The organism is Streptomyces endocoffeicus (assembly GCF_016741935.1).
Classification (GTDB): Bacteria; Actinomycetota; Actinomycetes; order Streptomycetales; family Streptomycetaceae; genus Streptomyces; species Streptomyces endocoffeicus.
On record NZ_JAERRG010000006.1, the window covers coordinates 398283 to 447629 of the forward strand.

Below are 49347 nucleotides of genomic sequence, written 5' to 3' on the forward strand. Positions count from 1 at the left end.
TCATCACGAAGTACGGCGTGATGGGCGGGAGTACGTCGTCCTGGCTCCACACCCCGGCCAGGGTGAGCGCGACCAGGTGGGTGGAGTGGGTGTGGATGATGAACCGGGCCGTGGGGTCGGCCGCGTAGATACGCCGATGGAGCGTCAGGGTCTTGCTCGCGCGGTCGCCCGCGCGCTGCTCACCCTGGGCGTCGACCAGCGCGAGGCGGTCGCGCTCGAGGAAGCCCAGGGCGGCGTCGGTGGGCGTGATCAGATGGCCGTCGCCGATCCGGGCACTGATGTTCCCGGCGCTGGCGTGCACATAGCCCCGGTCGAACAGGCTCGTGCCCACCCGGACGATCTCGTCGCGTGCCTCGTCCACGGCGATGTCGCGGAGCTCGGTCATGAGACCTCCCGGTCGAGCAGGGCGAAGGAGTCGGTGAAGAACGCGGGGCCACCGAAGTTGCCGGACTTCAGCGTGATGTGGAGCGTGTCCCCGCCGGGCAGCGCCGCCGCGCACCAGGGCACACCGGGGTCGATCTGCGGTCCGATGCGCAGTCCGGTGATGCCGAGCGCCCGGACGACCGCTCCCGAGGTCTCGCCGCCCGCGACGACGAGTTGACGCACACCGCGCCGCACCAGGCCCTCGGCCACGCGGGCCAGGGTCCGTTCCACCAGCTCGCCGGCCTCGGCGCCGCCGAGCCGGGTCTGGACGGTGCGGACCGCCTCGGGCGCCTCGGTGGAGTAGAGGAGGACGGGCCCGTCGGCCAGATGCGCCTCGGCGAAGGCGAGCGCCTGGCCGGACACGTCCTCACCGGTCGCGACCCGCAGCGGATCCACGCTGAACGCGGGGCGGCCGGTGCGCAGGAACTCCTGGACCTGCTGGTTGGTGGCGGCGGAGACCGATCCCGAGATGACGGCCCGGTGGCCGCCGGGCGCCGGCAGCTGTGCGGCGGCGCGGGACGGGGTGAACCCCCAGTTCGCGGGCAGCCCGATGGCCAGACCCGAACCGGCGGTCACCAGGGGCATCCCCTGAACCGCCGCGCCGAGGCGCACCAGGTCGTCGTTGGAGACGGCGTCGGCGATGGCGATTCCGGCGCCCTGCGCGCGCAGTTCGTCGATGCGGGCCCGGACCGCCGTGGCATCGTGGCCGACCACGGTGTGGTCGATCAGGCCGACCGCTCGTGTGGTCTGCGCGCCGAGGACCGAGACCAGATTGGGGTCGGTCATCGGGGTGAGCGGGTGATGGCGCATACCGCTCTCGCTGAGCAGCACATCGCCGACGAAGAGATGGCCCTTGAAGACCGTGCGCCCGTTGTCGGGGAACGCGGGCGTGGCAATGGTGAAGTCGGTGCCGAGCGCGTCCATCAGGGCCTCGGTGACCGGCCCGATATTGCCGGCGGGCGTCGAGTCGAAGGTGGAGCAGTACTTGAAGTAGATCTGCTCGGCACCCGCGGACCGCAGCCAGGCGAGGGCCCGCAGCGACGCGTCGACGGCGTCGGCGGCCGGAACGGTCCGTGACTTGAGCGCGATGACCACGGCGTCCGCGTCCACCGGCCGTTCGGCGCCGGGCGGCGGTACGTCGATCAGCTGGACCACGCGCATGCCCGCCCGCACCAGGTTGTTGGCCAGGTCGGTGGCGCCGGTGAAGTCGTCGGCGATGCAGCCGAGTCGGATGCCCATGTCAGGCACCCACCGGCTGGGGGAGATCGACCCCGGGGAAGATCTTGATGACCGCGCTGTCGTCCTCCGAACCCAGACCGGACGCCGACGCCTGGAGGAACATCTGGTGAGCGGTGGCGGCAAGGGGGAGCGGGAACCTCTCCGGCCGTGCCGAATCGAGGACGAGCCCCAGGTCCTTGACGAAGATGTCGACGGCGGAGAGCGGCGTGTAATCACCGGCGAGCACATGCGCCATCCGGTTCTCGAACATCCACGAGTTGCCCGCGCTGTGCGTGATGACCTCGTAGAGCGCCTCGGCCGGGACACCGGCCTTCAGGCCCAGTGCCATGGCCTCGGCCGCCACGGCGATGTGCACACCCGCGAGCAGCTGATTCACGATCTTGACCTTCGAACCGAGGCCGGGCTGCTCGCCCAGGCGGTAGACCGTGCTGCTCATGGCCTCGAGCACCGGGTCGGCGACCGCGTACGCCGTGGCGGGGCCCGACGTCATCATGGTCAGCTCACCGGTCGCCGCGCGCGCGGCGCCACCGGAGATGGGGGCGTCCAGGTAGAGCGCACCGCGCTCGGCCAGACGTCCCCCGAGCTCCGCCGACCAGCCCGGGTCGACCGTGGAGCACATCACGAAGACGGCCCCCGGGCGAAGCCGGTCGGCGGCCCCGTCGGCACCGAACAGCACCGACTCCACCTGCGCCGCGTTGACCACGACACTGACCACGACGTCCACCGCGGCCGCCAGATCGCCGGGGGAGGCGTACGCCGTCCCGCCGTCGCGGGCGAAGCCCTCGGCCACCTCGGGCCGCAGATCGTGGACCCCGACGTCGTAGCCCGCCGTCCGCAGGCTGCGCGCCATGCCGAGTCCCATGGCCCCGAGCCCCACCACGCCCACGCGCGGTCGCGTCGGCCTGTCCTGGTCGCTCATGCCCCTCCTCGTCCTTGGCTTGTGCTTATGGGGGAGCGCCGCCGCGCTTGCTGTGGTGTCCGGGGCGCGATCGGCTCCGGCTGCCTGCGGCGATCGGGTCATATGATGACCTGAGGACAAGGTTCCCGCATACTGTGACGTCCGTCACATGGAGTGGAGTGAGGAGAGGAAGGAATCGGGTGGTGCGTGGCGCGGCCGGGTGGGGTGGGTCCGGCTCGGCCTCGATGTCAGACGGTCACTCGGGGTCGCGCCGAGGGCCGCGCCGGGGGTCGGGCGCCGGCGGGTGGCGCCGGGGGTCAGACACCGGCCGGGTGCCAGGGCACGCCGGGGCCGCGGGACGAGGCGGCGGTGCGCGTCGCCGAGGCGCTGCGCACCGCCGCCGTCGAGCAGGACACGTTGCCGTAGGGCGGTGTGCCCTGCCGCGGCGCGCGCCGTGCAAGGCCGCGAACTCAGCCGATGTCGACGGAGGTGCCCGCGGTCAGCCCGTGATAGCGGGCCCCGACGCCGGGGCCGTTGTCGCCGAGGAACCCGCCGAGCATCGCGTTGCCGACGTCATTGAGGGCGCCGTCGTGGATGGCGTAGGCGTCCCGTGGGGCCACCTCCCGTACGTAGTCGATCAGGTCCCCGGTGGTCGACCAGGGGCCGTGCACGGGCAGCAGCAGGGTGTCGACGGTGGCATCGGGGACGGTGAGCGCGTCTCCGGGGTGGAAGAGGGCGTCGTCGATGAGGAAGCCGACGTTGCCGACCGGCGGGATGTCGGGGTGGATGGGCGCGTGTCAGGTGCCGTAGACCTTCACCCCGAATCCCGCCGCGGTGAAGGACTCGCCCTCGCCGACGGTGGTGACCCGGGTGCCGAGGCCGGCCAGCTGCTCGGCGACGGAGGTGTTGGTCCAGATGCGCAGGGCCGGGTTGTTCTCCGCGGCCTTGCGGAGCGCCTCCTCGGAGAAGTGGTCGAAGTGTTTGTGGGTCACCAGGACCGCGTCCGCGCCGTCCAGCGCGTGCGGTTCGGTGAGGCCACCCGGGTCCACGACCAGGCGGTCGGCGAACTCGTCCGCGCCGTACGGGCCGCCGACACCATGCCCTCCGGAGGGGCCGCCATCCTCGGCCACCTCGACCGCGGCGGCCCGCAGACCACGGCCGACCTCGCGCACCGGCGCGGAGTGACCCACCAGTCGGCCGCCAAATCCGTCAAGGAACTGCTCGGCGACGGCCTGGTGCGCACCGAGCCCCACCCCAGTGACGGCCGCAAGCTCCTGCTGCACATCACCGACGCAGGCCGCGCCCGCCTGCAGCGGGAGCGCGCCCAGCGCGCCGGCTGGCTGGGCACCGCCATCCGCGACACGCTCACCCCCGACGAGCGGCGGCGACTGCGGGACTGCGTACCCCTGCTGACCCGGCTGACCGCCCGTATCACCGAAAGGTGAGCGTGGGGGCGATGCGCCGGGTTCGGCGTCTTCTGGGGGTCAATGGGTTATATCCCGGAGGGAGATGCCAGGCATAAGCAGTTCGGGATTTCCGAGCGCACTGTGCGGTGGCTAGCGTGAACCCCGACGCCGCCAATGGTGGATTCGAGTGAACGGGTGGATCGGGGGAGTGGGATGCGGCTGCATGTGAAGCGGTCATCCGGTCAGGTCAAAGGGCAGATCGCCGTTCCGACCTCGAAATACCACGCGCATCGCGCCTTGGTGCTGGCGTCACTCGCCCCCGGGACCAGCCGCATCGTGGGGCTGTCGAACGCGCAGCACATCCGGCACACCATCACCGCGCTGCGCGGCCTCGGTACGCGGATCGAGGTGGACGGGGACGACTTCCTCGTGCACGGGGGTCCGTACCGTCCGCTGCGATCGCAGGTCTCGGTCGGCAGTGCGGGTACGGCGCTCTATTTCCTCACCGGGCTCGCCTCTCTCGCGAGCGCGCCGGTGACCATCGTGGGGCAGAAGTCTTTCCCCCGGCGTCTGATAGGCCCGCAGCTGCAGGCCCTGTCCGATCTCGGCATTGACCTCGATTCGCCCACCGGCGGCCCGCCGATTTCCGTACGGCCGCGCCGCCCGAAAGGGGGCCACGCACGTATCGAGGGCATTCTTTCGCAGTGGATCTCCGGATTGCTCATGGTGGCGCCGTTCGCGACCGGGCCGAGCACCATCACCGTGGAGGGCGAGTTCAACGAGCGCGCCTACGTGGAGCTGACGGTCCGGATGATGCGGCGGTTCGGGCTGCGGGTCGATGTCTCCGAGAACGGGCGGCGGTTCGACATCGAGCCCGGCCAATGCCCCACCCCCGCGACGGTGGTGCTGCCCCCCGACGTCGGTGCCGCGGCCTTCGGCCTGGCCGTGACGGCGCTGCACCCGGCCGATGTGCTGTTCCGGGGGCTGCCCGCGCTCCCCGTGGACCAGGTGGACCACCCCGAGGCGGAACTGCTGGACATCGTCGCCGGGATGGGCCTGCCGATGACGGCCGACCCGGCGACCGGCATGGTGCGGGTCCGTCACGACGGGATCAGGCTGCGCCCCGCCCGGGTCGACTGCCGGGCGGCCCCCGACATGCTGCCCGCGCTGTCCGTGCTCGGGGCGCTGGCGGACGGCACCACCGTGTTGGAGAACGTGGCCCACGTCAGGCTCAAGGAGTCGGACCGGGTGGCGGCGATGCTGCAGCTCACCAAGATGGGCGCCCGGATCGAGCAGCGCGGGCAGCGACTGCTCTGCCACGGTGCCGAGCGGCTGACCGGAGCCGAGCTGTCGTCGTTCAACGACCACCGCGTGCTGATGTCACTGGCCGTCGCGGGCACGGCGGCCGACGGTGAGACCCGGCTGACCTACCCGAACGCCTACCGCGGCTCCTACCCGCGCTTCCTCGAGGAGATGAACGGCATCGGCCTGAGGATGTCGGTGGAACGGGACCGGACGCCGGACCGGGACGGCCCCCGGCCCCCCGCCCTCGCCGCGCCCACGAAGTGATCACCCGTCGGGCCGCGCGCCCCGCGAAGGACCGAGGTCGTCGTGCGGCCGGTCCGGAAGGTCGGTGGCGCACAGGCGCAGGACCCGCTCGCGCAGCCATCGGTGGGCGGGGTCGACGGTGTTCCTGGGATGCCAGTACATCGACTCGACGAGCCGTGGCAGCGGCACATCGAGCGCCACGGTCCGAAGACCGATACGCGGGCCGAGCTGGTCGAACAGGCGCCGCTGTATCACCGCGACCATGCGGGTGCCGGGGAGCAGGCAGGCCGCGTTGGTGAAGTTGTCGGTGGCGGCCACGGCCCGGAGGGGCAGGCCGAGTTGAGCGAGAACCGAGTCGGCGATCGTGGGCTGCGGCCCCCCGATCTGGACGTACGGCAGGGTGCAGAGCTGATCGGAGGTCAGGACCTCACCGACCTCGGGGTGGTCCTGGTCCACCACGGCCACGAACTCATCGGTGAACAACGTGGCGCTGGAGAACGTCTCCAGCTCCCTGTCCTGGATCATCGGCGGCCAGATGACCAGATCGCACTGGCCTCTGCGGAGTTGGTCGACCATGCCGTGGTTCAGCGGGGCGACCCTGATCTGCACATGGGGGTAGGCGGTGTCGATCTCCCGCAGCAGCGGCCGCAGCAGAACGATGGCCACATAGTCGCTCGCGGTCACGGTGAACACCCGGCGGTCGGTGGTCGGGTCGAAGGCCGCGTTGGCGCCCACCACCTCCCTGATCGCCTCCAGCATCTCCGTGACCGGCTGGACCAGCGACTCCGCGAAGGGAGTCAGCACCATGCGGCGGCCGTCCCTGACCAGCAGCGGCTCATTGAAGTGGCGGCGGAGCTTGGCGAGCGAGGTGCTCATCGAGGGCTGGGTGACCTCCACGCGCTCCGCCGCCTTGGTCACACTCCGTTCCATCAGCAGGGCATGCAGCGGGACCAGGAGGTCCATGTTGAAGTTGCTGAGGGACGGTGGCATCGCTCTGGGTCCTCGTCATGATCGGGCCGGAATGGGCAGCCGAGGCGAGTCCTGTCCGAGCAGGAATCCGGTTCGCGGCGCGTGACGACGGAACCGTACTACGGATGGCATCCCGGCGCGGACGCATGCGCCGGGATGCCATTCCGTGCGGAGTCGACGAGGAGTCAGAACATCAGGACGACAGGACCAGCTTGGCCTTGTGGCCGCTGACCGACCGCACCCCGACGCTCAGGTTGTTGAGCCTGACGGTGCCGCCCGGGCTGGTGCTGCCGCTCAGGTGCGCGCCGCCCGTAGTGGTGGCCGCCATCTTCACGGACCGGGAGCTGATGTGGGTGATCCGCAGCTTTCCGAACCCGAACCGATGGCTGTCGACCTTGATGCTCGTGGGCCTCGACACGGTGACCTTGCACCGCCCGTCGTAGCAGGGCCCGTGTGCGGCGGCCTGCGCCACCGGCGACATCAGGCCGAGTCCCAGCGCGCCCGCCAGAGTCGTGGTCACCGCGGCCGTCGCGGTCCTCCAGCGCATACCGGTACTCATCAGTGGAACCTCCTGGGTCGGGAATGCGTGCGCCGCATTTCTAACCCGCACATCCCGGGACCGCTCCCGAGGAGACCCCACGACGTGGTGGCGGCTAACACGGCTACCACGGCTACCAGGTGCGGACGAGGACGGTGCCCACCTTGCCGGGCCGCACCGCGTGCTCCACGGCGCCGGCCAGCTCGCCGAGGCCGTACGTGGCGGCCACGTCGAACTGGTCCGTGGGCCCCAGCGCGATCTGCCGCGCGGTGGCCACGTCGGATGCCCGCCGCTCGGCGGACGCCTCGGACAGCCACCGGCCGACCACGTTCTTGCCCCGCAGCGTCAGCGACTTGTTCAGCAGTGTCGCCGCGTGCACCGAGATCGGCTCCTCGGCGATCAGCCCGTAACTCACCAGCTTTCCGCCCGGCGCCAGCAGATCCAGCAGGCGCTCCGCCAGCTTCCCGCCGATCGGGTCGAGGGCCACGCTCACCGCACGGCCCCCGGCCACCGAGCGGACCTCGTCGGCCCACTCCGGATGCTCCGTCGACACGACCGGCACGTCCGGGAACCGCTTGCGCAGCTCGGCCGCGCCGCGCTCACTGCGGACGACGTTGACGAGTGCCAGGTGGTGGAACTGGCACACGCCCGTCACCAGCCGCCCGACCGACGAGCCCGCGGCGGTCTGCACCACTAGACCGTCGTATCCGAAGGCCAGGTGCTCCTGCGCCTCACGGCGCAGCATCACCGTGGTGAGCGGATTGGCCAGCAGCTGCGCGGCGACCTCGTCCGACAGCTCCTCCGGTACGGCGGCGGTCACCTCGGCGTCCGCCACGACCCACTGGGCCCACGCCCCCGGCTGGGGGAAGACCGTCACTCGGGCACCGACCTCGACACCCGGCGCCACGGGGGTCCCCGGGCCGATCGCCTCCACCACGCCGGTGGCTTCCAGACCGGCCGGCAGCGGCTGTGCGGCCGTCCCCGGGTATGCCTCGACGGCCTGGAGATCGCCAGGGTGCACGGGGAAGGCCGTGGTGCGGATGAGGACCTGGCCGCGCTCGGGCACTGTCGGCTCCGGCCCCTCGACGACGGTCAGGACGTCGGCGGGCGGCCCGCCACGGGTGTGGACGACGCGACGGTTCATGATTCTCCTCCTGCGCGCTGGGGGCGGGCTTGGCCGCGGCGTCAGTGGCGCCAGCCGAGGTTCGGCGGCAGCAGCGGGGCGGGTGGTCGTCGTTGATCGTGCGTCCATACCATTTTATCCGAATTTGTACTGACTGGTGCATGGGGCAGGTGGGTGCACCGGGGGATGCGCATGGTCCGGGCGGGTCCCCCTCAGTCCAGCGTGATCCTGGCGGCGACCGGCAGGTGGTCGCTGCCGGTGGCGGGCAGGGCGCGGATGTGGCCGACGGTTGCCGAGCGGGCCATGACCTGGTCGATCAGAGCCCGACGGTGCCCCGGACGGCGTGGTACGGGTAGTCCGGGGCGAGGGTCTGCTCGTAGACCGGCAGCGCGCGGGGCACCAGCTCCTCCAGTGCGATGAGATCGGGCTCGGTGTCGGCCAGGGCGCGGGCCGTACCCGCCGGATCGGTGTTCTCGTCGCTGACGTTGTGCTGCACCACCACCAGGTCACGCGGGCCGGGCTCCGCCCCGGGCAGGAACAGTTCGCCGAAGAGATACGTCCACACAGCCACCGGCAGCAGCAGCGCCACCAGCGCGAGGGCCGAACGGCGCAGCAGCGCCAGGCCGAGCAGCACCATGACCACCACGCCGAGCCACGGCAGGAACGCCTCCAGCAAACTGCCCAGGTGCCCCACGGAGTTGGGCACCGACCGGTGGAACACCAGCAGCCCGGCCGTCAGCACCGCGAGCACGGCGAGCACCCGCCCCCGCGTCCAGGGCGACCCGCCCCGCGCGTCCCCCGTCGCGTCACCCCACCGGGCCCACCGCACCACCCGGCGCCCGGCCCGCCGGGCCACCCCCGCCCGCACCGGCGCCGTCGTACCGCTGTCCACCTGCTCCACCCTGGCTTTCCATCCGTGTGATTCCGCCCCCCAAGACGGGCCACCGGACGCATCGGTTTCCGTCCGCGCGGGTGACGGCACGGGCCGTCGGAAATTCCGGTGACGGTGGGCCACCCACTCCCTAAGATCGGGCCCTGTGCTCTCCCGTCCCTCCTTCATCAGCGACGAAGCGATCGCGCATGCCGTCGCCGCGCATTGGCTGCCGGAAGTCGCCGGGGTCGCGTATCTGCCCTGGGGTTTCGGCGCACACCACTGGCGGGTGGCCGGTGGCGGCACGACCCTGTTCGTGACGTTGGACCAGCTGGAGCCGCGGCACACCGAGGCGACGCTGGAGGCCGCCTACGCGGGGGCGGCGGCACTGGCCGCGGCCGGTGTGGACGTGGTGTGCGCGCCGCTGCCCGCCCGGTCGTCCGGCCGGTTCACCGTCGGCGTCGAGACGGGCGTGCTGAGCGTGACGCCGTGGCTGGACGGACGGAGCCCCACCGAGGAAGAGGCGAACCGGCCCCCGCACGTCCGCGAGGTCGAGGCCGCGCTGGCCACGCTGCACCGCGCCACACCGCCACCCGGCCTGCGGCACTGGACTCCCCAGGTCGGCCCCGAGTTCCCGGGCGGGCTGCGGGCCGGGACCGCCCGGCCCTGGACGTCCGGCCCGCTGGCGGAGGAGGCGCGGGCCGCGATCGCCGCACACCATGCCGCGATCACCCGCTGGACGGACCGCTACCTCGAACTCGCGGACCTCGCCCACTCCCGCCGGGACCAGTGGGTGACAACCCACGGCGAGCCGCACAACGACAACCAGGTCGTGGGCGCGTGGGGGCTGAAGCTCGTCGACTGGGAGTCGCTGGCCCTCGCGCCACGCGAGCGGGACTACGCCGATCTGCTCGCGGCCGGTGCGGGGGACCGGCTGCGCCCGGACCCGGCGATGGTCGAGCTGTTCGCCCTCGACTGGCGCCTCTCCGAGATCGCCGAGTACGCGCGCTGGTTCGCCGCCCCGCACACCGGCACGGACGACGACCACACCGCCCTGGAAGGGCTGTACGAGGAGTTGCGGCAGGTCACCGCGCCAGGGCGGTCCGGGCCACCGTGACCGCCCGCCCGGCGTAGCCGCGGCCGAACAGCACGGTGTGCACCAGCAGCGGGAAGAGCTGGTGCAGTCCGACGCGGTCGGCCCAGCCCTCGGCGAGCGGCGCCACCTCCTGGTAGCCGTCCAGCACCCGGTCGAGGTGCGGGCAGCCGAACAGGTGGAGCATCGCCAGATCGGTCTCCCGGTGGCCCCCGTGCGCGGCCGGGTCGATCAGCCACGCCTGCCCGTCGGCGCCCCACAGGACGTTCCCGTTCCACAGATCGCCGTGCAGCCGGGCGGGGGGCTCGGCGGGTCCGGCCAGCTCGGGCAGCCGCTCACACGCGCGCTCGATCACCTCGGCCTCGCCGTGGCGCACCGTGCCGTCGTCGACGGCGCGCCGCAGATAGGGCAGCACCCGGTGTTCGGCGTACCAGCGCGGCCAGTCGGTGCCCGTGACATTGCGCATCGGGGCCATGCCGATGTACGCGTCCGTGGGGCCGTCGGGCGGCGGGGCGCCGAACGCGGGCGCGCCGACGGTGTGCAAGCCGGCCAGGTCGCGGCCGAACCGGGCCGCCGCCCGGGCGCTCGGCCGGCCGGCCGGCACCTGGTCGGTGACCAGCCAGTGCCGGTCGTGGCCGTGCACCGCCGGGACGCGGACCGTACCGGCGTCGGCCAGCCAGCGCAGCCCCGCCGCCTCGGCCTCCACCGCGCCGGGATCGTCACCCCGTTTGACCATCACCGTCTGCCCGCCGTCGAGGGTGACTTCGGTGAGCGCGGCGGACAGCGGCCGCCGCCGGGTCGCGGGACGGCCGGTGAGGCGGGCCGCCGCGGCGCCGGGGTCCTCGCCCGTCCCGGCCTCGGCACGGGCGCTCATGCACCGAGCCGCTCACGCACCCAGGCCAGCAGGCCGGGCACCGAGGCCTCGATCATGGCCAGCACCTCGTCGAACCCCTCCGGGCCGCCGTAGTACGGGTCGGGTACGTCCAGGTCACCGGTGGCATCCGGGTCGAAGGACCGCAGCATCCTGACCCGGGACGGATCGTCGACCAGCCGGCGCAGCGCCTTCTCGTGGCCGCGGTCCATCGCCAGGAACAGCTCGGCGTCCCGGTGCTCGGCACCGAACTGGGCCGCGACATGCTCCACCGGGTAGCCGTGCCGTGCCAGCAACTCGCCGGCCCGTTCGTCGATGGGGTCACCGGCGTGCCAGGGGCCGATACCGGCGCTGCTGACCCGTACCGCGCCGTCGAGTCCCGCCCGGCGCAGACGCTCGGCGAAGACCAGCGCGGCGGACGGCGACCGGCAGATGTTCCCGCTGCAGACAAAGCAGATGTGCACGGCCACCAGGGTAGGGCCTGGCTCCGATGCGGCGCAGGGGGCGGGCCGCCCGGGGGAGACCCCGGCTCACCCCGCCCACAACTTGTCCACCAGCGGTGTCCGGAGCCACTCCACGCCTTCGGTGCTCTCATCGGGCCTCAGCTCCAGCATGTGGCCACCGGGCCGGTCCGAGGCCCGCGCGATCGCGCTCACCAGCCGCTCGGCGAGATCGGGGCCCTCGGTGTCGTCCATGTCGTCGACCGACGCGCCGGCCCGTACGTCCTGGCGGACCTCTTCACCGCTGTGGAGGGTCAGGATCAGGTGCTGGGGTGTCTGCCTGTCCCATCTGACCTGCTCGATGGTGTCGGCGCGCACCATGCGGCCGCCGAACGTCGCGCTGCTGACCCGCACCCACACATCGGGCGTCATCGCGGCCCTCCCTCGCACGGGCGCCGGTGCTCCTTCTCGTTCCTTCCCGTTGTACCGGACGGAGCCCGGCGTCAGGCGCTGTGGTCCGCGAACGGACCATCGGCGGCGAAGGCCAGCGTGGCGAAGCGTTCCCCGATACGGCGGTGGGTGGCCGCGTCCGGGTGGAGCTCATCGGGCAGCGGCAGCTCGACGGCGTCGGCCTCGCCGTAGAGCTCGCGCCCGTCGAGGTAGTGGAGGTGGGGGTCGTCGGCCGCCCGCTGCTCGACGATCCGGGACAGCTCCTCCCGGATGACGCCCAGCGTCAGCTTCCCGGCGGCGCGCTCGGCGGGGTCTCCGGTGGCCAGGAACCGCAGCCTTCCGGCGCTGAGCGCGCTGAAGTCGAAGGACGCGGGGCCGGGCGTGTCCTCGTGGATGGGACACAGGATGGCGGAGACGACCAGCAGCGGCGTGGTCGGATGACCCTCGCGGATCGTGTCGAGGAAGCCGTGCACCGCCGGGCCGAAGGCGCGCAGCCGCATCAGATCGGCGTTGACCAGATTGATGCCGATCTTGACGCTGATCAGGTCGGCGGGGGTGTCCCGCATCGTCCGTGCGGTGAACGGGTCGAGCAGGGCGCTGCCGCCCAGGCCCAGATTGATCAGTTCCACCCCGCCGAGGGAGGCGGCGAGCGCGGGCCAGATGGCGGTGGGGCTCGCGGCGTCGGAGCCATGGCTGATCGAACTGCCGTGGTGCAGCCACACCCTGCGGCCCCGGTCCGGTACGGGCTCGACGGGGGCGTCGGTGCGCAGGGCGACGAGCTCGGTGGTCTCGTTGTGCGGCAGCCAGATCTCGATGTCCTTGACGCCGTCGGGCAGGTCGGCGAAGCGGACGGTGCCGGCCGGGCCGGGGTGGCTCTCGGCGGTCCCGGTGGCCATGTCGATGGCCAGGGTGTTGCCGCCGGTCACCGTGGACTGGGCGGTCAGACGGCCGTCGATCAGCAGGTCGTAGACGCCGTCCGGGCGGGGCGGGGCGCCCGCGTAGACCCGCTTGGTGGGCAGTGTGTCCAGTTCGACGGCGGTGGCCCGGGTGCGGAAGACCAGCCGTACGCCGGACGGCTGGGCCTCCACCATGGCGAGCTGCCCGTCCGCGCACTGGGCGCGGGCCCAGGCGGGCAGCCGGTGCGGCAGCAGCCCGTGCGCGGTGCGCTCGAGGTCGAGGGCGCCCCGCAGGATGTCGGCGGTGATGGGCGTGGTGATCCAGTGGTGTTCGGTGGTGTGCATCGTTCCAGCCTGTTGATCAGGGATGTATGCAGGGATGCGGGTGGTGTACGTAGGGACGCAGGTAGGGATGCAGGTGGTGTACGTAGGGACGCAGATAGGGATCCGCGTGGACCCGCGATGAGCGATACGCGCCTCGTCAGGGCGCGGGCCAGTTCCGCAGCAGGGCGTCGAGCGCGTCCAGGGTCCGCGACCAGCTCTCCTGGCTGTCCGGGGCGCTGTGGCTGAACCCGCCCGCCATCTCGAGGCTGACGTAGCCGTGGAAGACGCTGCCCAGCAGCCGGACCGCATGTGTCTGGTCCGGTTCGTCCAGGTCGTAGCCGCGCAGGATCGCCCGGGTCATCTGTGAGTGCCTCACCCCGGCGCTGGCGGCCGCCGCCTCCGGGTCGAGCCTGAGCCGGGCCGCGGTGTAGCGGCCGGGGTGCTCGCGGGCGTAGTCGCGGTAGACGTTGGCGAAGGCGGTAAGGGCATCCTTCCCCGCCCGTCCCGCCAGGGCGTCGGCGGCCCGGTCGGCGAGCTCCTCCAGGGCGAGCAGGGCGATCCTGGTCTTGAGGTCCTGTGAGTTCTTCACGTGCGAGTAGAGACTCGCGACCTTGACGTCGAACCGCCTGGCCAGCGCCGAGACGGTCACCTGGTCGAAGCCGACCTCATCGGCGAGCTCCGCCCCCGCCCGGGTCAGGCGTTCCGTGGTCAGTCCTACCCGTGCCATCCATACCCTTCCTCTCCTCGACCAGAACCGATTATGCATTTGCCTAAAGGCTTTAGGCAAATTAGCGTGCGGCTCATGAAGCCGATGACTGAGCAAGAGATCCGTGCCGCGTTCGTGAACTGCACCAAGGGCGAGGCGAAGCGCCTGTCCATCCCGCGCGACCTGGCCGACCGGCCCTGGGGCGACCTGGACTACCTCGGCTGGCGAGATCCGCAGGCCCCCAGCCGTGCCTATCTGGTCACCGTGCTGGACGGCCGCCCGACCGCCCTCGCGCTGCGCTGCCCCGGTCCCGCCTCCTGGCAGGCGCGGCGCAGCATGTGCTCGATGTGCCTGACGGCCCACACGGGCGGCGTGTCCCTGATGGTGGCGCCGAAGGCGGGGAAGGCCAGGCAGCAGGGCAACTCGGTGGGCGCCTATATATGCAGCGACCTCGCCTGCTCGCTGTATGTGCGGGGCAAGAAGGACGCGGGCGCCGGATCGCGCCCGCAGGAGTCGCTCACCCTGGAGGAGAAGATCGAGCGGACCGTGGCGAACGTCGCCGCGTTCCTCGCCAAGGTGACCGCGTAGCTCATGCCGCCGGGTGATGTCACGGCTCGTAGCGACAGCGGTGCCCCGCACGCCACAGCGTGCGGGGCACCGAGTGGGGCGGGGGTCAGCCGCAGTTGGTGTTGGCCTTCTCGAAGCGCACGCCGTCGATCCAGCCCCACCAGTCCACACAGGTGCCCCGTGCGTTCGTGTAGATGGGCCCGGCGTAGGAGCGGTAGTCGCCGCTGTCGTAGATGTTGTGGATCTCCGTGTCGCTCCGCGAGAGGTAGATGGTCATCGGGACCGGCTCACCGGCGACGTTCCGGATCGCGACCAGGCAGTTCTTGCCCGTGGTGGAGCTGTAGGTGAGATACGCCGTGCCCTTGTCCCCGACCTCGGTGGAGTTGACGACCGTATAGCCGGAGCCGCAGGCGCCGTTGTACGCCGCGTGCGAGGGCGCCGCGGAGGCCGCGGGCGCGGCCACCATGAGGGCGGCCGCGCCGGCGCCGGTCACTGCCGCGACGGCCAGGGCGCGCTTGATGTGCGTCATGGGTGGGTCCCCGTTCGTGTGGTGTGGGTGCTGTCGGTTGAAGTGCCGTGGGTGGATTTCCCGGTCATTACGACCCGTCACCCGGCCCTTGAGTTGTCCCCGTGCACCGTTACGACTCTGTCCCCACTGTCACCAGCGTGTAACGGGGGGCTCGCGCAAGAAACGCGAGCCGAAAAGAGTCTGACGGCCATCGAGCCGCCAGTGGAAGAGATATCGAATGTTGTGGTGTTTCGGTGGAGGGGATGGGGGTGTTCTCTGGTCCTTCTTCGGCGCTTTCGCCGGATGGGCCGTCGTTGCTGGATGTGGACGTCCCCGGCGGTGCTGCCGATGACGCGTCTCTCTTACACTGTGCCGGTCCCCAAGTTGATCGGAGCACCATATGCGTCGCCTTGCCGCCGCCCTTTTGGTAATGACCGCTTTTGCCTCGCTCGCCGGCTGCGCGCAGGATTTCGACCGGGGCCCTGACGGGCAGGTGACCGACAAGGTCAAGGACGGAAAGAAGTTCTACTTGGTCGTCAAGCCGAGCAAGGGGGACGGGGAGAAGAAGTTCCGCGTCAGTAAGTACGACTATCACGACTGCAATCGGGGCTCGAAGTACCCCAAGTGTGTTGACGATTAATCAGTTCGTCTTCGTCGACGAGTTCGTCGTCATGTCCGATCGCCGGGTCGGCCGTCCTTTTCGGCCGACCCGTTTGCGGTAGGAGTGATTGAGCGTGCGATGAAGCGTGCGCCGCGCAGAGCGATTGGGATAGGGTCTGCCCGGAGGTGAGCCCTGTGCCCGCTGAGGACGAGTTGTTCAGCGCTGTCGACGCGCTCCTGGAGCAGGTCGCCCAGGACGATCTGCCGACACCCGCCGAGCGCAAGAGGCTGCGTGAGGCCGCGGGGCTGAGCCAGGCCGAGGTCGCCGGGGCGCTGGACATCCGCCGGGAAGCGGTGGGCAATTGGGAATCCGGCAAGACCGAGCCGCGGCAGCCGAAGCGCGCCGCCTACGCCCGGCTCCTGAAGGGCCTGGCCGACCGTTTCCCCGCCCCGGCCGCGGAGTCGCCGGGCTTCCCTGTTCCAGCCGTGGAGGCGCCGGACCTCCATGCCCCGGCCGCGGAGGCGCCGGGACTCCCCGCCCCGGCCATGGAGGCGCCGGGACTCCCCGCTCCCGCCCCGGCACAGCCGCGGGTCCGCCCACCCCGGCCGTCCGCATCGCGGCGCCCGGACGCGGCGCGGCAACCCGCGACGGCGCCCACCACAGCGGGCCCCAAGACCACCGCCGCCACCCCCGCCGTGGACCCGCGCTTCGCCAACGGCCCGCTGGCGGTCGTCGACTTCGCGGAGGACCAGTTTGCGGCGTACTGCCCCGGCGGTCTGATCCTGGACATCCCGGCCAGGTCCCTCCCCGCTCTCGTGGAGTGGTCTCTGGCCGAGGCGCGCCTGGGCGCCCCACGGCTGAACCGCAACGGCAGGGACGCCGACCCGGTGCTGGTGCTCACCGACGCCGCCGCGGTGCGCCTCGGCCTACCGGCCCGGCTGACCGACGAGGAGCGGCGGGCGGGTCGGCTGGCCGAGGGCCACAAGGTCCTCAAGCAGCTGGAGAAGGCCGACTGGCAGCTCACCCGGCGTGGACTCGGCCCGTGGGCGCGGATCTACCGCCCCGCCGAGGGCGCGCTGCGCGCCTGCGTCCAGCTGTGCGTCCTGGGCTGGGATGCCCTCGACGCCCGCTCCTGGGGCGAGGCCGCGCAACTGCCGCCCGCCGACCTGGCACAACTGCTGGGTACGTACGCCGACCGCGTCATGACCCCCTGCGGCTCCACCGCCGTCACCGGCCTGGAGCTGATGACCGCCCTGCACCCGCCCACCCGCGCCGGTGAGCCGGACAGCGGCGGACGACGGCACAGCGAGCACAACCCCGGCTCACTGGGCACCCAGCCGGTGCAGTGCGCCCCGCCCGAAGCCCCGGACGGCCACCCGCTCCTGGCCCACCTGCCACGCTTCCACCAGCGCACCCCCGAAGAGGTCCTGGTGGAGGAGGCGTACGACTGGGCGCGGCCGCTCACCGACGACGAGTGCGCCAAGCGCTATGTGGTGGGCATCGACGTCAACATGGCCTTCGCCGCGGCCGCCAACGGCACCGTCTTCGGCCTCGGCGCGCCCGTGCACGCCAAGCGGTCGCCGTTCGACCCGAAGGTCCCCGGCTCATGGCTGGTGGACCTCTCCCACATCGAACTGGATCCGCGTCTGCCGAGCCCCTTCACCCCGACCGGGGAGCGGCCGTCGGGACCCGCCTGGTACGCCACGCCGACCGTCGCCTACGCCGTCGAACTCGGTTACGGCGTCGCCCCCATCGAGGCGTACCTCCGCCCGGACAACGGCCGCTACCTGGACGCCTGGTACACACGGCTTCGGGACGCCTATATCGCCACGATGACCGACCTGGGGGTCACCACCGGCATGGAGCCGGGCGAGTTCCTGACCGCGATGGACGGCCACCGGCAGGCCGATCCGCGGATGGCGATCGTCCTCTCCGCGATCAAGGCGACCGTCAAGGGCGGCATCGGCAAGCTGCGCGAACGCCCCCGTGGCGGGGGCTGGCGCCCGGGCCGGCCCTGGCCCGCGCTCCAGCGCCCGACGTGGCGGCCCGACATCCGCGCGGCGGTCATCTCCAAGGCGCGGATCAATATGCACCGCAAGATGCTCAAGACGGCGGTGGCCACCGGCCAGTACCCGGTGGCGGTCCTCTCCGACTGCGCCGTCTACCCGTCCGACGGACCCAGCCCGCTGGACTTCCTGCCCCACAAGGAGGGCAAACCGCTGCCGGGCGGCTTCCGGATCGGGGTGAGTCCGGGGATGGTCAAGCACGAGGGCACCCAGACGACCCTGTGGGCCGAGGGCGTGCGCGAGGAGCACGGCGCTGACCTCAACCTCGCGCGGTACATCAAGGACGGCCACGTCAGCGCCCCGGACAACGGAGAGTAGAGACGACGATGGGCAAGCTCGCCGAGAGCCTGGACAAGGCGGTGGAGGGCTCCTTCACCCGTCCCATCCCCAAGTCGGCCGGTACGCGGATGCGCTATCTGGTCAGACAGCTCAAGGGCACCCGGCCGGTGGCCGATCTGCTCGGCATCTCCCAGCGCACCGTCGAGCGGTACGTCAAGGACCAGCTCAAGCGGCCCCGTAAGCCCCTCGCCACCCGGATGGAGCGCGAGGTACGGAAGCGGTGGCAGCCGCAGGTGCGCGCCAGGGCCAAGAAGCAGGCCGCCACCACCGGCGGCATCGTCCTCGACACCCGCGCCCGCTTCGGCTTCACCGCCGCCCCCGGCACCACCGACGACGCCCGGCTGCGCCACATCACCCAGGCGCTGCCGCCGCGGTATGCCGCGCGCCTCTTCGACGCCCAGGAAGAGGGCGCCGCCGAACAGCGGCTCCGCGACATCGCCGCCGAGGGCCTGCAGGAGATCTACTTCAAGGACCGCGGCCGCCGCGCCCAGGGCCTGCTGGTGGAGTTCACCGACATCGACTACATCGAGATCGACCTGTAGGGAGCGGCACGGCCCGTGTCGTGGGTGCGCATGGCATCGCCCAGGAGGGCCTGCCCACGGCCGGTCTGTGGTGTGTTCGACGGCCAACCCGTGGCCATCACCGCCGGTTACGATCTGACCGTCCGTGTCTTCGACCTCCGCACCGCGGCCGAGCCGGCGGTTTTCGATGGTGGGGGACCTGTCTACCGTCGGCTGTGCATGGGGTCCGGGCAAGAATCGTCATCGGCACCGGGCGCGACGTCGTGGTGCTCGACCGGCGGCCACCGGCGGAGCCCTGACGCTCGTCGGAGTTCTGTCGGTGCTCCCGTCTACATTCGCCACATGACTGAGTTCTCCTACCTCGCCGCCGTCCGGGAGTCCTACGACACCGTCGCCACCGCCTACGTCGAGCGCGTCAAGAACCCCGCCGAGTTGGATCCGCTGTCGCGCGGGATGCTGGCCGCGTTCGCCGAGCTCGTACGGACGGCCCGGCGCGGCCCGGTGGCGGACCTGGGGTGCGGGCCCGGCAAGGTGACGGCCCACCTGGCCGGGCTGGGGGTGTCGGCATTCGGCATCGACGTGTCGCCGAAGATGGTCGAGCTGGCCCGGGAGGCTTACCCGGAGCTGCGGTTCGCCGTGGGGTCGATGACCGCGCTCGAGATCGGGGACGACGAGCTCGGTGGCGTCCTGGCCTACTACTCCACCCACCACACCCCGCCGGAGGTGCTGCCCGTGGTGTTCGCCGAGTTCCATCGCGCCCTGGCGCCCGGCGGACATCTTTTGCTGGCCGGCTTTGTGGGAGACGGCGAGATGTTGCGTCCGACGCGGGCGTATGGCGGCCATCCCGTGTCGTACGCATCCCATCTGCTGCCACCGGATCGGCTCGCCGAACTCCTGGACCGGGCCGGGCTCGCCGTCACCGCACGGCTGCTGCAAGCGCCCGGCGAAGGCGTGAAGCGGACGGTGGCCAGCTTCGTGGCCCGTAAGCCGGAATGACGCGCCCGGGGTGCCCGGCCGGATCGACGCAACTCAGCGGCGGGCGACGATCTCCAACGTGATCTTGAGACGGCGAGCCGCCATGCCTCTCGCCTTCTTGACGCCAAAGGCGTATCGGTCGATCGAGGCGGTGCCGCCGACGGTGATCCGCTCACCTTCGCCGACCACGCTGCCGATCGTGACGACGACCGGCCGAGTCGCTCCGCACACGGTCAACTCCCCGTGCAGCGAGGCACCTTGGGCGGACCGCTCCAGGCCCCGGCTCCGGAAGTGGATCGTGGGGTGTCGTTCCACGTCCAGGAAGTCGGACGACCGGACGTGGTTGTCGCGCCGCGGAATGCCGGACGCGAAGCTGGCCGCCTCCACCTCGACGTCCACCGACGACGCTTCCGACGTCTCGGCAACGGTGATCCGGCCCTGCGCGATGGTGAACGTCCCCCGGACCCGGAGCAGCCCCAAGGCGCGGGTGTCGAAGCGAACGCTCGATGCCGCCGGATCGATCTCGTAGGTGCCCGCTGCCGGTAAGGACAGCTCCGCGGCGCTTGATATCGCCATACTCGTAGCCTCCGTTCGCTGAAGACCCTCTTGAGTGCCTCAGAATCTCGCACACCACGGCAGCCGCACCAGACCCTTTCAGCGTCAACTACCGGCAGCGGGAGCACCTTTGGGGAGCATCCCCAACCTGACGAGTGTCAGCGGCGGCCCAGTACCTCGGCCACGCGGATGAACCCCTCCGTGCCGTGTCCCAGCCCGATGGCGCGGCGGGTCATGCCCTCGGCAGCGCGCATCACCCCCGCGTCGATGCCGTGCCCCTCGGAGGCGTGGACGATATGGGCCATGGTCGATACGCCCGAGGTCATCGGGTTGCCCTCACCGGAGTAGGTGCCGCGGTCCATCTCCTCCGCGGTCTCTTCGAAGAGCGGCGGAAGGATCGCGCCGATGCCCTTGGCGAAGGGTGCCAACTCCCGGGCGCTGATCCCCTCCGCCCGCGCCACCGCCAGGGCGTGCGCATAGCCCGCCATCGCCGTCCAGAAGATGTCGAGCAGCGCGATGTCGTACGCCGCCGCCCGGCCGATCTCCTCGCCGAGATGGGTGTGGGTACCGGCCAGCGCCTCCAGCACGGGCCGGTGCTCCTGGTAGAGCTCCACCGGGCCGCTGTGGATGAACACCGAGGCAGGTGTTCCCATGGTGGTGGTCGGCGTCATGATCGCACCGTCGAGGTATCGGATGCCGTGCCCGGCCGCCCACTCCGCGGTGTCCCGGGCCCGGTCCGGAGTGTCCGCGCTCAGGTTCACCACGGTGCGTCCCTTGAGCGCGTCGGTGACCGCGTCGCGCCGCAGGATCGCGTCCGACGCGTCGTAGTTCACCACACACACCACCGTCAACTCGCTTGCGGCGACCGCCTCTTCCGCCGAGGACGCACCCACCGCGCCCCGCTCGATCAGCTCCCGATCCCGGCCCGGCGTCCGGTTCCAGACCGTGATCCGCAGCCCGGCGTCCAGGAACGCACCGGCCAGGGCGCGGCCCATCGGCCCCAGACCGAGCACGGTGACGGCAGACTGTTCGGAGTACATGGACATGACTCAACCCCCATATGGATATACGCGTACATAGCGCAAAGGAAATAGAGCGAAGATGACACGCAGCCGTGCTCAGGACACCAATGTCTGCGGAGTGACCGCCGCGATCTCCGTGATCGACGGCAAGTGGAAGACCGCCCTGCTCTGGACGCTGGAGTCCGGCCCGTATCGTCCCGGTGAGCTACGCCGGCGGCTGCCCGGTCTCAGCGAGAAGGTTCTGACTCAGGCGCTCCGCGAGATGGAGACGGACGGGCTGGTGAACCGGGAAGTCCACGATGTGCTGCCACTGAAGACCGTGTACTCCCTCACCGCGTTCGGCCGCGACCTCTCCCAGGCGTTGGCCCCCCTGTCCGATTGGGGACACCGTCGCCTGGAGAAGCTGGCCGAGACCCAGTCGGCACCCTGACGCAACGCCACCTCCGTGTCATCCGATCCGGCGGCCCTCCGACCGCCCGCCACCAGATTCGCCCGGCCGTGCGCCGGTGCCAAGTACCCACAAATAAGTGGGTACCGCGGATGGCACGGGACCGGTGGTTCGCCCCGCGTGTTCCGGACCTTCGACGCCGGATACGGTCCGGCGCCCTCGTAGCCGGCGCCGATCCCGAGTCGTCGTGGTCCCACTTGGCACCGGGACATTTCGGGATTAGGTTGGTTGATATCAAGCAACCAACTCCCGACGGGAGTGATGCTCGGTGGGTTGGACGACCGAGCGGCGTGCGGCCGGAGCCGAAAGGGCCGTACGGCCCTATGACGGCAGTGGTCCGGGGTCGCGGTACAAGTGGATCGCGCTGTCCAACACCACGCTGGGTGTCCTGATCGCGACGATCAACATCTCGATCATGCTGATCGCGTTGCCGGACATCTTCCGCGGCATCGGCGTGGATCCGCTGCGCCCCGGGAACACCAGCCTGCTGCTCTGGCTGATCATGAGCTATATGGTCGTCACGGCCGTGCTGGTGGTGAGCTTCGGGCGGCTCGGGGACATGTTCGGCCGGGTGCGGATGTACAACCTGGGGTTCGCGGTCTTCACCGTGTTCTCCGTGCTGCTCTCCGTGACCTGGATGCACGGCACGTCCGGCGCGCTATGGCTGATCGGGATGCGAGTGCTGCAGGGCGTGGGCGGCGCCATGCTGATGGCCAACTCCAACGCCATCCTCACCGACGCCTTCCCCGCCGGCCAGCGCGGTCTCGCCCTGGGGCTGAACCAGGTGGCGGGCATCGCCGGATCCTTCATCGGGCTGATCCTGGGCGGGCTGCTCGGCCCGCTCGACTGGCACCTGGTGTTCCTGGTCTCCGTCCCCATCGGGCTGTTCGGCACGGTCTGGGCGTATCTGAAGCTGCGGGACACCGGTGTGCGCACCCCGGCCCGGCTGGACTGGTGGGGCAATCTCACCTTCGCCGTCGGCCTGATCGCCGTGCTGTCCGGTATCACCTACGGCATCCAGCCCTACGCCGGTCACACCATGGGCTGGAGCAACCCCTGGGTGATCGCCGCGATCTCCGGGGGAGTGGCGGTACTGGGCGTGTTCTGCCTGATCGAGAACCGGGTCGCGCAGCCCATGTTCCACCTGGACCTGTTCCGCATCCGCGCCTTCACGGCCGGGAACGTGGCCAGTCTGCTGGCGGCGCTGGGGCGCGGTGGCCTGATGTTCATCCTGATCATCTGGCTGCAGGGCATCTGGCTGCCCCGCCACGGCTACGGCTTCGAGGAGACCCCGCTCTGGGCGGGCATCTACATGCTGCCGCTGACCATCGGATTCCTGATCGCGGGCCCCTTCTCCGGCTGGGCCTCCGACCGGTTCGGCGCCCGTACGTTCGCCACCGGCGGGATGCTGCTGGCCGCCGCCACCTTCGTGGCCCTGGAGGAGCTGCCGGTGGACTTCGGCTATCCGGTGTTCGCCACGATCCTGCTGGTCAACGGGGTCGCCATGGGGCTGTTCAGCTCGCCGAACCGGGCGGCCATCATGAACAGCCTGCCGCCCGATCAGCGTGGAGTCGGCGCCGGGATCAGCACCACCTTCCAGAACTCGGCCACCGTCCTGTCCATCGGCATCTTCTTCTCCCTGATGATCGCCGGGCTCGCCGGCTCGCTCCCCGGCGCCCTCACCCACGGCCTGACCTCGGAAGGGGTCCCGGCCGGCGATGCGGCGAGGGTCGCCGCCCTGCCGCCGGTCGGGGTGCTGTTCGCCTCGCTGCTCGGCTACAACCCGGTGAAAACCCTGCTCGGGCCGCAGGTGCTCGACCATCTGCCCGCCCACCACGCCGCCTATCTCACCGGGCGCGGCTTCTTCCCGGCGCTGATCTCCCCGCCGTTCTCCCAGGGCCTGTCCGCCGCGTTCGACTTCGCCATCGCGGCGTGTCTGGTGGCCGCGGTGGCGTCGCTGCTGCGGGGTGGGCGGTATGTGCACGGGGGCGGGCCGAAGGCGGGCGCCGGTGCCCCGGCGGTGGTGGCGGCCGTACCGGTCGGCGGCGCGGGCGCGCAGAACACCGCGAACACGGAGAACACCGCCGAGGACACGTCTCACCACCCCGCGCCCGCGCCCCGGCAGGCGTCCCCGCCGGAGTCCGGGCCACCGCCCCCGTCGCCGCCATCATCGTCACCCGGTCAAGGACCACCCGGTCAAGGACCGGGACCACCCTCAGAGGAGCCGAGATGACCGCGCTCGACCCCATCACCCCGGGGCCCGTCACCCCGGAATCCGTCACCCCGGAATCCGTCACCCCGAGTCCGGCCGCCCCGGAATCGGCGGAGCTGGCCGAGCGGCTCCGCACCGCCCTCCAGCATCTGCTTCCCGCCCTTCGGGGCGCCCGGGGCGAACACGGCGATCTCACCCCCAGCCGCCAGGCCGCCCTCGGAGCGCTCGCCACCCATGGCTCGATGCGCATCAGCACCCTCGCGACCCGGCTGGGCATCGCCCTGCCGACCACGTCCCGCATGGTCGAACTGCTTGACGCCGCCGACTGGATCGAGCGCACCCCCGACCCCGAGGACCGCCGCGCCAGCCTGATCGCCCTCACCGACACCGGCCGTGAACTCCTCCGCGCCGTGCGCCACGAGGCCGCCACCCGGCTCGCCACGCGAATCGACAAGCTGAGCCCCGAGGAGCGACACACCCTGTCCGCCGCGCTGCCCGCCTTGGAGTCCCTGGCCGCCGACGGCTCCGCGGCGGCCACCGATCCGGAACGGCGGTAGACGCCCGACGCCGGCAGTACGCGGTGACGCGGTGAAGCGTCGTGCAGTACGCGGTGACCCGGTGACGCGTCGTGCGCTTCTTCAGCAGTCGGCCTCGGGGGCCAGCGCCTCGCGCTGAGCGGTTTGGGCGACACGGGTCAGGAGCAGGCGCAGTTGGCGGGCGTCGTGCTCACCGAGGTCGGCGAGCAGCCGCGCCTCGGCTACGGAGAGGCGGTCCTGGGCGCGTTCCAGCTGGGCGCGGCCCTCTTCGGTGATCAGGACTTGGCGCGCCCGCCGGTCGCGGGGGTCGGGCCTGCGGGTGATCAGCTGCCGCGTCTCGAGATCGTCGAGCAGGTACGTCATGACGGTGCGGTCGAGGCTCACCTGCTGCGCGAGGGCGAGTTGGGACGGCGGTTCGCCGGATGCCACGGCGACCAGGACCAGATAGCCCCGCGGACCACCCGGCAGGTCCTCCACGGAACTGGTGGCCACTCTGCGGAAGGCCGAGGAGACCATGCGGATGGCCCACCCCAGATCCGATTCGAGCCCGGATTCGCGGGGGGCGGCGCGCGTGGCGGTATCGGCGGCGTCTCAGAGGGCCTCGACGCTCCGGGGCTACCGGCTCGGCGGGATTCGGTAGACGGAGACGTGGGAGCGCGACTCGGCGGTGAATTCGGCGCCGGACCAGTCCGCGTGCCTGCTCTCCAACTCGAATCCCGCCAGCTGGGCCATCAGATCGAGTTCGCCGGGCCAGATGTAACGGTGCGGGCTGCGGGTCAGCCGGGCCTGCCGGGTGTCGTCGAACCGGAAGTGGTGTGAGACGACGTGCTGGCGCAGTACGTCGTAGGTGTCCAACCCGATGTAGCCGGGCTCGGCTTGCCAGACGGTGGCCGTCTGGCCCGGTGGGAGCTTGCGCAGTTCGGGTACCCAGAGCTCGATCACGAACCTGCCACCGGGCCCGAGGTGGCGGGCGGCGTTGCGGAAGCACTCGACCTGCTCGGCCTGGGTGAGCAGGTTGGAGATGGTGTTGTAGACGAGATAGACGAGCGTGAACTCCCCGGGAGCCACGGACGTCGCCATGTCACCCACAATGACCGGGATCGTCGCTTCGTCGGCCCTGGTGCGCAGTTGCTGGATCATCGGACGCGACAGCTCGATGCCGGTGACGGGGATCCCTCGTCCGGCGAGCGGGACGGCCACCCGGCCGGTGCCGATGGCGAATTCGAGCGCCGCTCCGCCGCCCGCGAACTCGGCCAGGCGGTCCACGGTCGGCCTCAGGACGTCGGGCGCGAACATGCCCGTACCGGGCGTGTCATAGCGCTGCGCGGCGTCGACGTCCCAGATCTCCTCCTGGTTCATGCCGTCACCCTTCACCGCTGGGGCACGCGATGTCCACCGAATTTGCCCCCCGTGGGCCCGGATCCGGGATCGTTGCCCATGGGGCCGACACCGCGCTTGACCTTCACATCATCCCCACACAACACCGTTGGCGCGCTGGGCTGCCGCGGGCGCCCGGCCAGGGTCGCCTGCTGAGGAAGGGGCCCTTCGTCGTGATCGTCATAGCGGTTTTGGTGCTGCCCACCCTGGTTTTGCTGCTGTTGGTCATGGACCGTGTCGAGGACTGGCTGTCCGGGTCGTCCTCGGCCCCGCGGAACCCACGCGAGCGGCGTCATCTGCGGTTGATTCCCGGCGGGGCGCGGGAATCGGGCTCCCGGCCGACGACCGTGTCGTCCGGGCGGCGGTCGGAGGCCGCCTGAAGCCGGTGGCTGAGCTGTCCGGGCTCATGCCCGGAATCCGCCCAGCCCGGCTCATCCAGCGAGCCTCTGCTCGGTGTCCCGGGAGTGAGCGAGGAGGCGCCTGAGCCAGCGGGTGCGGGCGTGGCGTGCGTCCTTGCTGATGGCCGCCTGCGGCGCCATGCCGTCGAAGCCGTGGTACGCGCCGGGCCATACGTGCAGTTCGGCCTGGCCGCCGGCCTGCCAGATCCCGTTCGCGTACGCCACGTCCTCGTCGCGGAACATCTCCGCCGATCCGACGTCTATGAACGCCGGAGGAAGACCGGAGAGGTCCGTGTCGCGGGCGGGCGCCGCGTAGGGCGGCACGTCCGCCCGGCCGTACCGGTCGCCCAGCAGCGCCTTCCAGACGGTCTCGCTCGAGATGAGGTCCCACATGCCGAGGCCCGACATCTGGTGGCTGGAGAAGGTGTGTCCGCGGTCGTCGAGCATGGGGCACAGCAGGAGCTGCCCGAGGATGCCGGGGCCGCCGCGGTCACGGATCAGCAGGGCGAGGGCCGCGGCGAGGCCGCCGCCGGCGCTCTTCCCGCCGACGATGACGCGGTCCGGGTCGATGCCCAGTTCGGCCGCGTGCCCGGCGGCCCAGAGGAGCCCCGCGTAGCAGTCCTCCAGCGGTCCGGGGTACCGCGTCCGCGGTGCCAGCCGGTACTCGACCGAGATGACGGCCATGTCCAGCGGGAGGACCCATTCGCGAAGGATCCGCGGAAGCACCGACCACGCGTTGCCCATGATCATCGCGCCGCCGTGCATGTAGTACAGCAGTGGCAGCGGCCCTTCGCGCCCGGCGGGCCGCACGCTCACCAGCGTGACATCGGGCCCGTCCCGCAGCCCCGGGACGGACAGCTCCGCCACCTCGAAACGGCCATCGGCCCGGAGGTCATCGGCCGTCGGCCTGGGCCGGGTCGCGGCGTCCCGCTTCTGCCGGGCCGCGAGATTTCCCGGAGTGACCGGCTCTCTCGGCCCGTTGCCCAAGGACTCCAGCGCGACGCTCAGCTCGGGGTCGAACGGAGGCACGGCCATCGGCCTCGGGACAAAAGGGCTTGTGTGGGGGAGGTCCATACCGCGCATCCAAGCATCCGGCGCCGCTCGGCGATACCGATGGTCACGGCGGCTCGTACGTCCGTCGCGCGTTCGGTACCCCCGCCGGCCCCAGCCCCGGGAGATCGCGGACGGTAGCATTTCGCCCGTGGGCCGCACGAGGGTCGACCGTGGCCGGGGGGAGACGTGGAGAGCACCGGGCAGTACAGCGACTCACTCGTCGTGCTGACCGCACTGGACGTGGAGTACGAGGCGGTCCGGGCGCACCTGGTGGATCCGCGGCCGCGACTCCACCCGGCGGGCACCCTGTTCGAGGTGGGCCGGCTCGACGGCACGCCGTGGCGGGTGGCGCTCGCCGAGCTCGGTGACGGCAACCAGGGGGCGGCCGTACTGACCGAGCGGGCGATTACCATGTTCGGCCCGCGCGCCGTGGCATTCGTCGGGGTGGCGGGGGCCCTCAAGGGTGATGTCCAGCTCGGGGACGTCGTCATGGCCACGCATGTGTACGCGTACCACGGCGGCAAGGACGAGGACGGCGAGTTCCACTCCCGCCCGCGGGTCTGGCCGGTGCGTCAGGAACTCGACCAGCTGGCCCGCATGGCCCGCAGGTCCGGTGGGTGGACCGAGCTGCTGCGGGACCATCCGCCCGGCGCCGCCCGCCCGGCCGTACACCTCAAGCCCGTGGCCGCCGGTGAGGTCGTCCTCAATTCGGCGGACTCGCCCCTGCGACGGCAACTGCGCCGGAACTACCAGGACGCCGCCGCCATCGAGATGGAGGGCGCGGGCGTGGCGCAGGCCGCCCATCTCAACGCCGCGCTACCCGCCCTGATCGTCCGCGGGATCAGCGACCGGGCCGACGGGAAGAAGTACGACGCGGACGCCGAGGGCTGGCAGTCCCGCGCGGCCCGCCACGCCGCCGCCTTCGCCTTCTCCGTCCTCCGCGAACTGCCACCCGGCGGCGGCCCAGCCGCCACACCCGGGCCGGAGACTCCCACCGGCCCGGCACCGGAACGGTTCCCGGACGGTCCGACGGCCCCGCCCCCGCCCCCAGATGCGGGAACCCCACCGGCAGATGCGGGAACCCCACCGGACACCGGACCGGCCGCACACCGCCAACTCCACCGCTGGGCGCGGAGGTTCTCCGACGACCTGGATCTCGTGGACTCCCCACGGCCGGACGCTGACACCGGCTCCCCGCCGCAGCTCAGCGGCGGCCTGTATGTGCGGCGCGCCATCCAGGACCGGGTGGTGGAGGCCCTCTACGACGATGATCCGAAGGCGGTCCTGGTGACCGGGGACGCCGGAAACGGCAAGAGCAGCCTGCTGTGGGGCCTGGCCCGGGACCTGACCGTTCTGGAGGACGCCGAGGTCTTCCTGGTGAACGCCGCCTGGCTGCTGCGCCCCCTGAGCGGCGCCTCCGCGACACCCATGCTGACCCCCGCGACCGTCGTGTCCGGGGCCACTCACGCCCGGACCCGGGGGCGTACACCCGTCGTGCTCCTCGACACCGCCGATCTGCTGCTGCACGACGACCACCATGAGATGACGCTGCTCGACCTGTGCGAGGATCTCGCCGCCGCCGGTGTCCGCCTGGTGCTGACCTCCCGGCCGGAGGAGGCGAACCGGCTGCGCACCGGCTTCCTCCGGATATCGCTCGGCCCCTACGACGACGGCGAGATCCCCCACGCCATCCGTGGCCACGCCGCGCTCTACTGCCCCGACGCCGTCCCCCGGGACGACGGGGCACGGGTGCGGAGGCTGATGGAGCCCGTGGCCCGCGGACTGCCGGTGCGCGAGGTGTGCAGAAGCCCCCTCCAGCTGCGGCTGCTGTTCGAACTCGCCCGGGACGACGGGGCGTTCCCCAGCGCCGAGATCGACGCCACCGGCCTCTACCGCCGCTACTGGGACCACCGGGTCGTCACCGACCGGCGCCATCGCGGCAACCAGAGCGCCACGGCGCCGGAGGACCTCTCCTCGATCACCGGCGCGATCGCCGTCGTGCTGATGTCGGCCGGCCGTACCGAGCTGTCACGTGAGGACCTGGCCGAGCGGCTCACCTCGCCGCATGGCGGCCCACGCCACGCGTGGCCGTACGAAGCCGCCCGCGTCCGGTCGTCCCTGGATCTGCTGATCGACCGGGGCGTGCTGGGCAGGGGAGCCTCGGACGGCATCCACTTCTTCCACCAGACCATGTTCGAGTACGCGGCCGCGCGCGGCCTGCTGCACCTCACCGGGGCGCGGGCGCTGCTGTCGCTGTGCGAGTGGATCGGGTCCCATCCCCGTGACTTCTTCGTCGGGGCGATCCTCGAACAGCTCCTCATGCTCGCCGCGGGGTCCGAACGGTATCGCGGCCCGGTGCGGGACACGCTGATCCGTATGGCGGCGCACGAGGACGCCATGATCCTGCACACCGTCGCCGTGGCCGTCGCGGCCCGGAACCCGGCCGTGGGCGTGCCCGTCGAGCCCCTGCTCGCGACGGCGCCGCACGGTGTCGCCCGACGGTACGCGGTGCTGGCCCCGACCGTGCGCGACACGGATGTCGACGCCCTTCTCCCGCGGCTCCACGGGCTGTGGGAGAGACAGGAGCCCAGCCTGCGGGAGGCCGTGCTCGAAGCGCTGGAACGGCTGGCCGCCCAGAACTCGCTCGCGGTCCACGCCGCCCTCGCCGACTGGGGCTGCGTACGGGAGCTGACCGGGCGCCGTACGGCCTGCGCGGGCCTCGACGTCCTGCCTCGGCTGCTCGTGCTGACGTCACACGTCGATGTGGCGTCAGCCCGGACGGGCCTCATGGAAATGCTCGACTTCGCCCTGACCCGGGGGCTGTCGGAGCTGGCGTCCGGCGTCATGACCCTCTGGGCACGGCACTGGGAGACACTGGGCTCGGCGGAGTGGGCCGCCGCCGTCCAGGAGCGTCTCCGGCGTGTGCGTCTCGCGCGGAAGTCGTACGACGTCGGGCTCTTCCAAACGGCCCTGGCGAGGGTGCTGGCCGCCTCGTGGACCCACGACCAGGGACTCCCGGGCGACCACGGACTCCCCGCCGATGACGCCGACGACCCCGACGGCGGTCCGGCCACCGCTCCCCACCCCTGGACGCGCCGCCTCGACGCCGCGGTGGCGCTCCTCGAGGCGGACGACCACGACACCGCGGGCAACGCCGGACTCATCGCCGCCACAGCCGTTCTGACCACCCTTCCGCACGGCCACTGGGCCATCGAGGCCACCCTGGACCGCTGTCTGGCGATGACCGGGCAGGGAGCGCCGCACGCACTGCAGCACCGGATGGTCTTCCCCCTGCTGCTCAGCATCGACTGCGCCGCCGCGGAACGTCTCGTCCACCGGCTCGCCGCCATGCTCAAGGCGCTGCCCTGCCCCGAGAACCAGCCGGTCACGCCCTCGCAGCGGCTCGCGCTCGTGGCCCGCCGGATCCTCGCCAACCGGGACGTACCCCCACGGCGCGTGCGGCAGGTACTGGAACACTCCGGCTGGGAGGCCGACTCCGAGCTGTGGCTGTCCCGGGACGGCCTGGCCACGCTCCTCCTGCCGGCCGCGCTCGGCGGTCACCCCACCGCGGTGAGCAGGATCGAGAAGGCGACGACCGCCCCGGCCGCCGCCCGGAGCCTCGTCCGCCAATCCCTGCACCGGGCCGTCACGGACGCCGGGCTCCACACCGAGCGCCACATCGGTCTGCTGGTGAACCTGTCGCTCATGGACGCCGACACCGTGCTCCTGGAGGCCATCACCACCGGCCGGGCCAAGAAGGGTACGGGTCCGCTGCCGCCCCTCGCCCATGAGCGGGTGCTGGCCGCGCTACGGGCATCGGCACCGGCTCTCACGGGGCTGATCGCGGACGAGATCGCCGAGGGCAACAGCGGAAAGCGGCAGCGCCAGGCACTCACGCTCTGGGAATGCTCCGTGTCCGCCGGCGTCCTCCCCGCGCCCGGTCTGGCCGAACTCCTGCCCCGGTACGGCACCTTCTCCGACCAGAAGACCCGGGCGGCCTTCCTCGGGCTGGTGGGAACCATCGCGGCGCGCGAACCCGCCCAGTACACGACGGCACACACCTTCCTTTCGGAGCTGGTGTTCGACACCGAGGGAGGCATTCCCCTCCTCGACGACGCGTCGGCCGCCACCCGGAACGCCGCCCGCAAGGCCCTGCTCCAGGCCGCCTGTGAGTCCGGCCCGCTCACCCCCACGGCCCTCACCACGGCCCTCGACCTGGCCTTCGCCCCACCGACCGACGCCGGACTGATCAGCGGGCTCGGCCAACTGGTGCGGCGGCTCAGCGCCACGCACGGCGCGGCATCCGCCGCCGAGCTGCTGATCCGCGTCATCGGCGCGGCCGTGGCCTCGCGACAGGGCCGCGCCGCGGAGAACCACCTCGCCAAGTCCCTCCGTGGCGCGATGGACAGCATCTTCGACCATGGTTCCCCGGCCGTGTACCGGAGACTGTGGGAGCACCTCAAGGAGCGCGGCCCGGAGGACGACGCCGATCGCGTGGTCTTTCCGGAGCGGTACGCCCTGGGGCTGGTGAGCTGCGCGATCCGCCGCTCGTACGCGACAACGCACCAGGATCTGGAAGCACTTGTCGCCGATCCACGGGTGCCGCGGCCCACCAAGATGTGGATCAGCGACCAGCTCAGCGCCCGCTCGCGGGAACACACCGAACACGACCTCAGCTGGGTGCTGGGTGGCCGGACGGCCTGGCAGCCAGTGGCAGGATGCTCGCGGTAGTCGTCATCGAGGTCACGGGTGCGCGCGGGGCCCCGTTCGATCGCGGGAAGCCGAAGGAGCCCGATGAGCCGGAAGAACCACCACGTCGTCGTGCTCGTGCTCGACGGTGCGAAGCCACTCGACGTCGGCATCCCCGCGCAAGTGTTCTCCAACCGGCCGAGCATGCCCTATGAGCTGCGGGTATGCGGTGCCGCACCCGGGCCGGTGACCGGTGGCGAGGGACTCTCGTACCACGTGGCCGAGGGCCTCGAGGCGTTCGAGCAGGCCGACACCGTCTTCATCCCCGGCTACCGGGAGCCGGCGACCACGGAACCACCGGCGGCGGTCGTCAGCGCGCTCATGGCCGCCCATGAGCGTGGCACCCGGCTCGCGGCCATCTCCACCGGGGCGTTCGCCCTGGCGGCCACGGGTCTGCTCGACGGCAAGCGGGCGACGACCCACTGGCACTACACAAAGGCTCTCGCCGAGCGGCATCCGCTCGTACGGGTGGACGAGAACGTGCTGTTCGTGGACGAGGGCGACGTGCTCACCTCGGCGGGCGCGGCATCCGGCATCGACCTCTGTCTGCACCTGGTGCGGCGCGACCACGGCGTCGGGCTCTCCAACCACGTGGCGAGACGGCTGGTGGCGGCGCCGTATCGCAGCGGGGGACAGGCGCAGTACGTGCCCCGTAGTGTGCCCGAGCCGCTCGGTGATCTGTTCGCGAGCACGCGGGAGTGGGCCCTGGCGCACCTCGCCGAACCGCTGACGCTCGAAGCGCTCGCCCGCAACGCGCGGGTGTCGGCGCGCACCTTCTCCCGGCGGTTCGTGGAGGACACCGGCTACACGCCGATGCAGTGGGTGCTCAGGGCGCGCGTGGACCTGGCCCGTGAGCTGCTCGAACGCACCGATCTGAGCGTGGAGCAGATCGCCGACCGGGTCGGGCTCGGCACCGGCGCGAATCTGCGTCTGCACTTCCACCGCATTCTCGGCACCTCCCCGACGGAGTACCGCCACACCTTCTCGGCCTGAGACTCCTTCCGAGCGCCGTTCGTGTGAAGGGTGCGATGGCTATGGCGTGACTGTGGCGAGATCCTTGCGTGTGGTGGCGTTCATGCCGCTGTCGGCCGGGGATCCGGATGCCGACGATGGGGGCGGAAACGAAAGGAATCTCCATGACCCGCATCGCCGTCAATGGATTCGGCCGCATCGGACGCAACACCCTCCGCGCCCTGCTCGAGCGCGACAGCGAGCTCGAGGTGGTCGCCGTCAACGACCTCACCGCCCCCGAGTCCCTCGCCCATCTGCTCAAGTACGACAGCGCGCTCGGTCCACTCGGCCGCTCCGTCGAGGTCGACGGAACCGACCTCATCGTCGACGGCCGCCGCATCAAGGTGCTCGCCGAGCGCGAGCCCGCCGACCTGCCGTGGGCCGAGCTCGGCGTCGACATCGTGCTCGAGTCCACCGGCCGCTTCACCGCGGCGGACGCCGCCCGCGCGCACCTCCGCGCCGGGGCCCGGCGTGTGCTGGTGAGCGCCCCCTCCGCCGGTGCCGATGTCACGCTCGCCTACGGCGTGAACACCGATGCCTACGACCCCGCCGAGCACGTGATCGTCTCGAACGCCTCGTGCACCACGAACGCGCTGGCCCCGCTGGCAGCCGTACTGGACGACCTGGCCGGGATCGAGCACGGCTTCATGACCACGGTGCACGCGTACACCCAGGAGCAGAACCTCCAGGACGGCCCCCACCGCGACCTGCGCCGCGCCCGCGCCGCCGGGGTGAACATCGTGCCCACCACCACCGGGGCCGCCAAGGCCATCGGGCTGGTGCTGCCGAACCTCGAGGGCAAGCTGTCGGGCGACTCCATCCGCGTGCCGGTACCGGTGGGCTCGATCGTGGAGCTGAACACCGCGGTCTCCCGGGAGGTCAGCCGCGACGAGGTGCTCGCGGCCTACCGTGCCGCCGCCGACGGCAAGCTCAAGGGCATCCTCGACTACTCCGACGAGCCGCTCGTCTCCAGCGACATCACCCGCCGGCCGGCGTCGTCCATCTTCGACGCCGCGCTCACCCGCGTCGACGGCAAGCACATCAAGGTGGTGGCCTGGTACGACAACGAGTGGGGCTTCTCGAACCGCGTCATCGACACGCTCGAACTGCTCGCGCGCGACTGAGCGCGCCGACTGACCGACTGTGAGGGGCCGGGACCGACCGGCTCCTCACCGCTCTCGGACGGGCGCCTGAGCTCAGGTGCGGTCCGCGCCGCGCGGGGAGGGCCGGGTGCGTGTCGCGTGGATGGAGCCGAGCAGACGCAGCGCCTCCGCGCTGCCGCTGCCGGGCTCCGCGTGGTAGATGACGAGTTGCCGGCCCGGGGCCTCCCGCACGTCGAACGCCTGGTAGCTGAGCGTGAGGGGGCCGACGTCGGGGTGCAGAAACCGCTTGGCCTCCTGGGTCTTGCCGCGCACGGTGTGGCTGTCCCACAGGCGCGCGAAGTCCACGCTGTCCTCGGTGAGGGTGTCCACGAGCCCGCGCAGGCGCGGATTGTCGGGCTGGTAGCCCGCCGCGTGGCGCAGATTCGCGACGGTGGCCTGGGCCGCCCGGTCCCAGTCCCGGTAGAAGGTGCGGCCCGCGGGGTCCGCGAACGCCATGCGGGCCAGGTTGTCCGCCGGGCGGAACGGCGAGTAGAGGGCGTCGGCCAGCGCGTTGGTGGCGAGGATGTCCAGGGTCCGGTTGAACACGAAGGCAGGCGTGTGCGGATAGCCGTCCATCAGCTGCCGCAACCCGGGGCTGACCTGGTCGGACACGCGGGCGGCCGGGCCGTCCGGCACCGTGCCGCCGAGCCGGTACAGATGGTCCCGGGCATCGCCGTCGAGGTGCAGCGCGCGGCTGAGCGCGTCGAGCACCTGCGCGGAGGGGTGGCGCTCCCGGCCTTGTTCCAGGCGGGTGTAGTAGTCGGCGTTGACACCGGCCAGCACCGCGACCTCCTCACGGCGCAGCCCGGGAACGCGGCGGGTGCCGTGGCTCGCCATCCCGACCTCTTCGGGCCGAAGTCCTGACCTGCTGCTTCGCAGGAATTCTCCCAGGTCGTTGTCACCCATGCCGCCAGGCTACGAGACGCCGCGACCGGCTGCCCGGGTGTGTCGCACCCAGGCAGCAGGCGTCCTGGACCGCCCGTGGCGCACTGCCCAGACTCGGTGGCGCGAGACGACCCCGCCGCTTCCCGCAGTGGCATCGAAGAAGGACGGCACCATGACGACAACCACTCATTCCGCCGACTCCGCGGAGTTCACGGGCAGGATCGCCCTGGTCACCGGGGCGGCACGCGGCGTCGGGAAGGAGACCGTCCGGCTGCTGCACCGCCGCGGGGCGCGGATCGTGGCCGTCGACCTGCGCCACGAGGTGAGGGAACTGGCCGAGCACTTCCCGGGCGTACGTCCCCTGGTCGGCGACATCACGGACGAGGCGACCGCTCACCGCGCGGTACGACGCCCAGCCGCTCGGCCGGGTGGCCCAGCCCGAGGAGATCGCCGAAGTTCTCTGCTTCCTCGCCTCGCCGCGCTCCAGCTTCATCACGGGCGCCGTGGTCGCGGCGGACGGCGGCTTCACCGCGATCTGAGCGGGGAGCCGGGCCATTTTCTCCATGTAGCGCTATGCGAGGCATGACCGGAATGGCGAATACACTCCATGAGCACTAATGGAATGAGCAATTCCATTAGCGCTCATTGCCCGGCTTGTGACTTGCGTCACAAGCCCATCCTCAATGGATCACATTTTCGTATCTCTGTGAAACGATGCCTCGGTGCTGGCCTCGAAGTAGCTCATCGCGAGACATCACCGATCCACCGGTCCACCCGAATCCATATCGGGCGGCAGTACGGCAAATGACTTCTTCAAGTTTTGGCTAGCCGTAACGGGGAGGCGAGAATGCCGACGATGATTGTTATCGGGTACAGAGGCGATCTCGATCAGGCACTGCAGCGCCGCGGCATTGATCCTTACTATATTGTCCAGGCGCCGGCGAGCCCGCCGAAGAGTCGGAGATTCACATGGGTCGCCGACATGGAGAACGCCCAGGAGATTTTCCGAGCAGTGCTGTCCGCGGACATTGACGATGTGGCCGGCGTGCTGAGCGTCCATGAAATGGGCGTATTCGGGGCAACCTACTTACGGCAGCAGCTGAACCTTCCCGGGAATGCCGATTCCAGGACGGCTCTCCACTTCCGGGACAAGTACCTCCAGAAGAGCGTGCTGCCGCCCCGGATCAGGCGGGCGCGCTGCCGCCATGTGCCCGTGGGCACGTCGTTCGCGGAGCTCGCCGACGATCTGGGAGAGGTCTTCGTGGTCAAGCCGGCGGCCGGGGCCGGCGCTCTCCGTACGAACATCGTGGGTACCCCGGAAGAGTACGCACAGGCCCTGACGCCCTTCACCGGTCAGTCGGATGTCGAGATCGTCGCCGAGTCCTTCATGGACGGTCCGGAGGTCTATCTCGACGGCGTCTGGGAAAAGGGAGACCTTCGGTGGTCGTCCATGAGCGGCTACCACACCTCACCGCTCAGGGCCGTACAGGGCGGCATCCTGTCCGCGTACGTTCTGGACCGGAAGCGGCATTCCGTCTTGTTCGATGAGATGGAGGCGCTCGCCGGGCAAGCGCTCACCAGCCTGAACGCCCCCGATTGCGTATTCCATATGGAAGCGTTCACGACCGAAGCAGGGTTGACCTTCGGCGAGTGCGCCATCCGCCTCCCCGGGGCGCTGTCCCCTCAGGTCAATCAGCTGACATACGGCGTCGATCTCTTTGACGTCGAAATCAGTCTCGCGCTGGGTGAGGGCGCGGCTCGGGCCCTGGGCGACCAGTGCACGCCGGAGCGCTTTCATGGATACATTCTTCTGCGCCGCCCCAACGGGTGCAATTTAACCCAGAGCGACTTTGAACGGAACTTCCTTTTCGACGAGATCGTCTACGATTCATCGCCTGATGCGCCGGTCGGGCCGTACGGCCGCGTGGGACAGGCCATCGTCTCCGACCCGGATGAGCTGAAACTGCGGAAGACGATCGAGGACATCGTGCGATTCAACGAGGTCGGATCCACCTGATCTGACGGCCGGTCCGACCGAGCCACCGGCCCGGGACACCCCGGCGCCGACACCGTCGCGTCCACCTCGATCACACGTGCCGCGGGTGCCGAACTCCGCCCGCCCCAAGCCGCGTTCAGCCGCGCCCCCACGATGCGCACCACCGCCGATGGCGATCTCAGAGCCCGGCCCTGGTGCCCCTCCCCGGCGCGGCGTCGCGCCCCCAGCCCCGCTCGCCATGGTTTTCCGTCCCTTCTGATCGGAGGACTTCCCCCATGCCGGATCAACGTCATGCTTCGACACTCCCGCAGCTGCTCGAGCGTGCGGCCCGCGAAACGACTCAAGGCATCGCGTTCATCGGCGGCCCGTTCCTCTCCTACGCCGAGTTGCGGGAGTGCGCCTGCCGGATCGCGCAAGGGCTGCGGGAGCGCGGCACCGCCCCGGGCGACCGAGTGCTCATCGCGGCCGGTGATCCGGAGATCTTCTTCCGCGCCTTCTGGGGATGCGTACTCACCGGTGCCGTGCCGTGCCCGGTCGCACCGCCGGCCGACCCTTCCCGGTGGCGCGCCCAGCTGGAGCAGCTGCGCACGCTCCTGGGCGACCCGCTGGTGATCGTGTCCAAGACGGCTCATGGAGACCTGCCCGAGGCCGGGCTGCGGTCCGTCACGGTCGAGGAGCTGAGCCATGCCGCGGCCGAGCCCGATCAGCTCCATGTGCCCGCGCCGGACGATCTCACCCTGCTGATGCTCACCTCCGGGTCCACCGGATCGAGCAAGGCGGTCAGGCTCACCCACGCCAATCTGCTGGCGGCGCAGGCCGGTAAGGCGGGGGCGCTGGAACTCGGGCCCGACGACACCTCGTTGAACTGGATCTCGGTCGATCACATCGCCGCGATCGAGGCGCATCTGCTGCCGATGTTCAACGGCGCCGCCCAGGTCATGACGGTGCCCGCCACGGTGCTGGCGGACCCCGTGGAGTTCCTCAGGCTGCTCACGGCCCATCGGGTGAGGGTGACGTTCACCCCCAACTTCCTGTTCGGGCAGATCAACCAGGCACTCGCCGTGCGGCGCGCATCGCGGCAGGAGGTGGACCTGTCACAGGTGCGGCACATCATCTCCGGCGGCGAGGCCACCGTGACCGCCACCGTACGGGCGTTCCTGGACACGCTCGCGCCCTACGGGCTGCGCGGAGATGTGATCGTGCCCGCGTTCGGGATGACCGAGACGTGTGCGGGCAGTGTGTTCAACCGCGACTTCGCCACCCATGACCTGGAGACGGAGTTCCCGTCGCTGGGGCGACCGGTGCGGGGCCTGCGGATTCGCGTCACCGACGACGACGGCACGGTGCCGGCCTCCACCGATCGGCCCGTGACGGCAGAGCCGGGGGAGGTGCAGCTGCACGGCCCGATGGTCTCGGGCGGCTACTTCGGCGATGAGCGGGCCACCGCGCGGGCGTTCACCGCCGACGGCTGGTTCCGCACCGGAGACCTGGGCCACCTCGACTCCGACGGCCGGTTGACGCTGGTCGGCCGCAGCAAGGACTCCATCATCGTCAGCGGTGTCAACTACTACAGCCACGACCTGGAAGCGGTCCTGGACGAGCTGGACGGGGTGAAGCGCGGCCACGTCGCCGCGTTCCCGATACGGCCCGAGGGGGCCGACACCGAACAGCTCGCCATCGCTTTCGTCCCGGCGGGCGACCCCGCCGACGAGACCGCGGTGTACCGGGCCATCGTGGCGATCCGCAGCTCCACGGTGATGCACTGGGGCTTCCGCCCGCAGCTGATCCTCCCGGTCGCCGAGGAGGAGATCCCCCGTGGCAACCTCGGCAAGATCCAGCGGTCGCGGCTGCGCGCGGCCGTCGAGAACGGAAGCCTGGACGAGGCCGCCCGCCGGTCGGACGAGATCAGCACCCGGTTCCTCGGTGGCCAGGTGGCGCCGGAGGGCGAGGTGGAGACCGCACTGGCCGAGATCTACGCCCGCGTCCTGGACACCAAGGCGGTGTCGGCCACCGCCGGCTTCTTCGACCTGGGCGGTACCTCGCTGGACGTACTGCGGCTCAAGCTGGAGATCCAGGCCGCGTTCGGCATCGAGGACGTGCCGATGTCCACGCTCCTCCAGGCCCCGACCGTACGAGCGCTGACCGGCCGCCTGACCGCAGGGCAGGGTGCAGGTGGCGACGCCACCTACGATCCGCTGGTGCCGCTGCAGATCACCGGGGACGGGACGCCGCTCTTCTGCGTCCACCCCGGTCTGGGGGAGGTGCTGGTGTTCGTCAACCTCGCCAAGTACTTCACCGGCGAGCGGCCGTTCTACGCGCTGCGGGCCCGTGGATTCGGACAGGGGGAAACCCACTTCGAGTCGTTCGACGAGATGGTGTCCACCTACGTCGAGGCCATCCGGCGGGCGCAGCCCAGCGGCCCCTACGCCGTCGCGGGCTACTCCTACGGCGGGGCGGTGGCATTCGAGATCGCCAAGCGGCTGGAAGCCGACGGCGACAAGGTCGACTTCGTGGGTGTCTTCAACCTGCCACCGCGGATCTCCGACCGCATGAACGAGATCACCTTCACCGACGGCGCGATCAACCTGGCGCTGTTCCTCGAACTGATCGACGCCACCGACATCGAGCGGCTGACCGCCACCCTCCGGCCACTGCCCGAGGCCGATCAGCTCGCCCATCTGATCGACCGCGCCCCGAAGCGGCGGCTGACCGAACTCGACCTCACCCTCGAACGGTTCGCCGACTGGGTACACCTCGCACAGAGCATGGTGCACCTGGGCCGCACCTACGAACCGTCGGGTTCGGTCGGGCGGGTGAAGGTCTTCTACTGCACTCCGCTGCGCGGCACCAAGGAGGAGTGGCTGGATCACCAGCTCAGCCACTGGGACGAGTTCACCCGCGACCCCAACACCTATATCGAGGTCGACGGGGAGCACTACACCCTGATGAGCCCGCGGCATGTGCACACCTTCCAGGCGACCCTGCGGCACGAACTGGCCCGCGCGCTCGGCTGAGGACCGGCAAAGGCAACCGCTGACACCACCAGGAGCGGCCGATCATGCAACGCAAGAAGATACTCATCACCGGTGGGACCGGACAGGTCGCGAGGCCCGTCGCCGAATCGCTCGCCGTCGACAACGAGGTGTGGTGCCTGGGCCGGTTCGGCGACCCACACGCCCGCGAGGCACTGGAGGAAGTGGGCGCCCACACCGCCGTCTGGGACATGGCCACCGATGACCTGGAGGGCCTGCCCCGCGACTTCACCCATGTGCTGCACTCGGCGGTGCACCGGGGCGACGGCAAGGACTTCGAGGACACCGCGCGCGTCAACGCGGTCGGCACCGCTGGGCTGATGACCCACTGCTCCGCCGCCGAGTCGTTCCTGTACGTCTCGTCCGGGGTGGTCTACAACCGCGCCGATCGGACACATCGCTACCGGGAGAGCGATCCGCTGGGCGGCGCGGCGCCCTGGCTGCCGACCTACCCCGTCGCCAAGATCACCGCCGAAGGGGTGGCACGCGGTCTGGCCGAGGCACTCGGGCTGCCGACGGTGATCGCCCGCCTCAACATCGCCTACGGCCCGTACGGCCACGGTGGTGTGCCCATGATCCTGTTCCATCAGATGCGCGAAGGGCAGCCCTGCGCGGTGCCCCGCGAGGGCCAGAACTACTGCAATCTGCTGCACACCGATGACGTCGTACGCCAGGTGCCGCTGCTGTGGGACGTGGCGCGGGCGCCCGCGCGGGTGGTGAACTGGGGCGGGGACGAGGAGGTCGGCATCACCGATCTGCTGGAGTATCTGTCCGCGCTCACCGGAGTGCCGGTGCGGCTGGACCGCGGCGACTACAGCCGGGAAACGGCCATCTTCGACCACGACGTCCGCCGCGGCCTGATCGGCGACTGCACCATCGGCTGGCGGGCCGGTATCGCCCGCACCGTGGCCGACCTGTTCGAGGAGTACCGCGACCGCGTCGACGCGTACCTGGACGCGCACGGAGCCGGGACACCCCAGTGACCACGAGGAGTGGAGAACGAGCATGCGCAGGTCCGCAGATATCGACGCGCTTCAGCATGTGCTGTCCGCCGCCCTCGGGTCCCCGGACCCGGTGTGCGCCTTGGGCCGACTAGACCGAGGCGCGGGCGCGTTCGCCGCCCTGGACACCGCCGTGCTCGAGCGCCCCACGCTGGTGGGCGGCGGGTCCCCGTACCACCCGACCAGCCCCGCCCCCACCCGCCACGCGCTCGATGAACTGGTCCGCCGCGCCGAGACACTGGGCGTGCCCCAGATCCTGGTGCCCAACGTGCGCCGCGGCGATGACACCAGCGCGCTGCGGGCGGCAGGGCTCGTTCCGATCGCCACCGAGAGCGAGTGTGTCGTCCGGCTGGCCGGGGAGGTGGACGAGGCCCTGCGGACCCGTATCGGCGCCGAACGACTCAACGACCTCCGCCGCCGCGACCGCGAGGCCTCCCTCGAGCTGACCTGGGAGCGGATCCGGCTGAGCGAGCTCGACGGAAGTCCCTGGGCGCGAGACGCCTTCGTCACGCTCCACCAGCGTCAGGCCGAGCGCCACGGCGGCCACCACAACCTGTACAACGCCGAAGCCCTCGACGCACTGGCGCACGGCCCGTTGGCCGATCGCACCGAGATACTCCTGCGCCGCGAACAGAACGCCGTGGTCCAGGCCGGGCTCATCACCACATCCCACAACGGCCGGGGGATCTACTCCCTCACACAGGCCACCGACCACGACGACCCCGCCGCACGGGACGAGCTCTTCGCCGCGTCCATGTACCGGCTGTACCTCCACGCCCGGCGCTCCGGCCTGGAGTGGGTCCACCTCGGCCGGGGAGACGTCCCGCGCATGCGCCGCCTCGGAGCCGATCTGTTCGTACCCCTCGACCACTGGCTGCGCGCCCCCGGCCTCGCCTCCCCGGCGGAAGCGGGCGCGGAACACCCGCTGTCGGAGTACGCGGCTCCCCCCGTCACGGGGGTGCCCGTCCCCGGCCCGGCCCGCTTCCGCCAGGTGCCCCGGTTCGACACGATCGACCTGTCCAGCAACACCAACCCGTTCCTGGGCGCCGCGGGGGAGTACCCCCACCTCGACACCACAGAGCTGGCCGACACCTACCTGGCCACGATCGCGACATTCCCCGGCCACGCGGGCGTGGACGCGCTGAGCGCGGACCACGTGCTGTTCAGCAGCGGGGCGGTGGACGGCGTCATGCTGCTCCTGGCGGCGCTGGCGTCACCCGGTGAGCGCGTCTGCGTCACACCACCCACCTTCCCGCTCTACGGCCACTTCGCCCACATCCTGCGCCTGCCCGTCGTCGACGTGCCGCTGCGCGGCGACGACCTGTCCCAGCTCGACACCGAGCGCATCCTGGCGGCCGATCCACGGGTGACCATCCTGTGCGACCCCAACAACCCCGTCGGGACCAGGCTCGACCCGGAGCAGGTCCACCACCTGGTGGCTCGCGGCCGCGGGCTGGTGGTGATCGACGAAGCCTATGCCGAGTTCAGCGAGAAGCCCTCGTACGCCCGGCTGATCGCCCGGCACGACAACCTCATCGTGCTCAGGACACTCTCCAAGGCATGGGGCCTCGCCGGCGCGCGCTGCGGAATCGCCCTGGCCCAGCCCGGTGTCATCGAGGCACTGCGCCGGGTGCAGGTGCCCTTCGGGTTCACCAACGACTCCCAGCACGCCGTGCGGGACCGGCTGACCGATGTGCGGCGGGTGGTCGCCGGCATCCAGCGCATCCGCGCCGAACGTGACCGGATGGCCTCGACGCTGACCGAGCATCCCGCGGTGGCTCGGGTGTTCCCCTCGGAGACCAACTTCCTCTTCGTCCGGCTGCACAAGCACGAGCGCGTGATGGACCAGCTTCGGGGCGCGGGCATCGTCGTCGCCGACACCGGGCGGGTGATCCCGGATACCTGCCGTATCACCATCGGCGATCGGCGCGCGAACACCGCCCTGCTCGAAGCACTCTCCTCCGCTCTGTGAGCCCTGTCGTTCAGCGAATCTATGAGCCCTGTCGTTCAGCGAAAGGATCCCGCTCGTGGGTAAAGATTCTCGCTCCGATACCTCTCTCTCCAGCACTGTCGTCGCCGAGGCTTATGCTCGCTGGAGTCCGCAGCTGCACAAGGAATTCGACACCAACGCCCATCATGGGTGTATCGGCCAGACCCTGGTGAAAGAGACCGATTCCCTGCGCATCTGGGAGACCCACCTTCAGCCGGGCGGGCGAATTCCCGTCCATCGGCATGTACTGGACTACTTCTGGATAGCCCTGACAAACGGCCGGGCCCGCCAGCACTCCAGCGATGGCACCACACACGAGATCTCTTATGCCCGCGGACAGTCTCAGCATTTCCGCTGCCCCGAGGGGCGATACCACCTGCATGACCTGAAGAACATCGGCGATGACGTTCTGTCTTTTCTGACCATCGAGACAAAGGGCGGGCCGAACGAGCCCATTCAGCTCCCGAAGAATTGAGAACTGCCGGCCCGCGGGGCGCACGCGCCCCGCGGGCCGACGGCTCAGCTCCCCTTCTTGGTGATCACGAACCGGTCGATGACCAGATAGTCGATCTCGGTGGCGAGGAAGCACTCCAAGGCGTCCCGTGGCGAGCAGACGATGGGCTCACCGGCCACGTTGAAGGACGTGTTGAGCAGGCAGGGCACATCCGTCCGGGCCGTGAAGGCGCGCAACAGCCGGGCGAGGGCGGGATTCTGCCCCTCGTTCACCGTCTGGGCCCGCGCCGTGCCGTCCACGTGACAGGCGCCGGGGATCCGCTCCTGGTACTCCTTCCGCACCGGGAAGACGAAGGTCATATACGGGGACGAGGTCTTCTTGCCCATCGAGAAGACGCGGGGGGCCTCCGACTCGAGGATGACGGGTGCGAACGGCCGGAAGGGCTCCCGGTGTTTCACCCGGAGATTGATGATGTCCTTGATGTCGGGGAAGGCCGGGTTGGCGAGGATGCTGCGGTTGCCCAGGGCGCGCGGCCCGAACTCGCTCCGGCCCTGGAACCAGCCCACGACGTTCTTCCCGGCCAGCAACTCCGCCGTCCGGTCGGCGATCGAGGCGGCGTCGGGCTCCTCCTGCCACTCGACGCGGTCCGCGTAGTCCGCCAGCGCGTCCTGGACCTGCCGCTCGTCGTACGAAGGCCCCAGATAGGGGGTGGTGACCGCGTCGGCCGGCCGATTCCTGAGACCGGCGGCGTACACGGCCGCGCCCATGGCGACCCCGGGGTCGCTGGCCCCGAAGCTGACCTCCATGCCGGTGAACGGCGACCTCTCCAGCATCTTGGTGTTGGCCACGCAGTTCAGCGCCAGCCCGCCCTCGAAGAGCAGGGTGTCCAGGCCGGAGGCCGCGGTCAGCGCCCGCACCTGATGAGCGGTGACGGCCTCGACCATGTGCTGTGCCAGCCCGGCGACCTTGACGCGGAAGTCGAACTGCTCGCGCTTCTCGCTGTCGCCGCCGAACAGGTCGTCGAACAGTGCGTAGTAGGCCGATATGTCCCGTGGCGTGGAGATGGTGTACGAGCCGTTCTCGTGCAGCCGCACAACGCGCTCGAGCAGCGGATTGTGCCGCGGCGGCGGGCCGTACGCGGCCAGGCCCATCACCTTGTACTCGTCGTTGTTGGGTACGAACCCCAGATAGCGGGTGATCCGCCCGAACGCCACCCCGAGCGAACTGGTCATGGGAACCGCGCTCTCGTCGAACTGGCGGACCACGCCGTTCCGCAGCTCGCCCATGACGGAGGACAGCGTCTCCGCCCGGCCGTCGCTCACCAGGAAGGCGGCGTCGCCCCCGCCGGCCAGGTAGGCGCCGCACATGAGATGGGCCAGATGGTGGGGCACCAGGGTGAGCTTGTTGGGATCCAGTTCGTAGCCGGTGCGCTCGACGAAGTCGTGGTACACCGCGTCGGGGCTGAGCATGCCGGTGTAGAGCTCACCCGTGCTGCGCAGGGCGTCGAACTTGGCCGCGACCGGCATGCCGGAGTCGCATATCCCTGAAATCATCTCCTCGGCCACTGCCGGCGAAAACCGCCAGGGGAAAGCGAAAACGTCCACCTGGTCGAGGCCAACACCGGCGGAGTCCAGACACCAGGTGATTGCGTGGGCCGGGAAATCGGACGTCTTCTTGACCCGGCTCAGCCGCTCCTCCTCGACTGCCGCCACCACCTCGCCGTCGATCACCAGAGCCGCCGCGGCGTCATGACCCACCAAGAGATTACGGCCGACACCAGTCGCCCCGTAGAGACGCCCGAAAAGCTCCGCACCTCTGCTGAATCCGTTGTAACCGAGTACGATCACTGGCTCTCAGCCTCCCAAGCACGACAGTATCGGCGGAAGAACAGGCTACTCGGGCGGGATACTTGAGGGATAGGCATGATGCGCAAGCAGATTGTGGATTTCCTTCCCGCGGATACGGCGGACCGGAGAGAATTCCGCACCGAATGCTGGGCGGGCCCGGACCGCGGACGGGCGCGCCCCTCGTTACGTATACTTTTGGGCATGTTGAGGTTGGAACGGCTCCGGGCCGACCACGCGCCCGCCCTGCTGGCCTTCGAGCGCGAGAACCGGGCGTACTTCGCCCGGTCGATCTCGGACCGCGGGGACGCCTACTTCGAGGAGTTCGCATCCCTGCACCGTGCCCGGCTCGCCGAGCAGGACGCCGGTGTGTGTCACTTCCATGTCGTCGTGGACGACCAGGGCGAGTTGGCCGGCCGCGTCAATCTCGTGGACGTCGAGGACGGGGACGCCGAACTCGGCTACCGGATCGGCGAGCGCGCCGCGGGCCGGGGCATGGCGACCGCCGCGGTGGAAGAGGTGTGCCGCCTGGCCGCCACGGCGTACCGGCTCTCCACCCTCACCGCCTACACCGCCCTCGACAACGTCGCCTCCATGACCGTGCTCGGCCGCAACGGATTCACCGTCGTGGCGGACGCCACCGTCGGCGGACGCCCCGGCCTGCGCTATCGCCGACGGCTCGGTGCGGAGCCCGGGGGGCGTTGACCGGGAGCGTTGCCCCGGCGGTCCCGCTGCGGCCCTGTCGTGGGCGCGGAGAGCAAGCGGGCGTCCTCGGTCCTTCTCGTTCGCTGTCCTGATCGTCGCCGGTCCACGCCTGCTGCCCCCAGGAGTGTAAATGGCCATGTCCGCCGAATGGGAGCATGACGTTTTCGGCGAGGGTTGCTCATGGGGAGGCGAAGAAGCGGCGGCTCCGCGTAGTACCGAGTGTTGACCGGTTGGCCAAATCGATCCCAGCGCGCGACAGGGCGACCAGGTAAGAGAGCCGATCCCGTTCCCAGTCCGCGAGCCGCCCGGCCGGTTGGCCTTGATCAGGTGTCCAGCCACGCAGGGCTGCCGCGAGACCGGCCGCGTCGCCGAAGGCCTTCGATGTCCCGGAGGCGGTGTGCGGCCGGACCGTTCCGGCAGCATCGCCGATCAGGGCCGCGTGGTCGGCGACCATCCGGTGCGGCCGGACATCGAAGACCGGCTGCATGAACACATCGGAGCGCCGTACGAGCTCTGAGAACTGCGGCGGAAGCGATGAGCCGGCCACGGTGGCAAGCTCATCCGCGATCTCCGGCGTGATCTCCCCGGGTGGGAGGAAGGTCGTGAACGTTTTCCCGGACCGGCTCGCGAGCACCCTGGGCAGGTCGCGCTCGGCTACGTTCATGTACCACACCCAGTTGACGCGCCGGGAGCCCTCCGACAGTTCACCGTCGGGGCCCGGGACCAAGTAGCACAGCATCTGCAGGCCGTCGGAACCGCAGAATGTGAACCGGTCCGCCAACAGATCCAGCAGATGCCTGGGGAGGGTCGATTCCGGCTCCAGGCCGCGCCAGGCCACATACCCGGCATACGCGGGACGTACGTCCGGATCGAGCAACTGGCGCGTCGCCGAGCCGATCCCATCGGCACCCACGAGAAAGTTGCCCCGCGTAGTGTATCCATCAGCGAACTCGGCCGTGACCTGGGAGCCTTCCACCTGGACCCGCCTCAGGGCACTGTCCAGGCGGTAGCAGACCTCGGTGAGAGGTTCGCGCAGTGCCCGGTGGAGGGTGTCCCAGGCGGTCATCAGCTGGGGCGCCTCGTACCGGGCGGTGCTGCCGTGAAGGTGGAGCTGCTGGCGCTCTCGCAGTTCCACGCTCATCGATCGCGCGGTGACTCCCAGGCGGACGAGTAGTTCCGCTACCTCGGGCTGCATGACGATTCCCGCGCCACGGGCCTCCATCCTGCCTGCGGAGCGCTCGTACACAGCGGCGTCGACGCCCACGGCTCGCATCTCGTGTGCTGCTGCGAGGCCTCCTACAGACCCGCCCACGATCAACGCCTTGAACGCGCTCCTCGGCCGCATCGGATGCCTTCCTGCCGGTGGCCCAGTGGGGCTTCTACCATTTTCGGGCGGACGGGTGATCGTCGCACTCTCTGCTCGTTTGCGGACTGGTGTCGAACGTGACCGCTTTGCCGTTGCGTCGCGCTACGCACCTCTTGGCTAACCCTGTGTGTGCACGGCAGTCGACGCCCCGGCGAGGGCGGTCACGCCCTCCTGGAACGGAAGTCGTGGGCGTAGACGAACACGGTGCGGCCGCAGCCCTCGCCCCAGCCAGTCACGACCCCGTCGGTGTGGGGTCGGTTCCCCTCCAGCCCGAAACCGGACGCCCTGGTGCCGCCGGAATCGCGCTGATGCCTCCGCCTCCGATGAGAACGGCTGCGGAGACCGGTGATGGGCTGGTCCGGGCCCCTAAATGCGCGCCGTGCCCCCTAATCGCCCGATGCGTTTCCCCGTTATCCGCCCGCACGGGCGGCTAGGGGTCGGGGCCCCGATCACAGGGGTTGGGGGCCGCAGAACCGTGGATTAGCGTTCCTGGCGCTGTCACCGGCACCGATGGGGGTGGGTCGTCGCATGGCCGACGATGAACGACTTCTCAGCTATCTGCGACGGGCGACCGCGGACCTGCGCGAGGCGCGTGCCCGCATCGCGGCGCTGGACGAAGCGGCGGGCCGCGACGACGAGCCGATCGCCATCGTCGGGATGGCGTGCCGCTACCCGGCCGGGCCGGGGGCGTCCGACGTGGGCTCACCCGAGGACCTGTGGCGGCTGGTGATGGACGGGACCGACGCGACCTCGGACTTCCCCGCCGACCGCGGCTGGAACGTCGATGCCGTCTACGACCCCAAGCCGGGACGGGCGGGCCGCAGCTACGTCCGCCGTGGCGGGTTCCTGAGGGACGCCGCCGCGTTCGACGCCGGTTTCTTCGGGATCTCCCCGCGTGAGGCCGCCGGCATGGACCCGCAGCAGCGGCTGGTCCTGGAGACCGCATGGGAGGTCCTCGAACGCGCCGGCATCGACCCCGGCACCCTGAAGGGCACCGCCACCGGGGTGTTCGTCGGGCAGATGTACCACGACTACGCCGGGAACCACAGCATGGGCTCGCTGGCCTCCGGCCGGGTCGCCTACACGTTGGGGCTGGAGGGCCCCGCCATCACCCTCGACACGGCGTGCTCGTCGTCGCTGGTCGCGCTGCACCTCGCAGTCCAGGCGCTGCGCTCCGGCGAGTGCTCGCTGGCGATGGCGGGCGGCGTCGCCGTGATGGCGACGACGGACATGTTCGTGGAGTTCAGCGCCCAGCGGGGACTGTCCCCGGACGGGCGGTGCCGGTCGTTCGCCGCGTCCGCCGACGGGGTCGGCTGGTCGGAGGGCGTCGGCATGCTGCTGGTCGAGCGGCTCGCGGACGCCCGGCGCAACGGGCATGACGTGCTCGCCGTCGTGCGGGGGATCGCCACCAATCAGGACGGCGCGTCCAGCGGCCTGACCGCGCCGAACGGGCCGTCGCAGCAGCGGGCGATCCGGCAGGCGCTGGCGGCGGCGCGCCTGGGGCCCGGCGACATCGACATGGTCGAGGCGCACGGGACGGGGACGACGCTGGGCGACCCGATCGAGGCGCAGGCGCTTTTGGCGACCTATGGGCGGGACCGGCCGGAGGACCGCCCGCTGTGGCTGGGGTCGTTGAAGTCCAACATCGCGCACACCCAGGCCGCCGCCGGTGTCGGCGGCATCATCAAGGTCGTCCAGGCCATCCGCAACCGTGTGCTGCCCCGGACCCTCCACGTGGACGAGCCGAGCCCGAACGTCGACTGGTCCGCCGGGAACGTCCGGCTGCTGACCGAGTCGCTCGACTGGCCCGACCATGGCCGTCCGCGCCGGGCGGGAGTGTCCTCGTTCGGCGCGTCGGGCACCAACGCCCACGTGATCATCGAGGAGGCGCCGCCCGCTGAGCCCGCTGAGCCCGCCGAGCCCGTCGCGGGGCCCGCCAAGCCCGCTGAGCCCGTCGCGGGGCCCGCCGGGGTCGTGCCGGGGATCCTGTCGGCGGCCTCGCCGGCGGCGCTGCGCGGTCAGGCCGAGCGGCTGCGCGCCTTCGCCGCCGCCCGCCCGGAGCTGGACCACGCCGACATCGCGGCCGCGCTGGCGACGACCCGCGCCGCTCTCGAGCACCGCGGCGTGGTCGTCGGCACAGGCCGCGAGGAACTGCTGTCGGGACTCGCGCGAATCGCCGAAGGGGAAAGCGGTGGAACC

Annotated in this window: 43 protein-coding genes and 3 pseudogenes (1 of these 46 cut by a window edge); 24 read left to right on the forward strand and 22 right to left on the reverse strand. The window is 70.8% G+C overall.

Annotated elements, in window-relative coordinates; genetic code table 11:
- From JK364_RS18415 to JK364_RS18430, 4 genes and pseudogenes are all read right to left on the reverse strand, one after another.
- Positions 1-385, reverse strand: partial view of a class II aldolase/adducin family protein gene (locus JK364_RS18415; RefSeq protein WP_201852184.1) — the 5' portion only. It extends 290 nt beyond the left edge of the window; the window shows 385 of its 675 coding nt (coding positions 1-385); it begins with the start codon at positions 383-385; its stop codon lies beyond the left edge, outside the window.
- A complete protein-coding gene (otnK, locus tag JK364_RS18420; RefSeq protein WP_201852185.1) occupies positions 382-1662 on the reverse strand; it encodes a 3-oxo-tetronate kinase in 1281 nt (426 codons plus the stop codon). Before otnK ends, JK364_RS18415 begins: the two co-directional genes overlap by 4 nt.
- 1 nt (position 1663) lies before the next feature.
- Entirely contained in the window at positions 1664-2581 is a 918-nt protein-coding gene (ltnD, locus tag JK364_RS18425; RefSeq protein ID WP_201852186.1) for an L-threonate dehydrogenase, read from the reverse strand.
- 449 nt (positions 2582-3030) lie between these two features.
- Positions 3031-3615, reverse strand: a pseudogene (locus tag JK364_RS18430) (MBL fold metallo-hydrolase).
- A 42-nt stretch (positions 3616-3657) separates the two neighbouring features.
- Here JK364_RS18430 and JK364_RS18435 point away from each other — a divergent pair.
- The gene (locus tag JK364_RS18435; protein WP_201852187.1) at positions 3658-4005 is read left to right on the forward strand and encodes a MarR family winged helix-turn-helix transcriptional regulator; all 348 of its coding nucleotides are present in this window, start codon (positions 3658-3660) and stop codon (positions 4003-4005) included.
- 174 nt (positions 4006-4179) lie between these two features.
- Complete coding sequence (aroA, locus tag JK364_RS18440; RefSeq protein ID WP_201852188.1) at positions 4180-5535, forward strand: 3-phosphoshikimate 1-carboxyvinyltransferase; 1356 nt, start codon at positions 4180-4182, stop codon at positions 5533-5535.
- On the opposite strand, the gene JK364_RS18445 is transcribed toward aroA, so the two are convergent.
- From JK364_RS18445 to JK364_RS18460, 4 genes and pseudogenes are all read right to left on the reverse strand, one after another.
- Complete coding sequence (locus tag JK364_RS18445; RefSeq protein ID WP_201852189.1) at positions 5536-6504, reverse strand: LysR family transcriptional regulator; 969 nt, start codon at positions 6502-6504, stop codon at positions 5536-5538. It abuts the gene before it with no gap.
- A gap of 172 nt (positions 6505-6676) precedes the next feature.
- A complete protein-coding gene (locus tag JK364_RS18450) occupies positions 6677-7042 on the reverse strand; it encodes a hypothetical protein (RefSeq protein ID WP_201852190.1) in 366 nt (121 codons plus the stop codon).
- Between the two features lie 112 nt (positions 7043-7154).
- Positions 7155-8165 carry a zinc-binding dehydrogenase gene (locus JK364_RS18455; RefSeq protein ID WP_201852191.1) on the reverse strand — a complete coding sequence of 337 codons (1011 nt, stop codon included), beginning with the start codon at positions 8163-8165 and terminating at the stop codon, positions 7155-7157.
- A 298-nt stretch (positions 8166-8463) separates the two neighbouring features.
- Positions 8464-8904: pseudogene (locus JK364_RS18460) on the reverse strand (endonuclease/exonuclease/phosphatase family protein); the annotation flags it as partial.
- Between the two features lie 277 nt (positions 8905-9181).
- Between JK364_RS18460 and JK364_RS18465 the strand changes: the two are divergent.
- Complete coding sequence (locus tag JK364_RS18465; RefSeq protein WP_201852192.1) at positions 9182-10132, forward strand: aminoglycoside phosphotransferase; 951 nt, start codon at positions 9182-9184, stop codon at positions 10130-10132.
- On the opposite strand, the gene JK364_RS18470 is transcribed toward JK364_RS18465, so the two are convergent.
- From JK364_RS18470 to JK364_RS18490, 5 genes are all read right to left on the reverse strand, one after another.
- Positions 10101-10982: a fructosamine kinase family protein gene (locus JK364_RS18470; protein WP_201852193.1), complete on the reverse strand. Its 882-nt coding sequence runs from the start codon at positions 10980-10982 to the stop codon at positions 10101-10103. The genes JK364_RS18465 and JK364_RS18470 overlap by 32 nt on opposite strands.
- Positions 10979-11443 carry a low molecular weight protein-tyrosine-phosphatase gene (locus tag JK364_RS18475; RefSeq protein ID WP_201852194.1) on the reverse strand — a complete coding sequence of 155 codons (465 nt, stop codon included), beginning with the start codon at positions 11441-11443 and terminating at the stop codon, positions 10979-10981. The genes JK364_RS18470 and JK364_RS18475 overlap by 4 nt, the downstream gene beginning before the upstream one ends.
- A gap of 66 nt (positions 11444-11509) precedes the next feature.
- A complete protein-coding gene (locus JK364_RS18480) occupies positions 11510-11851 on the reverse strand; it encodes a hypothetical protein (protein WP_201852195.1) in 342 nt (113 codons plus the stop codon).
- A gap of 71 nt (positions 11852-11922) precedes the next feature.
- On the reverse strand, positions 11923-13110 hold the full coding sequence (locus JK364_RS18485) for a GDSL-type esterase/lipase family protein (protein ID WP_201852196.1): 1188 nt from the start codon (positions 13108-13110) through the stop codon (positions 11923-11925).
- Between the two features lie 136 nt (positions 13111-13246).
- Complete coding sequence (locus JK364_RS18490) at positions 13247-13816, reverse strand: TetR/AcrR family transcriptional regulator (RefSeq protein WP_201852197.1); 570 nt, start codon at positions 13814-13816, stop codon at positions 13247-13249.
- 75 nt (positions 13817-13891) lie between these two features.
- On the opposite strand from JK364_RS18490, the gene JK364_RS18495 reads away from it, so the two are divergent.
- On the forward strand, positions 13892-14383 hold the full coding sequence (locus JK364_RS18495) for an FBP domain-containing protein (protein ID WP_201852198.1): 492 nt from the start codon (positions 13892-13894) through the stop codon (positions 14381-14383).
- A gap of 85 nt (positions 14384-14468) precedes the next feature.
- On the opposite strand, the gene JK364_RS18500 is transcribed toward JK364_RS18495, so the two are convergent.
- Positions 14469-14882 (reverse strand): spore-associated protein A, encoded by a 414-nt coding sequence (locus tag JK364_RS18500; protein ID WP_372461958.1) that lies wholly within the window; start codon positions 14880-14882, stop codon positions 14469-14471.
- A gap of 388 nt (positions 14883-15270) precedes the next feature.
- Between JK364_RS18500 and JK364_RS18505 the strand changes: the two genes are divergently transcribed.
- The 4 genes from JK364_RS18505 (at position 15271) to JK364_RS18520 (ending at position 19393) form a co-directional block, all read left to right on the forward strand.
- The gene (locus tag JK364_RS18505) at positions 15271-15510 is read left to right on the forward strand and encodes a hypothetical protein (protein ID WP_201852200.1); all 240 of its coding nucleotides are present in this window, start codon (positions 15271-15273) and stop codon (positions 15508-15510) included.
- 155 nt (positions 15511-15665) lie between these two features.
- The gene (gene tap, locus JK364_RS18510) at positions 15666-17855 is read left to right on the forward strand and encodes a telomere-associated protein Tap (protein ID WP_201852201.1); all 2190 of its coding nucleotides are present in this window, start codon (positions 15666-15668) and stop codon (positions 17853-17855) included.
- 8 nt (positions 17856-17863) lie between these two features.
- A complete protein-coding gene (gene tpg / locus JK364_RS18515) occupies positions 17864-18418 on the forward strand; it encodes a telomere-protecting terminal protein Tpg (protein ID WP_201852202.1) in 555 nt (184 codons plus the stop codon).
- A gap of 321 nt (positions 18419-18739) precedes the next feature.
- Positions 18740-19393 (forward strand): class I SAM-dependent methyltransferase, encoded by a 654-nt coding sequence (locus JK364_RS18520; RefSeq protein ID WP_201852203.1) that lies wholly within the window; start codon positions 18740-18742, stop codon positions 19391-19393.
- 33 nt (positions 19394-19426) lie between these two features.
- Here the strand turns inward: JK364_RS18520 and JK364_RS18525 are convergent, their stop codons facing one another.
- Both JK364_RS18525 and JK364_RS18530 read right to left on the reverse strand, forming a co-directional pair.
- The gene (locus JK364_RS18525) at positions 19427-19948 is read right to left on the reverse strand and encodes a YceI family protein (RefSeq protein WP_201852204.1); all 522 of its coding nucleotides are present in this window, start codon (positions 19946-19948) and stop codon (positions 19427-19429) included.
- A 137-nt stretch (positions 19949-20085) separates the two neighbouring features.
- Positions 20086-20973: an NAD(P)-dependent oxidoreductase gene (locus JK364_RS18530; RefSeq protein WP_201852205.1), complete on the reverse strand. Its 888-nt coding sequence runs from the start codon at positions 20971-20973 to the stop codon at positions 20086-20088.
- A gap of 55 nt (positions 20974-21028) precedes the next feature.
- On the opposite strand from JK364_RS18530, the gene JK364_RS18535 reads away from it, so the two are divergent.
- The 3 genes from JK364_RS18535 to JK364_RS18545 all read left to right on the forward strand — a co-directional run bounded on the left by JK364_RS18535 (position 21029) and on the right by JK364_RS18545 (position 24166).
- On the forward strand, positions 21029-21379 hold the full coding sequence (locus JK364_RS18535) for a winged helix-turn-helix transcriptional regulator (protein WP_201852206.1): 351 nt from the start codon (positions 21029-21031) through the stop codon (positions 21377-21379).
- A gap of 286 nt (positions 21380-21665) precedes the next feature.
- On the forward strand, positions 21666-23630 hold the full coding sequence (locus JK364_RS18540) for an MFS transporter (protein WP_372461957.1): 1965 nt from the start codon (positions 21666-21668) through the stop codon (positions 23628-23630).
- Positions 23627-24166, forward strand: coding sequence for a MarR family winged helix-turn-helix transcriptional regulator (locus JK364_RS18545; protein ID WP_201852207.1), 540 nt, complete (start codon positions 23627-23629; stop codon positions 24164-24166). Before JK364_RS18540 ends, JK364_RS18545 begins: the two co-directional genes overlap by 4 nt.
- 81 nt (positions 24167-24247) lie before the next feature.
- Here the strand turns inward: JK364_RS18545 and JK364_RS18550 are convergent, their stop codons facing one another.
- The gene (locus JK364_RS18550; RefSeq protein WP_230992106.1) at positions 24248-24661 is read right to left on the reverse strand and encodes a MarR family winged helix-turn-helix transcriptional regulator; all 414 of its coding nucleotides are present in this window, start codon (positions 24659-24661) and stop codon (positions 24248-24250) included.
- Positions 24662-24760: 99 nt separating this feature from the next.
- Complete coding sequence (locus tag JK364_RS18555) at positions 24761-25504, reverse strand: class I SAM-dependent methyltransferase (RefSeq protein ID WP_201852208.1); 744 nt, start codon at positions 25502-25504, stop codon at positions 24761-24763.
- Positions 25505-25695: 191 nt separating this feature from the next.
- Here JK364_RS18555 and JK364_RS18560 point away from each other — a divergent pair, with 191 nt between their 5' ends.
- The gene (locus JK364_RS18560; protein WP_230992107.1) at positions 25696-25902 is read left to right on the forward strand and encodes a hypothetical protein; all 207 of its coding nucleotides are present in this window, start codon (positions 25696-25698) and stop codon (positions 25900-25902) included.
- Between the two features lie 51 nt (positions 25903-25953).
- Here the strand turns inward: JK364_RS18560 and JK364_RS18565 are convergent, their stop codons facing one another.
- A complete protein-coding gene (locus JK364_RS18565) occupies positions 25954-26955 on the reverse strand; it encodes an alpha/beta hydrolase (RefSeq protein ID WP_201852209.1) in 1002 nt (333 codons plus the stop codon).
- A 204-nt stretch (positions 26956-27159) separates the two neighbouring features.
- Between JK364_RS18565 and JK364_RS18570 the strand changes: the two genes are divergently transcribed.
- The 3 genes from JK364_RS18570 to gap all read left to right on the forward strand — a co-directional run bounded on the left by JK364_RS18570 (position 27160) and on the right by gap (position 33857).
- Positions 27160-31704 carry a phosphorylase family protein gene (locus JK364_RS18570; protein WP_307841322.1) on the forward strand — a complete coding sequence of 1515 codons (4545 nt, stop codon included), beginning with the start codon at positions 27160-27162 and terminating at the stop codon, positions 31702-31704.
- A gap of 63 nt (positions 31705-31767) precedes the next feature.
- Complete coding sequence (locus tag JK364_RS18575; RefSeq protein ID WP_201852210.1) at positions 31768-32715, forward strand: GlxA family transcriptional regulator; 948 nt, start codon at positions 31768-31770, stop codon at positions 32713-32715.
- A gap of 143 nt (positions 32716-32858) precedes the next feature.
- Positions 32859-33857: a type I glyceraldehyde-3-phosphate dehydrogenase gene (gap, locus tag JK364_RS18580; protein WP_201852211.1), complete on the forward strand. Its 999-nt coding sequence runs from the start codon at positions 32859-32861 to the stop codon at positions 33855-33857.
- A 72-nt stretch (positions 33858-33929) separates the two neighbouring features.
- Here gap and JK364_RS18585 read toward each other — a convergent pair whose 3' ends face one another.
- Positions 33930-34781: a helix-turn-helix transcriptional regulator gene (locus JK364_RS18585; protein WP_201852212.1), complete on the reverse strand. Its 852-nt coding sequence runs from the start codon at positions 34779-34781 to the stop codon at positions 33930-33932.
- Between the two features lie 151 nt (positions 34782-34932).
- Here JK364_RS18585 and JK364_RS58480 point away from each other — a divergent pair.
- The 7 genes and pseudogenes from JK364_RS58480 to JK364_RS18615 form a co-directional block, all read left to right on the forward strand.
- A pseudogene (locus JK364_RS58480) lies at positions 34933-35140 on the forward strand (SDR family NAD(P)-dependent oxidoreductase); the annotation flags it as partial.
- A 48-nt stretch (positions 35141-35188) separates the two neighbouring features.
- The gene (locus JK364_RS58485; protein ID WP_443732262.1) at positions 35189-35299 is read left to right on the forward strand and encodes an SDR family oxidoreductase; all 111 of its coding nucleotides are present in this window, start codon (positions 35189-35191) and stop codon (positions 35297-35299) included.
- Positions 35300-35607: 308 nt separating this feature from the next.
- The gene (locus JK364_RS18595) at positions 35608-36777 is read left to right on the forward strand and encodes an ATP-grasp domain-containing protein (RefSeq protein WP_201852213.1); all 1170 of its coding nucleotides are present in this window, start codon (positions 35608-35610) and stop codon (positions 36775-36777) included.
- 254 nt (positions 36778-37031) lie between these two features.
- Positions 37032-39770: a non-ribosomal peptide synthetase gene (locus JK364_RS18600; protein WP_201852214.1), complete on the forward strand. Its 2739-nt coding sequence runs from the start codon at positions 37032-37034 to the stop codon at positions 39768-39770.
- A gap of 44 nt (positions 39771-39814) precedes the next feature.
- Positions 39815-40771, forward strand: a complete 957-nt coding sequence (locus JK364_RS18605) for an NAD-dependent epimerase/dehydratase family protein (protein WP_201852215.1) — start codon at positions 39815-39817, stop codon at positions 40769-40771.
- Positions 40772-40793: 22 nt separating this feature from the next.
- Positions 40794-42761 carry an aminotransferase class I/II-fold pyridoxal phosphate-dependent enzyme gene (locus JK364_RS18610; protein WP_201852216.1) on the forward strand — a complete coding sequence of 656 codons (1968 nt, stop codon included), beginning with the start codon at positions 40794-40796 and terminating at the stop codon, positions 42759-42761.
- Between the two features lie 55 nt (positions 42762-42816).
- Positions 42817-43254 carry a cupin domain-containing protein gene (locus JK364_RS18615; protein ID WP_201852217.1) on the forward strand — a complete coding sequence of 146 codons (438 nt, stop codon included), beginning with the start codon at positions 42817-42819 and terminating at the stop codon, positions 43252-43254.
- A 44-nt stretch (positions 43255-43298) separates the two neighbouring features.
- On the opposite strand, the gene JK364_RS18620 is transcribed toward JK364_RS18615, so the two are convergent.
- Positions 43299-45080 (reverse strand): carbamoyltransferase family protein, encoded by a 1782-nt coding sequence (locus JK364_RS18620; protein ID WP_201852218.1) that lies wholly within the window; start codon positions 45078-45080, stop codon positions 43299-43301.
- Positions 45081-45281: 201 nt separating this feature from the next.
- Here JK364_RS18620 and JK364_RS18625 point away from each other — a divergent pair, with 201 nt between their 5' ends.
- Complete coding sequence (locus JK364_RS18625) at positions 45282-45782, forward strand: GNAT family N-acetyltransferase (RefSeq protein ID WP_201852219.1); 501 nt, start codon at positions 45282-45284, stop codon at positions 45780-45782.
- A 178-nt stretch (positions 45783-45960) separates the two neighbouring features.
- Here the strand turns inward: JK364_RS18625 and JK364_RS18630 are convergent, their stop codons facing one another.
- Positions 45961-47127 (reverse strand): FAD binding domain-containing protein, encoded by a 1167-nt coding sequence (locus JK364_RS18630; RefSeq protein ID WP_201852220.1) that lies wholly within the window; start codon positions 47125-47127, stop codon positions 45961-45963.
- 549 nt (positions 47128-47676) lie between these two features.
- On the opposite strand from JK364_RS18630, the gene JK364_RS18635 reads away from it, so the two are divergent.
- A partial coding sequence (locus tag JK364_RS18635; RefSeq protein WP_201852221.1) for a type I polyketide synthase occupies positions 47677-49347 on the forward strand: 1671 nt, incomplete at its 3' end.

What these genes read in the sequence shown, in the direction of transcription:
- JK364_RS18585 (WP_201852212.1), bottom strand. Translation starts at nt 34,781, where the DNA reads ATGGGTGACAACGACCTGGGAGAATTCCTGCGAAGCAGCAGGTCAGGA.
- JK364_RS18535 (WP_201852206.1), top strand. Translation starts at nt 21,029, where the DNA reads ATGACACGCAGCCGTGCTCAGGACACCAATGTCTGCGGAGTGACCGCC.
- gap (WP_201852211.1), top strand. Translation starts at nt 32,859, where the DNA reads ATGACCCGCATCGCCGTCAATGGATTCGGCCGCATCGGACGCAACACC.
- JK364_RS18605 (WP_201852215.1), top strand. Translation starts at nt 39,815, where the DNA reads ATGCAACGCAAGAAGATACTCATCACCGGTGGGACCGGACAGGTCGCG.
- JK364_RS18530 (WP_201852205.1), bottom strand. Translation starts at nt 20,973, where the DNA reads ATGTCCATGTACTCCGAACAGTCTGCCGTCACCGTGCTCGGTCTGGGG.
- ltnD (WP_201852186.1), bottom strand. Translation starts at nt 2,581, where the DNA reads ATGAGCGACCAGGACAGGCCGACGCGACCGCGCGTGGGCGTGGTGGGG.
- JK364_RS18525 (WP_201852204.1), bottom strand. Translation starts at nt 19,948, where the DNA reads ATGGCGATATCAAGCGCCGCGGAGCTGTCCTTACCGGCAGCGGGCACC.
- JK364_RS18625 (WP_201852219.1), top strand. Translation starts at nt 45,282, where the DNA reads ATGTTGAGGTTGGAACGGCTCCGGGCCGACCACGCGCCCGCCCTGCTG.
- tpg (WP_201852202.1), top strand. Translation starts at nt 17,864, where the DNA reads ATGGGCAAGCTCGCCGAGAGCCTGGACAAGGCGGTGGAGGGCTCCTTC.
- JK364_RS18600 (WP_201852214.1), top strand. Translation starts at nt 37,032, where the DNA reads ATGCCGGATCAACGTCATGCTTCGACACTCCCGCAGCTGCTCGAGCGT.
- JK364_RS18555 (WP_201852208.1), bottom strand. Translation starts at nt 25,504, where the DNA reads ATGAACCAGGAGGAGATCTGGGACGTCGACGCCGCGCAGCGCTATGAC.
- JK364_RS18485 (WP_201852196.1), bottom strand. Translation starts at nt 13,110, where the DNA reads ATGCACACCACCGAACACCACTGGATCACCACGCCCATCACCGCCGAC.
- JK364_RS18575 (WP_201852210.1), top strand. Translation starts at nt 31,768, where the DNA reads ATGAGCCGGAAGAACCACCACGTCGTCGTGCTCGTGCTCGACGGTGCG.
- JK364_RS18505 (WP_201852200.1), top strand. Translation starts at nt 15,271, where the DNA reads ATGCGTCGCCTTGCCGCCGCCCTTTTGGTAATGACCGCTTTTGCCTCG.
- JK364_RS18450 (WP_201852190.1), bottom strand. Translation starts at nt 7,042, where the DNA reads ATGAGTACCGGTATGCGCTGGAGGACCGCGACGGCCGCGGTGACCACG.
- JK364_RS18610 (WP_201852216.1), top strand. Translation starts at nt 40,794, where the DNA reads ATGCGCAGGTCCGCAGATATCGACGCGCTTCAGCATGTGCTGTCCGCC.
- otnK (WP_201852185.1), bottom strand. Translation starts at nt 1,662, where the DNA reads ATGGGCATCCGACTCGGCTGCATCGCCGACGACTTCACCGGCGCCACC.
- JK364_RS18565 (WP_201852209.1), bottom strand. Translation starts at nt 26,955, where the DNA reads ATGGCCGTGCCTCCGTTCGACCCCGAGCTGAGCGTCGCGCTGGAGTCC.
- aroA (WP_201852188.1), top strand. Translation starts at nt 4,180, where the DNA reads ATGCGGCTGCATGTGAAGCGGTCATCCGGTCAGGTCAAAGGGCAGATC.
- JK364_RS18495 (WP_201852198.1), top strand. Translation starts at nt 13,892, where the DNA reads ATGAAGCCGATGACTGAGCAAGAGATCCGTGCCGCGTTCGTGAACTGC.
- JK364_RS18490 (WP_201852197.1), bottom strand. Translation starts at nt 13,816, where the DNA reads ATGGCACGGGTAGGACTGACCACGGAACGCCTGACCCGGGCGGGGGCG.
- JK364_RS18550 (WP_230992106.1), bottom strand. Translation starts at nt 24,661, where the DNA reads ATGGTCTCCTCGGCCTTCCGCAGAGTGGCCACCAGTTCCGTGGAGGAC.
- JK364_RS18545 (WP_201852207.1), top strand. Translation starts at nt 23,627, where the DNA reads ATGACCGCGCTCGACCCCATCACCCCGGGGCCCGTCACCCCGGAATCC.
- JK364_RS18455 (WP_201852191.1), bottom strand. Translation starts at nt 8,165, where the DNA reads ATGAACCGTCGCGTCGTCCACACCCGTGGCGGGCCGCCCGCCGACGTC.
- JK364_RS18520 (WP_201852203.1), top strand. Translation starts at nt 18,740, where the DNA reads ATGACTGAGTTCTCCTACCTCGCCGCCGTCCGGGAGTCCTACGACACC.
- JK364_RS18595 (WP_201852213.1), top strand. Translation starts at nt 35,608, where the DNA reads ATGCCGACGATGATTGTTATCGGGTACAGAGGCGATCTCGATCAGGCA.
- JK364_RS18445 (WP_201852189.1), bottom strand. Translation starts at nt 6,504, where the DNA reads ATGCCACCGTCCCTCAGCAACTTCAACATGGACCTCCTGGTCCCGCTG.
- JK364_RS18435 (WP_201852187.1), top strand. Translation starts at nt 3,658, where the DNA reads ATGCCCTCCGGAGGGGCCGCCATCCTCGGCCACCTCGACCGCGGCGGC.
- JK364_RS18480 (WP_201852195.1), bottom strand. Translation starts at nt 11,851, where the DNA reads ATGACGCCCGATGTGTGGGTGCGGGTCAGCAGCGCGACGTTCGGCGGC.
- JK364_RS18470 (WP_201852193.1), bottom strand. Translation starts at nt 10,982, where the DNA reads ATGAGCGCCCGTGCCGAGGCCGGGACGGGCGAGGACCCCGGCGCCGCG.
- JK364_RS18630 (WP_201852220.1), bottom strand. Translation starts at nt 47,127, where the DNA reads ATGCGGCCGAGGAGCGCGTTCAAGGCGTTGATCGTGGGCGGGTCTGTA.